This window comes from Cytobacillus sp. Bac17, from assembly GCF_024519925.1.
GTDB classification, from domain to species: domain Bacteria; phylum Bacillota; class Bacilli; order Bacillales; family Cytobacillaceae; genus Cytobacillus; species Cytobacillus pseudoceanisediminis.
Genome location: NZ_JALJRC010000003.1, coordinates 56,867 through 113,948, shown reverse-complemented (window position 1 = coordinate 113,948; position 57,082 = coordinate 56,867). Strand labels below are relative to the sequence as shown.

Annotated in this window: 62 protein-coding genes, 1 pseudogene and 4 other annotated features (2 of these 67 cut by a window edge); of the genes and pseudogenes, 48 read left to right on the top strand and 15 right to left on the bottom strand. The window is 40.1% G+C overall.

Annotation, left to right across the window (positions count from 1 at the left end; translation table 11 throughout):
• The 8 genes from NR125_RS07195 to NR125_RS07160 form a co-directional block, all read left to right on the top strand.
• Nucleotides 1-444, top strand: the end of a protein-coding gene (locus NR125_RS07195; protein WP_019380232.1) for a sensor histidine kinase. It extends 996 nt beyond the left edge of the window; 444 of the gene's 1,440 nt are visible here — the last part of the coding sequence; its start codon lies beyond the left edge, outside the window; the stop codon is at nt 442-444.
• Nucleotides 441-1,982: a response regulator gene (locus tag NR125_RS07190; protein WP_009335398.1), complete on the top strand. Its 1,542-nt coding sequence runs from the start codon at nt 441-443 to the stop codon at nt 1,980-1,982. Before NR125_RS07195 ends, NR125_RS07190 begins: the two co-directional genes overlap by 4 nt.
• Nucleotides 1,979-3,082: a D-xylose ABC transporter substrate-binding protein gene (xylF, locus tag NR125_RS07185; protein WP_019380234.1), complete on the top strand. Its 1,104-nt coding sequence runs from the start codon at nt 1,979-1,981 to the stop codon at nt 3,080-3,082. The genes NR125_RS07190 and xylF overlap by 4 nt, the downstream gene beginning before the upstream one ends.
• 384 nt (nt 3,083-3,466) lie before the next feature.
• Entirely contained in the window at nt 3,467-4,711 is a 1,245-nt protein-coding gene (locus NR125_RS07180; protein ID WP_071157358.1) for an MFS transporter, read from the top strand.
• Between the two features lie 118 nt (nt 4,712-4,829).
• Nucleotides 4,830-5,525: a Type 1 glutamine amidotransferase-like domain-containing protein gene (locus NR125_RS07175; RefSeq protein WP_256814880.1), complete on the top strand. Its 696-nt coding sequence runs from the start codon at nt 4,830-4,832 to the stop codon at nt 5,523-5,525.
• 49 nt (nt 5,526-5,574) lie between these two features.
• Entirely contained in the window at nt 5,575-6,282 is a 708-nt protein-coding gene (locus NR125_RS07170; RefSeq protein ID WP_256814879.1) for a DNA alkylation repair protein, read from the top strand.
• Between the two features lie 156 nt (nt 6,283-6,438).
• Nucleotides 6,439-6,648 (top strand): hypothetical protein, encoded by a 210-nt coding sequence (locus tag NR125_RS07165; protein WP_009335393.1) that lies wholly within the window; start codon nt 6,439-6,441, stop codon nt 6,646-6,648.
• Between the two features lie 166 nt (nt 6,649-6,814).
• On the top strand, nt 6,815-7,744 hold the full coding sequence (locus NR125_RS07160) for a bifunctional helix-turn-helix transcriptional regulator/GNAT family N-acetyltransferase (RefSeq protein ID WP_251156710.1): 930 nt from the start codon (nt 6,815-6,817) through the stop codon (nt 7,742-7,744).
• Nucleotides 7,745-8,041: 297 nt separating this feature from the next.
• Here the strand turns inward: NR125_RS07160 and NR125_RS07155 are convergent, their stop codons facing one another.
• Complete coding sequence (locus NR125_RS07155) at nt 8,042-8,557, bottom strand: hypothetical protein (protein ID WP_009335391.1); 516 nt, start codon at nt 8,555-8,557, stop codon at nt 8,042-8,044.
• A 314-nt stretch (nt 8,558-8,871) separates the two neighbouring features.
• Between NR125_RS07155 and NR125_RS07150 the strand changes: the two genes are divergently transcribed.
• The 4 genes and pseudogenes from NR125_RS07150 (at nt 8,872) to NR125_RS07135 (ending at nt 12,107) form a co-directional block, all read left to right on the top strand.
• Nucleotides 8,872-9,909: an ROK family transcriptional regulator gene (locus NR125_RS07150; RefSeq protein WP_251156702.1), complete on the top strand. Its 1,038-nt coding sequence runs from the start codon at nt 8,872-8,874 to the stop codon at nt 9,907-9,909.
• 13 nt (nt 9,910-9,922) lie between these two features.
• Complete coding sequence (locus NR125_RS07145; RefSeq protein ID WP_251156703.1) at nt 9,923-11,137, top strand: MFS transporter; 1,215 nt, start codon at nt 9,923-9,925, stop codon at nt 11,135-11,137.
• Nucleotides 11,138-11,158: 21 nt separating this feature from the next.
• Nucleotides 11,159-11,720, top strand: a pseudogene (locus NR125_RS07140) (sugar O-acetyltransferase).
• Nucleotides 11,721-11,948: 228 nt separating this feature from the next.
• Nucleotides 11,949-12,107 carry a hypothetical protein gene (locus NR125_RS07135; RefSeq protein WP_009335387.1) on the top strand — a complete coding sequence of 53 codons (159 nt, stop codon included), beginning with the start codon at nt 11,949-11,951 and terminating at the stop codon, nt 12,105-12,107.
• Between the two features lie 274 nt (nt 12,108-12,381).
• Here the strand turns inward: NR125_RS07135 and blaI are convergent, their stop codons facing one another.
• Together blaI and NR125_RS07125 are read right to left on the bottom strand one after the other, a co-directional pair.
• Complete coding sequence (blaI, locus tag NR125_RS07130) at nt 12,382-12,768, bottom strand: penicillinase repressor BlaI (RefSeq protein ID WP_009335386.1); 387 nt, start codon at nt 12,766-12,768, stop codon at nt 12,382-12,384.
• A gap of 34 nt (nt 12,769-12,802) precedes the next feature.
• Nucleotides 12,803-14,584 (bottom strand): BlaR1 family beta-lactam sensor/signal transducer, encoded by a 1,782-nt coding sequence (locus NR125_RS07125; RefSeq protein ID WP_256814878.1) that lies wholly within the window; start codon nt 14,582-14,584, stop codon nt 12,803-12,805.
• Nucleotides 14,585-14,829: 245 nt separating this feature from the next.
• Between NR125_RS07125 and bla the strand changes: the two genes are divergently transcribed.
• Nucleotides 14,830-15,771: a class A beta-lactamase gene (gene bla, locus NR125_RS07120; protein ID WP_256814877.1), complete on the top strand. Its 942-nt coding sequence runs from the start codon at nt 14,830-14,832 to the stop codon at nt 15,769-15,771.
• Nucleotides 15,772-16,300: 529 nt separating this feature from the next.
• Nucleotides 16,301-17,155, top strand: a complete 855-nt coding sequence (locus NR125_RS07115) for a manganese catalase (RefSeq protein ID WP_009335383.1) — start codon at nt 16,301-16,303, stop codon at nt 17,153-17,155.
• Nucleotides 17,156-17,316: 161 nt separating this feature from the next.
• Here the strand turns inward: NR125_RS07115 and asnA are convergent, their stop codons facing one another.
• The gene (gene asnA / locus NR125_RS07110; protein WP_217026191.1) at nt 17,317-18,279 is read right to left on the bottom strand and encodes an aspartate--ammonia ligase; all 963 of its coding nucleotides are present in this window, start codon (nt 18,277-18,279) and stop codon (nt 17,317-17,319) included.
• 610 nt (nt 18,280-18,889) lie between these two features.
• Between asnA and NR125_RS07105 the strand changes: the two genes are divergently transcribed.
• The 5 genes from NR125_RS07105 to NR125_RS07085 all read left to right on the top strand — a co-directional run bounded on the left by NR125_RS07105 (nt 18,890) and on the right by NR125_RS07085 (nt 24,265).
• On the top strand, nt 18,890-19,720 hold the full coding sequence (locus tag NR125_RS07105; protein ID WP_019380248.1) for a glycerophosphodiester phosphodiesterase: 831 nt from the start codon (nt 18,890-18,892) through the stop codon (nt 19,718-19,720).
• Between the two features lie 107 nt (nt 19,721-19,827).
• A complete protein-coding gene (locus tag NR125_RS07100) occupies nt 19,828-20,349 on the top strand; it encodes a GNAT family N-acetyltransferase (protein WP_009335380.1) in 522 nt (173 codons plus the stop codon).
• Nucleotides 20,350-20,596: 247 nt separating this feature from the next.
• Entirely contained in the window at nt 20,597-21,805 is a 1,209-nt protein-coding gene (locus NR125_RS07095) for a hypothetical protein (RefSeq protein WP_009335379.1), read from the top strand.
• A gap of 18 nt (nt 21,806-21,823) precedes the next feature.
• On the top strand, nt 21,824-23,086 hold the full coding sequence (locus tag NR125_RS07090; RefSeq protein WP_009335378.1) for a Zn-dependent hydrolase: 1,263 nt from the start codon (nt 21,824-21,826) through the stop codon (nt 23,084-23,086).
• Between the two features lie 3 nt (nt 23,087-23,089).
• A complete protein-coding gene (locus NR125_RS07085; protein ID WP_256814875.1) occupies nt 23,090-24,265 on the top strand; it encodes an amidohydrolase in 1,176 nt (391 codons plus the stop codon).
• A 185-nt stretch (nt 24,266-24,450) separates the two neighbouring features.
• Here NR125_RS07085 and NR125_RS07080 read toward each other — a convergent pair whose 3' ends face one another.
• The 4 genes from NR125_RS07080 to NR125_RS07060 form a co-directional block, all read right to left on the bottom strand.
• Nucleotides 24,451-24,807, bottom strand: coding sequence for a cyclic-phosphate processing receiver domain-containing protein (locus tag NR125_RS07080; RefSeq protein ID WP_009335376.1), 357 nt, complete (start codon nt 24,805-24,807; stop codon nt 24,451-24,453).
• Nucleotides 24,808-24,972: 165 nt separating this feature from the next.
• Entirely contained in the window at nt 24,973-25,461 is a 489-nt protein-coding gene (locus NR125_RS07075; protein WP_009335375.1) for an SRPBCC family protein, read from the bottom strand.
• Nucleotides 25,462-25,614: 153 nt separating this feature from the next.
• Entirely contained in the window at nt 25,615-26,814 is a 1,200-nt protein-coding gene (gene thrS / locus NR125_RS07070) for a threonine--tRNA ligase (protein ID WP_009335374.1), read from the bottom strand.
• 52 nt (nt 26,815-26,866) lie between these two features.
• Nucleotides 26,867-27,101: a binding site (T-box leader), on the bottom strand.
• Between the two features lie 40 nt (nt 27,102-27,141).
• Nucleotides 27,142-27,375 (bottom strand) — a binding site (T-box leader).
• Nucleotides 27,376-27,415: 40 nt separating this feature from the next.
• Nucleotides 27,416-27,650 (bottom strand) — a binding site (T-box leader).
• Between the two features lie 67 nt (nt 27,651-27,717).
• Nucleotides 27,718-29,877: a YhgE/Pip domain-containing protein gene (locus tag NR125_RS07060; RefSeq protein WP_009335373.1), complete on the bottom strand. Its 2,160-nt coding sequence runs from the start codon at nt 29,875-29,877 to the stop codon at nt 27,718-27,720.
• A 738-nt stretch (nt 29,878-30,615) separates the two neighbouring features.
• Between NR125_RS07060 and NR125_RS07055 the strand changes: the two genes are divergently transcribed.
• Nucleotides 30,616-31,014 (top strand): cytidine deaminase, encoded by a 399-nt coding sequence (locus tag NR125_RS07055; protein ID WP_009335372.1) that lies wholly within the window; start codon nt 30,616-30,618, stop codon nt 31,012-31,014.
• A 176-nt stretch (nt 31,015-31,190) separates the two neighbouring features.
• A complete protein-coding gene (locus tag NR125_RS07050; RefSeq protein ID WP_256814871.1) occupies nt 31,191-31,316 on the top strand; it encodes a hypothetical protein in 126 nt (41 codons plus the stop codon).
• Between the two features lie 75 nt (nt 31,317-31,391).
• Here NR125_RS07050 and NR125_RS07045 read toward each other — a convergent pair whose 3' ends face one another.
• Entirely contained in the window at nt 31,392-32,087 is a 696-nt protein-coding gene (locus NR125_RS07045; RefSeq protein ID WP_192908126.1) for an ArsR/SmtB family transcription factor, read from the bottom strand.
• A 93-nt stretch (nt 32,088-32,180) separates the two neighbouring features.
• Between NR125_RS07045 and NR125_RS07040 the strand changes: the two genes are divergently transcribed.
• From NR125_RS07040 to NR125_RS07010, 7 genes are all read left to right on the top strand, one after another.
• Nucleotides 32,181-32,795, top strand: a complete 615-nt coding sequence (locus NR125_RS07040; RefSeq protein ID WP_009335370.1) for a flavin reductase family protein — start codon at nt 32,181-32,183, stop codon at nt 32,793-32,795.
• 187 nt (nt 32,796-32,982) lie between these two features.
• Complete coding sequence (locus NR125_RS07035) at nt 32,983-34,431, top strand: sensor histidine kinase (RefSeq protein ID WP_071157390.1); 1,449 nt, start codon at nt 32,983-32,985, stop codon at nt 34,429-34,431.
• A complete protein-coding gene (locus tag NR125_RS07030) occupies nt 34,428-35,114 on the top strand; it encodes a response regulator transcription factor (protein ID WP_009335368.1) in 687 nt (228 codons plus the stop codon). The genes NR125_RS07035 and NR125_RS07030 overlap by 4 nt, the downstream gene beginning before the upstream one ends.
• Before the next feature lie 190 nt (nt 35,115-35,304).
• The gene (locus tag NR125_RS07025) at nt 35,305-36,012 is read left to right on the top strand and encodes an ankyrin repeat domain-containing protein (protein ID WP_009335367.1); all 708 of its coding nucleotides are present in this window, start codon (nt 35,305-35,307) and stop codon (nt 36,010-36,012) included.
• A gap of 29 nt (nt 36,013-36,041) precedes the next feature.
• Entirely contained in the window at nt 36,042-37,010 is a 969-nt protein-coding gene (locus NR125_RS07020) for a DUF4822 domain-containing protein (RefSeq protein WP_009335366.1), read from the top strand.
• A 203-nt stretch (nt 37,011-37,213) separates the two neighbouring features.
• A complete protein-coding gene (locus tag NR125_RS07015; protein WP_009335365.1) occupies nt 37,214-37,414 on the top strand; it encodes a hypothetical protein in 201 nt (66 codons plus the stop codon).
• Between the two features lie 131 nt (nt 37,415-37,545).
• Nucleotides 37,546-38,028 carry a 2-thiouracil desulfurase family protein gene (locus tag NR125_RS07010; RefSeq protein ID WP_009335364.1) on the top strand — a complete coding sequence of 161 codons (483 nt, stop codon included), beginning with the start codon at nt 37,546-37,548 and terminating at the stop codon, nt 38,026-38,028.
• A gap of 86 nt (nt 38,029-38,114) precedes the next feature.
• Here NR125_RS07010 and NR125_RS07005 read toward each other — a convergent pair whose 3' ends face one another.
• Complete coding sequence (locus NR125_RS07005; protein WP_009335363.1) at nt 38,115-39,575, bottom strand: DHA2 family efflux MFS transporter permease subunit; 1,461 nt, start codon at nt 39,573-39,575, stop codon at nt 38,115-38,117.
• A gap of 172 nt (nt 39,576-39,747) precedes the next feature.
• Between NR125_RS07005 and NR125_RS07000 the strand changes: the two genes are divergently transcribed.
• Nucleotides 39,748-40,302 carry a TetR/AcrR family transcriptional regulator gene (locus NR125_RS07000; RefSeq protein ID WP_009335362.1) on the top strand — a complete coding sequence of 185 codons (555 nt, stop codon included), beginning with the start codon at nt 39,748-39,750 and terminating at the stop codon, nt 40,300-40,302.
• 42 nt (nt 40,303-40,344) lie between these two features.
• Here NR125_RS07000 and NR125_RS06995 read toward each other — a convergent pair whose 3' ends face one another.
• Entirely contained in the window at nt 40,345-40,812 is a 468-nt protein-coding gene (locus NR125_RS06995; RefSeq protein ID WP_009335361.1) for a DUF3291 domain-containing protein, read from the bottom strand.
• A 145-nt stretch (nt 40,813-40,957) separates the two neighbouring features.
• A complete protein-coding gene (locus tag NR125_RS06990) occupies nt 40,958-41,374 on the bottom strand; it encodes a DUF1284 domain-containing protein (protein ID WP_009335360.1) in 417 nt (138 codons plus the stop codon).
• Nucleotides 41,375-41,579: 205 nt separating this feature from the next.
• Nucleotides 41,580-41,796: a binding site (T-box leader), on the top strand.
• 63 nt (nt 41,797-41,859) lie between these two features.
• Here NR125_RS06990 and proS point away from each other — a divergent pair.
• Nucleotides 41,860-43,299, top strand: a complete 1,440-nt coding sequence (gene proS / locus NR125_RS06985) for a proline--tRNA ligase (protein ID WP_009335359.1) — start codon at nt 41,860-41,862, stop codon at nt 43,297-43,299.
• A 296-nt stretch (nt 43,300-43,595) separates the two neighbouring features.
• Nucleotides 43,596-44,153 carry a cysteine hydrolase family protein gene (locus NR125_RS06980; protein ID WP_009335358.1) on the top strand — a complete coding sequence of 186 codons (558 nt, stop codon included), beginning with the start codon at nt 43,596-43,598 and terminating at the stop codon, nt 44,151-44,153.
• A gap of 130 nt (nt 44,154-44,283) precedes the next feature.
• On the opposite strand, the gene NR125_RS06975 is transcribed toward NR125_RS06980, so the two are convergent.
• Nucleotides 44,284-44,847 carry a restriction endonuclease gene (locus tag NR125_RS06975; RefSeq protein WP_019379573.1) on the bottom strand — a complete coding sequence of 188 codons (564 nt, stop codon included), beginning with the start codon at nt 44,845-44,847 and terminating at the stop codon, nt 44,284-44,286.
• Between the two features lie 174 nt (nt 44,848-45,021).
• Here NR125_RS06975 and NR125_RS06970 point away from each other — a divergent pair, with 174 nt between their 5' ends.
• Nucleotides 45,022-45,582 carry a DUF6434 domain-containing protein gene (locus tag NR125_RS06970; protein ID WP_071157401.1) on the top strand — a complete coding sequence of 187 codons (561 nt, stop codon included), beginning with the start codon at nt 45,022-45,024 and terminating at the stop codon, nt 45,580-45,582.
• Between the two features lie 155 nt (nt 45,583-45,737).
• Nucleotides 45,738-46,268, top strand: a complete 531-nt coding sequence (locus NR125_RS06965) for a GrpB family protein (RefSeq protein ID WP_009335355.1) — start codon at nt 45,738-45,740, stop codon at nt 46,266-46,268.
• 48 nt (nt 46,269-46,316) lie between these two features.
• Here NR125_RS06965 and NR125_RS06960 read toward each other — a convergent pair whose 3' ends face one another.
• Nucleotides 46,317-46,526, bottom strand: a complete 210-nt coding sequence (locus NR125_RS06960; RefSeq protein WP_019379571.1) for a hypothetical protein — start codon at nt 46,524-46,526, stop codon at nt 46,317-46,319.
• A 151-nt stretch (nt 46,527-46,677) separates the two neighbouring features.
• Between NR125_RS06960 and NR125_RS06955 the strand changes: the two genes are divergently transcribed.
• The 10 genes from NR125_RS06955 to NR125_RS06910 all read left to right on the top strand — a co-directional run bounded on the left by NR125_RS06955 (nt 46,678) and on the right by NR125_RS06910 (nt 52,630).
• Nucleotides 46,678-47,127 carry an NUDIX hydrolase gene (locus NR125_RS06955; RefSeq protein WP_009335354.1) on the top strand — a complete coding sequence of 150 codons (450 nt, stop codon included), beginning with the start codon at nt 46,678-46,680 and terminating at the stop codon, nt 47,125-47,127.
• A 226-nt stretch (nt 47,128-47,353) separates the two neighbouring features.
• Nucleotides 47,354-48,007 (top strand): lysozyme inhibitor LprI family protein, encoded by a 654-nt coding sequence (locus tag NR125_RS06950; protein WP_019379570.1) that lies wholly within the window; start codon nt 47,354-47,356, stop codon nt 48,005-48,007.
• A gap of 293 nt (nt 48,008-48,300) precedes the next feature.
• On the top strand, nt 48,301-48,600 hold the full coding sequence (locus NR125_RS06945) for a hypothetical protein (RefSeq protein WP_236887970.1): 300 nt from the start codon (nt 48,301-48,303) through the stop codon (nt 48,598-48,600).
• 326 nt (nt 48,601-48,926) lie between these two features.
• Nucleotides 48,927-49,223, top strand: a complete 297-nt coding sequence (locus NR125_RS06940) for a DUF5316 family protein (RefSeq protein ID WP_009335351.1) — start codon at nt 48,927-48,929, stop codon at nt 49,221-49,223.
• Nucleotides 49,224-49,268: 45 nt separating this feature from the next.
• Complete coding sequence (locus tag NR125_RS06935; protein ID WP_009335350.1) at nt 49,269-49,442, top strand: hypothetical protein; 174 nt, start codon at nt 49,269-49,271, stop codon at nt 49,440-49,442.
• Nucleotides 49,443-49,519: 77 nt separating this feature from the next.
• Nucleotides 49,520-49,753: a hypothetical protein gene (locus NR125_RS06930; RefSeq protein ID WP_009335349.1), complete on the top strand. Its 234-nt coding sequence runs from the start codon at nt 49,520-49,522 to the stop codon at nt 49,751-49,753.
• Between the two features lie 128 nt (nt 49,754-49,881).
• Nucleotides 49,882-50,331, top strand: a complete 450-nt coding sequence (locus NR125_RS06925; protein WP_071157405.1) for a hypothetical protein — start codon at nt 49,882-49,884, stop codon at nt 50,329-50,331.
• A gap of 244 nt (nt 50,332-50,575) precedes the next feature.
• Nucleotides 50,576-51,130 carry a sigma-70 family RNA polymerase sigma factor gene (locus NR125_RS06920; protein WP_009335347.1) on the top strand — a complete coding sequence of 185 codons (555 nt, stop codon included), beginning with the start codon at nt 50,576-50,578 and terminating at the stop codon, nt 51,128-51,130.
• Nucleotides 51,114-52,136 carry a hypothetical protein gene (locus NR125_RS06915; protein WP_009335346.1) on the top strand — a complete coding sequence of 341 codons (1,023 nt, stop codon included), beginning with the start codon at nt 51,114-51,116 and terminating at the stop codon, nt 52,134-52,136. The genes NR125_RS06920 and NR125_RS06915 overlap by 17 nt, the downstream gene beginning before the upstream one ends.
• A 71-nt stretch (nt 52,137-52,207) precedes the next feature.
• Entirely contained in the window at nt 52,208-52,630 is a 423-nt protein-coding gene (locus tag NR125_RS06910) for a VOC family protein (RefSeq protein ID WP_009335345.1), read from the top strand.
• An 88-nt stretch (nt 52,631-52,718) separates the two neighbouring features.
• On the opposite strand, the gene NR125_RS06905 is transcribed toward NR125_RS06910, so the two are convergent.
• Nucleotides 52,719-53,252 (bottom strand): GNAT family N-acetyltransferase, encoded by a 534-nt coding sequence (locus NR125_RS06905; RefSeq protein ID WP_009335344.1) that lies wholly within the window; start codon nt 53,250-53,252, stop codon nt 52,719-52,721.
• Nucleotides 53,253-53,508: 256 nt separating this feature from the next.
• Between NR125_RS06905 and NR125_RS06900 the strand changes: the two genes are divergently transcribed.
• The 5 genes from NR125_RS06900 to NR125_RS06880 all read left to right on the top strand — a co-directional run.
• Nucleotides 53,509-54,234, top strand: coding sequence for a DUF421 domain-containing protein (locus NR125_RS06900; protein ID WP_009335343.1), 726 nt, complete (start codon nt 53,509-53,511; stop codon nt 54,232-54,234).
• Between the two features lie 121 nt (nt 54,235-54,355).
• Nucleotides 54,356-54,955: a hypothetical protein gene (locus NR125_RS06895; RefSeq protein WP_019379566.1), complete on the top strand. Its 600-nt coding sequence runs from the start codon at nt 54,356-54,358 to the stop codon at nt 54,953-54,955.
• 308 nt (nt 54,956-55,263) lie between these two features.
• Complete coding sequence (locus NR125_RS06890) at nt 55,264-55,476, top strand: hypothetical protein (protein WP_019379565.1); 213 nt, start codon at nt 55,264-55,266, stop codon at nt 55,474-55,476.
• 173 nt (nt 55,477-55,649) lie between these two features.
• On the top strand, nt 55,650-56,621 hold the full coding sequence (locus NR125_RS06885) for an NAD(P)H-dependent flavin oxidoreductase (RefSeq protein ID WP_026041542.1): 972 nt from the start codon (nt 55,650-55,652) through the stop codon (nt 56,619-56,621).
• A 141-nt stretch (nt 56,622-56,762) separates the two neighbouring features.
• On the top strand, nt 56,763-57,082 hold the 5' portion of the coding sequence (locus tag NR125_RS06880) for a dienelactone hydrolase family protein (RefSeq protein WP_019379563.1). It continues 310 nt past the right edge of the window; 320 of the gene's 630 nt are visible here — the first part of the coding sequence; the start codon lies at nt 56,763-56,765; its stop codon lies beyond the right edge, outside the window.

Sequence of the window (57,082 nt, the reverse complement as noted above, 5' to 3'; positions counted from 1 at the left end):
GTGATGGTCCTGCAGCAATACATGGATATTCAAAAAGCCAGATTTACAGATCGCCTGCATTTGAAAATGTCAATAGATGAAACGTGTCTGAATGTGGACATTCCGGGTCTCACACTGCAGCCGATCATCGAGAATGCCGTCAACTATGCAGTCGAGCCAAGAGAAGATGGGGGAATTATCTGGTTTCGCATTCAGGACGGAAATGACTGTGTGATTATAGAAGTGGAAGACGATGGTCCAGGTATTGAGGAATTTAAAATTAAACAGATTCTTCAAGGGCAGTTCATTCAAAAAGATGGAAACTCTACGGGCATAGGGTTTACCAATGTTGTCAGGCGTTTGCGCCTTTTTTACGGCAATGAAGATGTCATGAACATTGAGAGCAGTGCTGCCGGCACAAAAGTAGTAATAACAATACCGAAAGATAGGAGGGGGGCAGCATGACAAGACTCCTGATCGCGGATGATGAACAAATTGAACGGGAAGGACTGGAAGTGATTCTGCAAAAGGCCTTTCCTGGCGTTGAAATCAGCCAGGCCAAAAATGGAAAGATGGCCGTTCAATTGGCTAAAGCGTTTAACCCTGATTTAATCCTGATGGACATTCAGATGCCAGGGCTGAATGGCCTGGAAGCTATTAAGCAAATCAGTGAAGCCGATCCGCATATTAAATTTATTATGATTACAGCATTCGATACATTCGATTATGCCCGGCAGGCGATAAAGCTTGGGGTCAAGGATTATTTACTGAAGCCAAGCAAGATAACGGAAATTGAAGCAACAGTCGGGAAGGTGCTTGAACAGATTGAGGAAGAGCGGAGATTCCGTGAAATGACGAAGCTTCAGCAGGATGCGCTGCAAAAGGCTCTTCCGGTCATTGAGACGGATGTAGTGACACAGCTGCTGTTCGATCATGTCCATGAAGTTCATCTGGATATGCTGGTGGAAATGCTCGATATTCGCTCAACAGATGAACAGTTTGTCATGAGCATCCTGCTCCCTGATGGACAAGAACACCTCTATACCTCGGTCAAAGAGAAGGTCAGGCAAGCAGGCAGTGCATGGGTAGGTGCACTATATGGCCGCCAGCTTCCCATCATCGTTTTTAGGAAAAAACAGCAATCATTCCGTTCACAGGCCATATTTATAGCCGGAGAAATTCTGTCTCTTGCGAAAAAAGGCTTATCAGAAGGCTGGTTCGTCGGGATTGGGAACGCTTGTGGATCAATGCAGTCCATCCGTCAGTCCTATCAGGAATCTCTTATTGCCACCCTGGATTCAACCCTCCCTGTTAAATACCGATTTTATTCCGATGTGCCAGTGCTTAGCGCAGGGGAAGATCTGCAGCTGACCAAAGAGCGGGAAAAACAGTTTTTCGATCAAGTCAGGCTTGGTAAATGGCAGCAAATCAGCTTAAGTGTAATGGAAATGATCCAGCGATGTGAAACAGAAAGGGAAGGGGTGATTCAAGCGCAGCAGCGGGTGCTGCAGCTGCTCTGGATTGCTTCACGTGTAATGAGTGAGATAGGGGTTGAAGCTCCTGCGCCATTTTTTGCGTATCAAACCCAGGATTTCCGGCAGCTGCGCGCTGAAACGAATCAATTGGTAAAGCAAATGAAGAAGGCGTATATGGAGCATTACGACAGGCTGGAAGCGGATACTATCCACCAGCTGAAACAATATATTACCGAACATTCCCACGAGGATATTTCTCTTGAAGCATTGGGTAGGAAAGTGGAGCTAAGCCCGATCTATATCAGTAAAATGTTCAAGGAGAAACTCGGGATAAATTATATCGATTTCCTGACTGAATGCCGTATTGAAAAAGCAAAGAAGCTGATGGCGGATCACGGAAAAAGCCTGAAAGAAATCACCTTTGAAGTGGGCTATCATGAACCGAACTATTTCAGCAAGGTTTTCAAAAAAATGTGCGGCCAGTCACCGACGGAATTCCGCAAAACCCTTCTGGGAAAAAAAGAATGATGGAAGAAAAAGGGGCAAAACAGATGGATAGGATTCAATGGAAGCTGACTCTGGCTGCGCTGTTTCTGGTTTGCCTCCTGTCAGCCTGCCAAACGGAAACAGCACTCAAAAAAAATCCCAGGAAAGCAATTCCTTCTGCAGGCGAAGTGCAAGTAGGAGGGGATGGGGAGAAAGCCGTTAAGATCGGCTTTTCAATGGATACTTTATTGGAAGAGCGCTGGCTGAAGGATAGAGATTTGTTCAAAGAGGCCGTAGAAGAACTCGGAGCCGAAGTGGAGATCATGGCTGCGAATGGGGATGATGCGGTCCAAATATCACAGGCAGAAACATTGATTAAACAGGGGGTCGACCTGCTGGTTGTCGTTCCCCATAATGCTGAAGCCACCGCTTCGATCGTCAAAAAAGCTCACGAGGCAGGCATCAAAGTCATCTCATATGACCGGCTAGTGAAAAATGCCGATATCGACTTATATATATCCTTTGATAATGAAAAGGTTGGAGAGCTGCAGGCAAGGGCCATCACCAAACTGGTTCCTAAAGGGAAGTATGTGTACATTGGCGGAGCAATCACTGACCATAACGCCCATTTATTTAAACGAGGAGTCTTTAACGTGCTTCAGCCTTTAATTGAAAAAGGCGATATACAGATTGTATATGATCAGTGGTCCAGAGATTGGACGCCTGCGAATGCATTTGTAAATATGGAAGAGGCTCTTAAAGCCAACCAAAATCAAATAGATGCCGTGATCGCAGCCAACGATGCTACCGCAGGCGGAGCCATCCAGGCACTGGCAGTGCAAGGGCTGGCAGGAAAAATTCCTGTAGCAGGACAGGATGCTGAGCTTGCCGCTGCCCAGCGGATCATCAGAGGTACCCAGACGATGACGGTATACAAACCTATCGGCACGCTCACCAAAGAAGCTGCTGAACTAGCGGTCAGGATGGCGAAGGGAGAAAATATAGAAGCAAGCCGAAAAATTAATAATGGAAAAATCGAGGTGCCCTCGGTCCTTCTTTCGCCAATTGCTGTCGATAAACACAATATGGATCGTACCATTATTGCAGATGGGTTTCATTCCAGAGAAGAAGTTTATAAGTAGGGACGAAAGGACATGTACACATTCCCGGCCCCCGACTGGGACGAGGAACCTGTCCTAAGTCCCTATTGCATGAACAGGTCTGCGCTGGTATGATTGATATAATTAAAATGAAATGGAGGTTTTCCTGTTGACAGCATCAATGAGATTAAGAAACCCGCTTTTCAATCGTTAATTGAATACGTTTGAAGGCTCTGCCTATGTTCAGAGCGACGGGATTGGTCTGTCTATTTAAGGAAACCTAAATTTAACGGTTATTTTTAAAGAGGAGATGAATTTCTCCTCTTTTTTGCTGTCTTTAGAAATAGAATGTATAGAGCGGATTAATCAACTGAATATAGGCAAAGCTTGTTTTTATTAACTAATATAGAAATGAGTGATTAGACAATGAGTACAAAAAATCCTAATCTGCAGGAGAATTGGCTTAAGAATATTATTCTCTTTTTAAGCAGTCAGACGATCTCGCTGTTTGGATCGTCCCTTGTTCAATACGCCATTATGTGGCATATTACCTTAACGACAGAATCTGGTTTGATGATGACGCTCTACATCATATGCGGTTTTATTCCGACCTTCTTTTTATCACCGGTCGCGGGTGTCTGGGCAGACCGGTATAACCGGAAAATGCTGATTATTTTAGCAGATGGTCTTATTGCCTTTTCAACACTGATTCTCGCTATCCTCTTTTTTATGGGTTATGAATCCATTTGGCTTCTATTTGTCATGGCAGCGATCCGTGCCCTTGGAACAGGGATTCAGACTCCTGCTGTCGGGGCGATTCTGCCTCAGATTGTCCCGAAGGATAAGCTCACAAAGGTAAACGGAGCAAACGGAAGCATTCAAGCCGTTATCATGTTTGTCTCGCCAATGGTCAGTGCTGCTCTGCTGGCAATGTCATCACTTGAAATCATCTTTTTCATCGATGTCATCACAGCAGCGATTGCCATTGTTACACTGATGACTTTTGTCAAAATTGCTGTGCACGAAAAGGCCACGGCCAAACAGACTACGAGCTACTTCAGCGACTTTAAAGAAGGTCTGCAATATGTAAACAGCAATCCATTTCTGAAAAAGTTCTTCCTGTTCTTTGCTGTCTTCTTCGTGCTGATGGCGCCTGCCGCCTTTTTGACGCCGCTGCAGGTTACCCGCACCTTTGGCGGAGATGTATGGAAGCTGACAGCCATTGAAATTGCTTTTTCAGTCGGCATGATGATTGGCGGAGGAATCATTGCTTCCTGGGGAGGCTATCCAAATAAAATTAAAACGATGACCCTCGCCAGTCTCATCATGGGAATATGCACTTTGGCGCTTGGCATTGTCCCGGTCTTCTGGATCTATTTAGTGTTCATGGCCTTGTTCGGTGTGGCGATGCCAATATTCAACACGCCAACTACTGTCATGCTGCAGGAAAAAATTGAAGAGAACTATTTAGGCAGGGTGTTTGGAGTCATGGGGATGATCTCCACCTCCATGATGCCGATCGGCATGCTGATATTTGGACCAATTGCAGATATCATTGCCGTCGAATGGCTTCTTGCTGGAACAGGGGCATTCATTATCCTATTAGCATTCATATTAGGGCGGGATCAGGTGCTTCTTGAAGCGGGGAAGCCAGCGCTGAGTGAATCGTAAGATATCTTTTATAATGGAGCTGTCATATGGGCAGCTCCATTTTTTTAGTTAGTTGAACAAGGAACGTCAGTCATGAAGGAGAATATTTATACTAAACATGTTTGGGGGGAGCTGGAATATGAGACAAATAATCGCTCTTGGAGGCGGGGGATTCTCTATGGAACCGGAGAATCCATTATTAGATGAATATATTTTGCGGCAGTCAGGAAAAGAAAATCCTAAAATCTGTTATATTCCTACGGCTACAGGAGATTCCGACATTTGCATCAAGTGGTTTTATGACTTTTTTGAAAATCAGAAGTGCCAGCCGTCCCACTTATCTTTATTTAAGCCGCCAACAAGAGATATAGAGGGGTTTATACTGGATAAAGATATCATCTATGTTGGAGGCGGAAATACGAAGAATTTATTGGCTTTATGGAAAGAATGGGGACTAGATAAGATTTTAAGAAAGGCATGGGGCCAAGGGATTGTATTAGCGGGCATCAGCGCAGGATCCATTTGCTGGTTTGAAGAAGGGGTTTCGGATTCATATGGCGATAAACTGGAGCCCTTAACATGCCTGGGCTTCTTAAAAGGAAGCAATTGCCCTCATTACGATGGGGAAGCGGAAAGAAGGCCTGCCTATCATGAGCTTTTGGCTTCTGATAAAATAAAGCCTGGAATTGCAGCGGATGATGGAGTGGCTATCCACTTTATTGAGGAAGAGGTCAGCCGAATCGTAAGCTCAAGACCCAACGCCAGGGCCTATAAGGTCTATTACGATAAAGAAGTAAAAGAGATTGAACTGAAAACAGAATACTTGGGGTCTTGAGGCGCACAAGTGAAGTTAACATTATTAAAATGGAAGGAAGTGCTTAAAGATGGATTTACAAACGGTTATGCAGGAGCTCGAAGCTCTCAGCAAGGAACGGACCAAGAAAATGTACATATCAAACGGCGCGCACGAGCCGCTTTTTGGAGTGGCAACAGGTGCAATGAAGCCAATCGCCAAAAAAATTAAAAGAAATCAGCCTTTGGCAGAGGAGCTATACGCTACAGGGAACTACGATGCCATGTACTTTGCAGGCATCATTGCAGATCCAGAAGCCATGACCGAAGCGGATTTTGACCGCTGGATGGATGATGCATATTTTTATATGCTGTCCGACTATGTGGTGGCCGTTACATTAGCTGAAGGAGATATTGCACAGCCTGTTGCCGATAAATGGATCGAAAGCGGGGAAGAGCTGCGGATGTCAGGGGGCTGGAGCTGCTACTGCTGGCTTTTGGGGAATCGTCCGGACGCTGAATTTTCCGAAGAGAAACTGGCCAAAATGCTTGATAAAGTGAAAGACACCATCCACGATTCTCCGGAGCGTACAAAATCCGCCATGAATAATTTTGTCTATACAGTGGGTGTTTCCTATTTGCCGCTCCATGAAAAAGCAGTTGAGACAGCAAAAGCCATCGGGCCGGTTGAAATGAAGCGGGACAAGAAAAAAAGCAGTTTCCTGCACGCCTCAGAAAATATCCAGAAGGAAGTAGATAGAGGGAAGCTTGGCTTTAAACGAAAATATGTAAGATGTTAAACAATCAGTGATACTGGAATGGATGGGGCAATGAACCTGTTCCTTTGTCCCCAGACCATGTTATAATGAGGAACTTAGGAATTATGAGTAGTGCTCATGGTGGAACGGATGCCCAGAAAAGCCTCCGCCTAGTGATTAAATATGGAGGTGTGTAGTATGAATAAACGATGGACAATCAGTAAAATTAATGAATTTGTTGAGAAAAATTCAGATAGTAAGCTGTTATCGACGGAATATCATGGTTTTTCTCAAAAACTGCTTTTTAAATGTGCATGCGGCAGTGAGTTTGAAAAAACATTTACGAAATTTAAAAATAATCACCAGCGTAAATGTGATGTGTGCCAGCCGCCTAAAGCATCACGCTAAACGAATATAAGGAAATAAACGAAGTGCCGATTTCAATTTAAAGAAATTGGCGCTTTTTCTTTTAACAAGCTTCCTCTTTGTTCCGGAAAGAAGTTGACTGAAGCAAATAAATTAATTATTATATTTGACAAAGGCAACTATATTCTGAGGAGTGATTTCTTTGTCCATGATCCCGTTTGAGGAAAGAATCAGTGCTGTTCGCCATTTTAACCGTTTTATGACCAGACAAATAGGAGCTTTGCGGGAAGGGTTACTACATAGCCCCTATTCACTGACAGAATCCAGAATCCTGTTTGAAATCGCCACTAACGAGGACCCTGCAGCATCAAATTTAACTCAAGAGCTGGGTTTAGATGCAGGCTATTTAAGTCGAATATTAGCCCGATTTGAAGAGAAAGGCCTTATAAAGAAAGAACGTTCTGCTAAAGATGCCAGGCAGCGCATTTTAAAGCTTACGCCAGAGGGAGAAAAAGCTTTTTCTAAACTAAATGAACGTTCATACAATGAAATAGCGGATCTTCTTGGGAAATTATCGGAAAGTGAACAGCAGCAATTAATTAACGCTATGAAAACCGTTGAAGGACTGATCAGCAAGAATGAAAGCCTAAAATTTTCAGGCCCGTATTTTCTTCGTCAGCATGAACCTGGTGATATGGGGTGGGTTGTACACAAGCATGGTCTTTTGTATTCACAAGAATTTGGATGGGATGAGAGATTTGAAGCTCTTGTATCTCAAATTGCAGCGGACTTTATAATCAACTATAATCCTAAGCGGGAACGCTGCTGGATTGCCGAAATGAACGGAGAAATAGTGGGTTCTATTTTTGTTGTAGAAGGAAGTGAGGATACGGCTAAGCTTCGTCTATTAATAGTAGACCCAAAGGCGAGAGGAATGGGCCTTGGTTCACAAATGGTTGAAGAATGCATAAACTTTTCCAAACAAGCAGGATATAAGAAACTCGTTCTATGGACAAACAGTGTTCTTAAAGAAGCGCGGCATATCTATCGGAAAAAGGGATTTCAGCTTGTTAAGGAGGAAAAACATCATAGCTTTGGGCACGAATTAGTTGGAGAAACGTGGGAACTGCTGCTTTAAGGGACACGGGGACAGGTACACTGTCCCTTTTGCTGATCTTTCAGAGAAATTGTGTCCCCCTCAGGTCATTGGATTAATAAAAAGCCTCCATTCAAATTGAATGGAGGCTCATAGAAGGAACCGGGATTACGGTTGAATGGCCGTCGGCCTCCAGTAGCCATGGTTGGTTATTGGTTACGGATGAAGTTGTAATGGGTCATGGATAATCGGTTTGTCATTGCCATTACAAGGTACCTTTGTACACAATAGGAGGGTGTTCCTTCTATGCCTTGAAGCAGAGTCTCACCACTTCAAGGTCTAGAAATACTTTTCGCTGTCAAACTCTAATTCTATCAAATAATTCTTGTTATTGATTAAGTTGGACAGACGATTCGCCTGGCGTTCGGCTTCCAGGCCCTTTAATCGGTACTGCTCCGGATCAAATAGCGCCATTTTCACCATCGACACGTTTTCCGACACTGTATAAAGGAATTCCTCTCTGGCTGCTGTGCCATATTCCTTGAATTTGCGGGCCTTTGCCCGATATTGGGTGGCAAGCTCAATTGCTTCTACGATTGGCAATGATTCATTGTTAAAGGTGATGTCATTTTCAATATTGGCTTTATATACAAGCTTATCCAGCAGTCTCATGTCTTTACGGACTTCATCCATCTCTTTTTCCACCATACCAAGCGATCTTGGCATTTCAGGAAGCTTGCTGCCTTTTTCAATATCGGCAAATGCTACACGGTCCATTTCTTCTTCTAACTCGTGAATTCGTTTAGCCAGAACACTTTTTAATTTTACTGCTTCAGCCAGGGTAAGTTTTTGCATGCCTGAATCTGCTCCTTTAATAGATTCGTTCTTAGTATTATTATATAGTCGGGAGTAATATATTGGAAGGAATAGCTTTCTCCTTGACTCTCAGGGGCGCCTAGAAAGGTAAAAAAAATTAGTATTCAAGCTCAACGAGGAACCTTGTAAAGACAGTCTGCTGAAAAATTACTTCTCTGATAAAGGGAAGGTTGTTTTCGGTTAATTTTAATGATATATTTCCAATAATAAACTTATTAAAGATCTTTAATAAGTTTATTATTGAATACTTTTTAAATCTGTTTAATAAGTATGATTTGCAGGTGGTGAGAATAATGAAGACTGCTCCAAAAGCTTTAAGCCTGGGCATCCTTTCTGGTATTCGCAGATCGCTTTTAGACCTGGGAAGTGCAACCAAAGTTGAACTAAGTGATAAATTGGGAATCAGTTTTCCGACGATAAGCAAGTTCCTTTCACAGATGGAGAAGGATGGGGAAATTCTGTCGTCGGGACTGGATGAATCCAGCGGAGGGAGAAGAGCGAAAAGATATACATACAATCCTGACTATATGCTGGGCCTGGCAATTTTCTTAGAGAAGACAGAGACGAATTATGCCATTTTTAATTGTGCGGGAGAAGTGAAGGAACAAGGAACCGTTCAAAGTGTATTGACTGACGGCGGGCTGAATTTATTAACGGGCTCGATTGAAAAATTATTGGCAGATAAACAAGCAATCCGGTCGCTTGCCATTGGGGTGCCGGGTTCCGTTAAGAATGGGCGGATCTTTTATATACCCGGCTATGAACTGTTTCAAGACTTCGATATTAAAGGATATTTTGAGAATCTCTTTTCGATGCCAGTTATTGTAGAGAACGACATGAATGCTGCTGTTCTTGGATATCACCATTCTAATGGGATAAAAGATCATCAATCCCTTGTGTATTTATATTCCGGTCAAAATGGTCCTGGTGCGGGATTTATGATCAACGGGGATGTTGTGCGGGGAAACACTTTTTTTGCCGGGGAAGTTTCATTTGTTCCTCAATATGATGACCGAAACTTCCGCGAAGCCTTGGAAAATGGATTCAGTCATAAAGAGATGCTGATATCCAGAGATAATCAGGTTGATGCTATCAGCAGATTAGTAGCCTCAATTACGGCTATCATTAATCCTCATACGTTCATCTTCTGCAAAGATGAAGTGGAAGAGACCTTGGTAGAAAAAATTGCAGCAGCAAGCTCAGAATACATTCCGGCAGAACATCTGCCCATTCTGGCAATAAGTGATTGGAAACAGGACTATTTATACGGATTGCAGAGTCTGGGGCTGGCGCTTATGCTTGAGTCGCCCGAAAAATATATCAGAAAATAGGTGAGGCTGAAGCATGGCAACAATCCTTTTGGTGATCATATATTTGGCTTTTATTAGTCTGGGTCTGCCGGATTCAGTGTTAGGGGCGGCATGGCCTGTCATGCAGGCAGACTTAGGCGCCCCGCTGGAGACTGCCGGATGGCTTTTTATGACAATAGCTGGCGGTACAATCATCTCGAGCTTAGTTAGCGGAAGAATACTCAAACGGTTTGGAACTGGGAAGGTATCTTTTTTCAGTACGTTAATGACTGCTGCCGCGTTACTTGGCTTTTATTTTGCTCCATCGGTTTATTGGCTATTTCTATGTGCCATACCTCTCGGATTGGGGGCAGGTGCAATTGATGCAGGATTAAACGATTATGTTGCTGCGCATTATAAAGCACATCATATGAGCTGGTTGCACAGTTTCTGGGGAGTCGGAGCCACCATTGGCCCGATCATCATGGCCCAGTATATTGCAGGGGGGAACTCCTGGAGCAATGGGTATTTTGCCATTGCAGGAATACAATTTGTGCTGGCAATCATCCTTTTGCTGACTTTGCCTTTATGGAATAAAGGAAAGAAAAATAATGGAGAGGCGGAGGAATCAGGAGAAAGAGTGGATCATGCTGAAATTGTAAAACCGCTCCAAATCAGAGGAGTTAAATTAGCTTTATTATCCTTCTTGTTTTATTGCGGGGCAGAAGCCACGATGGGGCTCTGGGGAAGCAGCTTTCTGGTAAGTATGAAGGGCCTGCCGGCAGCGGAGGCTGCCCAATGGGTTTCCTTTTATTTCGCAGGCATTACAATTGGCAGATTTATTACTGGTTTCATTACGTTTAAAGTGAATAATCGTACTCTCATTCGGATGGGGCAAATTCTTGCACTTGCTGGTGCCATCCTTCTTTTCCTGCCATTTACATCCGTTTTCGCGCTTGCAGGCTTTGTTTTGGTTGGATTAGGATTGGCACCAATCTTTCCGTGTATGCTGCACGAAACGCCAGCGCGTTTTGGGAAGAAGCATTCCCAGACCATCATGGGTTATCAAATGGCTGTTGCATATACAGGCAGTACCTTTCTGCCGCCTGTTCTAGGCTTCATTGCCTCTCATTCAACAATTGGGATTTTCCCGTTATGTATTGTTCTTCTTGCTGCAGCAATGTTCTTAATTTCTGAAAAACTGAACCGCCTGCTGAATAAGAAAGAGATTAATAGCTCTGAGGATGTTACCTTTAGCACAAATAGATAAATTTGAAAGTAGGCCATTAAAATGAAAACAGAAAAAGAGAAAATGCTGGCTGGAGAAATGTATGATCCTGCCGATCCGGTATTACTAAAGGAGCGCGAAGAAGCAAGGCGAAAGGTCAGAATTTATAATCAAACTCTGGAGACTGAAGAAGAAAAAAGGACAAAATTATTAAAGGAACTGCTCGGTTCAACTGGGAAAAACGTTTATATGGAGCTTAAATATCAGATTTGATTACGGTTATAATACGCATGTAGGAGAAAACTTTTTCGCGAACTTCGACTGCACTATTTTAGATGTCAGTGAAGTTCGTTTTGGAGATAATTGCATGCTTGCACCCGGAGTGCAAATTTATACGGCAACACACCCGCTTCATCCTGCTGAACGCAATTCAGGCAGAGAATACGCAAAGCCGATCATGTTTGGAAACAATGTATGGATTGGCGGAAGTGCCGTAATCAATCCAGGTGTAACAATTGGGGACAATGTTGTTATCGCTTCAGGTGCAGTTGTTACGAAAGATGTGCCTGATAATGTAGTAGTTGGCGGAAATCCAGCTAAGATAATTAAACAAATTGAGCTTTAGAATTCTCCTAAAGCATCAATAAAAAGAAAAGCCAATTCCCATTGCGGAATTGGCTTTTCTTATGTTTCAGGTGCAGGGAAAGCTTCCGTTAATTCTTAACTACAGTGGCTTTTTGCATGAATATGGCGTTATTGCTCATTAGAAGTGCTGCTCCCATGAATCTCCTCAACACGAATAATATTGCTCATCTAAGATAAAACTTTTAAATAAAAACATTGGAGGAAAGACATGAGAGAAAAGAAAGAAAAGCAGCTCGGGAATATCCAAAAAAATGCTCAGGATTTATATGAAATAAGCAATACTGAATACGGACTTGAATCAGTTGCTGAAGGCTGTGATTTCGCTGAGGGGGAAAAGGATACACCGCCCAATTGTGGAGAGTTATAGGGTAATGGCCTAGTGTTTGGGATTGATCTGAAACAGGCATTCAAAAGGAAGGCTGCGATTTAGCAATAAACATACAAAGTGAACAGGTAAAGACCGAATGAAATAGTAAGCATGAATTACAAAGTATAAAGAAGAAGGAGAGCAATGGATTTGCACAATGCTCTTCTTCTTTTTTAGTATTATTGTTAAGGTAATCCGGTAACAGGTATTTAGGTTCCAGCAAGGATAGAAGAGGCTAAAAACCCCAGCCATTGTAGAGGGCCACGCATGTAGGTTATTGATCCTTCTCTTGTTTCTTTGCCAAAATCGTCCGCAGTTCGTTAATTTCCTCATCAGACAGGGAGTCTTCCTGGATGAATTGGACTAGCATGGATTTCACCGTTCCTCCATAGATTCGCTTGATAAAGGATTGAGCTTCAGCCCGCTGGCATTCATCCTGTGAATAGAGCGGGAAAAAGGTATAGATTCTCTGGTTTTTATTTACGCCGACTACATTCTTATGGACAAGCCTATCCAGAAGAGTACGGATTGTTTTGGGCTTCCAGTCTGTACTCTCTTGTAAGGATAGAATGACTTCATTAGCGGTTTTGGGTGCGCCGTGCCAAAGAACTGTCATGACTTCCCACTCGGATTCTGAGATGCTGGGAATCCTATCAGTCATATTACCGCCCTCCTTCTTTAATGAGATGAACCAATTAATAAATGCCTTTCTGCTTCAAAATGGATAATGTAATTTCAGCTGCTTTACTTCCATTAGAGTCATCTTCATTCTGTATATTTGTTGCAAAAAAGTATGTGTCCTGCCCTGACTCAACATATCCAATGAACCATCCATTGATGTTTTTTCCATTTACAGTGCCTGTACCTGTTTTTCCTGAAAGGAGGGCTCCCTCTTTTCTCTCTAGTTTAATGGAATCCTTCACTGTTTGGATATTCTTTTCTTTAAATCCAAATTGATTTGCATAAAATTTCTTAAGCAGCTGAACTTGTTCCACTGGAGAAATTTTAAGGGAAGATTCCAGCCAATATTCGTCTATTCCACCAGTTAGATCACGATTCCCGTACTTGATTCGGTCTAAGAAGGTTTGAATCGTACCGGGCTGCACCTGCTGGTCTAACGATTGAAAATACCATGTAACAGAATTTCTTATTGCAGAAGTTAAATCCTGATCCGCATTCCAGGAATCAATAGGATACTTAAGTCCGTTCCATTTGACCGACGAGTTTTCAACCGTTATGGTACCTGATTCCAAACCAAGCAGAGCACTATAAATCTTATAAGTGGAATTTGGTGAAACCCTTAATGTGCTTTTATTCCGATTATGAATAAGATATTGGTCTGCTTCTTTATCATACAACACAAAGCTTCCATCAAACCCTGCAAAATAATTGCCTAAATCCTCATAAATAATGTTATCATCCTTAAATTTATAGCTGCTATTTTCATGAGCCATTACAGAGATAAATGGAGCTTGGCCTGCAATAAATATCCCCGCAAAAAGGAGTACTGCCGCACTTTTCCATCTCAGCAGTTTTGATTCCGGTTTAAAACAGGCAATTTTTTCGATTCTCGTTTTGATCTGTTTCTTTGACCCGTTTAAATGGTTTGCCAAATCGACAGTCACTGCCCTTGAGGCATTATGGGCAAAATGAATAATGCTGTTTCCATACTCCATATAAGCCTTCTCATTCAAAGAATTTAAAACCTTAGCATCACAGGCGATTTCGCGATCCAGCCTCATTCTCCTAAAAGCAAGCCAAACTAAAGGATTAAACCAATATAAAACTTGAAGAATCACCATAAAATAATTGACTGCAAAATCTTTATTTTTATAGTGGCTCAGTTCATGTAAAAAGATATATTCTATATCCTTTTCAGAAAGCCACTCGTCAAAATGGCGGGGAAGCACCACATAAGTCTTTAAAAGGCCAAACGTCATTGGGGTTTTAACGAGAGATGACTCTCCGACAATAATACATCCAGTAATCTTCAGTTTGTGTTTGCAGTCCTCGAATAATGATAAAAGCCCGTTATTTCTCAGGCTGTTTGTGTGTTTCTTTATTTTACTGATCTTAAGCATTGCGAGCAGCGTAAATACAGTTAAAATAGCCACTCCTGAAATCCAAATAAAGAATAAAGCATTATTTAATAATGTTAAATCATAGCGTTCCACCGAGACGGTTATGTCCTCCATCCAATTATTTTGCCTTAATGGAACCTCTGCAGATGGCGCAGTTTGGGATTGAAGGCTGCTATTGCTATTCCAAAAGGATAATGAATCCGCAAATGGCATGAATTGTAATGGAATAAGAGGCAGTGGCAGAGCAAGCAATACTAGAAACCAAAGATTATAGTGAGCTTGGGCTGTTAAATGTTTCTTTAAAAGTCTTTTTAACAGAAGAATGACTCCGATTGTAAAAGAAGACACCAGCAGACATTCCAAAAAAATAGATAAGAACTGTGAGCTTGTTATCATCCTCAGACCTTCCTTCTAAAATTTCACATCTAGTTTTAATTCCCTGGATAAAATGAATACCAATCCTGCTAGCATTCTATTTTTACTTTATCAAATCATGGTGATCTTGTGAAACACCATAATATCATGGGTTTCTAGCGGTTGACAAAAAAGATTACAAATGTAGTATTGTATTACACTCGTAGTCTCTATGCGTTGTTTTAAAAGTAAAAAGCTTAAAATTTTTATGGAGAGAGGTAATAAATATGAGGAAACAATATCATTCTGTTTTTAGTAAGAATAGGTTAAAAGCAGTCCGGCTAGTCAGTTTGGTTCTGCTTCTTGCCCTGACTGGCTGTGCAAATGGCAGTTATCAATCAGATGTCAGTGCGGCAGAAAACTCCAAAGAAACTTCTGTAAATACAAAACAAAAATTCAAAAAGCTGGAGAAGGAATTTGACGCACGGCTTGGTGTGTATGCATATGACACAGGAACGAAAAAGACAATTACTTACAGGTCTAACGAGAGATTTGCCTACGCATCTACATTCAAGCCGCTGGCAGCTGCAATATTGCTGCAGAGAAAATCACTGGAGGAAATGAATGAAATCATTACATACACAAGTGATGACCTGGTGACATATTCTCCTGTTACAGAAAAGCATGTAAAGACTGGCATGACTTTAAGGGAACTCTGTGAAGCGGCAATCCGGTTTAGCGACAATACAGCAGGCAACTTAATTTTAGAGGAATTAGGAGGGCCTGAAGGATTCGAAGCAGCTTTGAAAGAAATGGGGGATACTGTTACAAAGCCTGAGCGGTTCGAGACGGATTTGAACGAGGCAGAGCCAGGGGACATTCGGGATACAAGTACACCTGAAACACTTGCAGCAAGCCTTCAGAAAGTTTTAATTGGCCATTTTCTGTCTGAAGAAAAGCGGAACATTTTAACCGAGTGGATGCGGGGTAACGTTACTGGGGATCCATTAATCCGTGCTGGTGTGCCAAGCGGCTGGGAAGTAGCTGATAAGAGCGGTGCAGCAGGCTTCGGAACACGTAATGACATTGCGATTGTCTGGCCGCCGAACAGGGAGCCGATTATCATGACGATCCTTTCCAGCCGGGATTCAAAGGATGCCGAATATGATAACGCTCTGATTGCAGAGGCTGCGGAGATGGCAATAAAGGCTTTAGATGATGAAGCTTGAATGACTGGGGAAGGACAAAGATTATGTTTTCCTCCTCCTCCCGCCAGATTTTATATTCGAAATCTGAGAAAAATAGACATGAAATTGATAGTTTCGATTTAGAACATATCCGAAATGATAAATATGATGGGGGCACTATTGGAGGAGTTCTACTGTTTCAACAGCGGGACTTAAACTAGGTGAATGGAAAGTCCTTGAGTGGAAAGAGTTATGGGGGAGGAGTATCTTCATGGTGTTAGGATGATGGATATTAAATCCGAATTTTCATCGGTTTATAGCGAAAGGTACTATTTGACTCAATTGAGTCTTAGCAAGCATTTTCATTGTTTTGTATATAAATAGGCAGCCAAGCAATTTATGAGTTCACTTTAGCGCTGCTTTCATAACTAGCTCTAAAGTTAAGCATCACCATGTAGTAACCACTGCGCGTCTCTATATATTCCTTTTTCATTAATCCAAGGTACTGAGCATAAACGAAAGCAGGCATTCATAAAGTTATATGGTATGAGAAAAATTAGGGAGGGCTTATATGTTTTATCACATCAAAGAATTACAATATCATGCCAAACCTGAAAGACCTGATCCTGTTTATGCGAAGAAACTTCAAGAGGTACTTGGTGGCCAATTCGGCGAAATTTCTGTAGCGATGCAATATCTGTTTCAAGGCTGGAATACCCGGGGGGATGGGAAATACCGCGATCTTTTAATGGACACAGGGACAGAAGAATTGGCACATATCGAAATGCTTTCAACGATGATAGCAAGATTGCTTGATGGAGCACCGGTGGGGGCACAGGAGGAGGCAGCCAAAGATCCTGTTTTGGAAGCAATTTTAGGAGGGATGAACCCTCAGCATGTAATCGTTTCTGGATTGGGGGCAATGCCTGCTGATAGTGTCGGCAATAGGTGGACAGCGGATTATATTATTGCGAGCGGAAACCTATTAGCTGATTTCCGGGCGAATCTTACAGCAGAATCCCAAGGGCGTCTTCAGGTAGCCAGACTCTATAATGAAACTACTGATCCAGGTGTAAGAGACATGCTGGCCTGGCTCCTTGCAAGGGACACTATGCACCAAAATCAGTGGATCGCAGCGATTCGGGAATTGGAATCAAAAGAAAATATCGTGGTTCCGAGTACATTCCCTAAACACTTAGAAAAACAGGAAGTCTCATATGTTTTATTCAATTTTTCAGATGGCGATCAAAGTGCCAAGGGGCGCTGGGCAAGCGGGCCAAGCATGGATGGCCAGGGAACATTCCAATATGTTAAAAATCCGCAGCCATTTGCAAAAAAACCTAAGCTTAAGCCAGCTCCTCCATATATATATAATACACCGCCTTCAGTTATGAGGCAGGATCAAATTCCTCCCAGTCTTTCATAAAACTACTCCCTGACTTTTCGTATGAAAAGCAGGGAATTTTCATCTTTTAATATGGGATACTGTGTAGTCAAGCCTACACTAGACATTTGGAGGAAAATAAAGAGCTGATAACTTGGCAGGAAGCTATCAGCAGTATTGTTTATAAATCAAAAAGGGGTAATTCACAGCAGGTTAATATTATTTTCTTGGCAGTATCTTAGTATTTCTACATTCCAAACTGAAGCCTGGACTTCCCCAATATGTGCTTTCTTTAATAAAAACATGCATAATCTGGACTGCCCTATACCTCCTCCAAGTGTATAAGGAAGTTCTCCATTAAGAAGAGATTTATGAAACTCCAGTAAGATTCGTTCCTCATTATTTTCAAGCTTTAATTGTTTTAGCAGCGTATTTTCATCTACCCGGATACCCATAGAAGAGATTTCAATAGACCTTTCCAGCAGTGGGCTCCAAAATAAAATATCTCCGTTAAATGACCAGTCATCATAGTCTGGAGAACGGCTGTCGTGCTTTGTTCCAGACCGCAGAGCTCCACCGATTTGCATTAGAAAAACAGCGCCGTATTCCTTTGAAACGGAATCCTCTCGCTCCTTTGGGGTCAGGTGGGGATAGAGGTCCTCCAGCTCCTGTGCTGTGATAAAATAAATATCCTCTGGCAATACCGGCTTAAGGGCGGGGTGAAACTCATACATGTGTTTTTCCGTCGACTTCATTGCCTGATAGATATTCCTTACCTCGGCTTTGAGTGTTTTCAGATTTCGCTGATCTTTTGAGATTATTTTTTCCCAGTCCCATTGATCCACATACATTGAGTGAAGGTTGTCTAATACCTCATCTCTTCTAACGGCATTCATATTTGTGTAAAGTCCCTCACCAATAGTAAACCCATATCTGCCTAAAGCGACTCTTTTCCACTTTGCTAAAGATTGAACGATTTCAATTTGATGATCTTTAATATCTAAAGCATCAAATGAAACAACTCGTTCGCTTCCGCTTAAGTTATCGTTTATTCCATTGCCTTCACTTACTAATAAAGGTGGTGATACCTTTATCAGGTTTAAGTTCTCTGAAAGCCTGGCTTCAAAATGCTTTTTTAATTCATTAACAGCAATTTCTGTATTCATTACATTAAGTATAGGTTTGTATCCACCTCTTGGAATGACTAATGTCTTAGGTATTTTAATCACCTCCAAATTTTTTGGAAAACAAGACTGAAACCCTAACTGATAATTTTCAGGCTATTTTTATGAATGGATGAGTCTTAACCATTTAATATTAAAAACTAAATTATGTTATGTATTCTTTTTCGAATCGTTACTGTTAATTTTTATGGGGAATAAGCAGCAAAAAGTGAGTGGAGGACATTTCCCCTCCGCCTTGACTATATTGCAGGCTGCCCTGTATATGGATAATGTATGATGCACGTCGTTCCTTTTCTGGAAGAAATGTTTTCCATTTTTGCAGTTTGCTGTGTATTAAACATTGGATGCTGATAATAGCCATGCTGGTTTTCAACCATCCCCAAACATCAAATACTATTTCCTGGATACAGGTAAAATTGACTGATAAAGCATTTTCACTAAATTGTATAAGTGTAATTGTAAAAAAACCTAGGGAGAAAGGCTGGTTTTTTTTCATACTATCTTTATTTATCTATAAAGACATCAACACACTAGATCAACATCTCTTTTTTAGAATATGGTTGAATACATATTTAGATAGGAGATGGAGAGCATGAACAAAAAATTATTAATTGGTACAGGGGTGGCTTTGTCACTGCTGTTCAGCCCAATCAGCCAGGCGTTCGCAGCAGAACCGACAACAGGAGAAAGGAAACAAGTGGATAATATAGCGCATCGCGGTGCCACAGGGTATGCACCGGAGAATACAGTAGCCGGCTTTGATCTGGCTGTAGACATGAAAGCTGATTATATCGAAATTGATGTTCAAAGAAGCAAGGATGGCGAATTAGTGGTAATTCACGATACATCTGTGGATCGTACAACAGATGGAACCGGAAAAGTGGGGGATTTAACGTTTGACTATTTAAGAAGTCTCGATGCCGGCAGCTGGAAAGGGGAACAATTTGCAGGGGAACCAATCCCGACATTTGAAGAGATTCTGGATCGCTACCATGGTAAGGTTGGAATATTAATAGAATTGAAGGCTCCAGAGCTTTACCCTGGCATTGAAGAACAAGTGGCGGATAAAATAAAAGAACGAAATCTTGATAAACCGCAAAATGAAAAAATCATTATCCAATCTTTTAACTTTGAATCCATGAAAACAATGGATCAGCTTCTGCCTAATGTTCCCATTGGTGTACTGACATCTAATCGTGCGGATACTACAGCGGAAGCTTTACAGGAATTTTCAGCCTATGCAGATTGGTTTAATCCAAGCTATGGAATTGTCACAAAAGAATTAGTGAATCAGGTTCACTCTCTTGGCATGCAAATTGGATCATGGACAGTGCGCAGCCAGGATGCCGCCGACTTCCTGTTCGAAATGGATGTTGACGCCATTATTACCGATTATCCGGATTATGTTGATCCTAGAAACTAATATCAGGAAAGGGAGCAGCTGCTGCTCCTTTTTTTTGCTGAATTGGGAAAGGGATTATTTGTGTTTCTATTGAATATAAACCTTATCCTTTTTCAGAGGTGAAGCTCATGAACATAAGAAAAGCTGTTTTAGCTGATTCAAAGGGTATTGCGAAAGTACATGTTGATAGCTGGAGAACAACCTATAAAAATATCATTCCTGATGAATTTTTGAAGAAGCTATCCTATGACAGGCGTACGGAATTATGGAATGAAAATATTATAAAAAAGGGAAATTATGTATTTGTTGCGGAAAATAGCAATGGTAAAATCATCGGATTTGCTGATTGCGGCAAGAGAGAAAGTAATCATGTTCCGGAATCCGGTGACTTAACTGCCATTTACCTCCTAGAGGAATATCAAGGTAAGGGAGTTGGCAAGAGGCTATTAAGGAAGGTTTTCCTGCAATTTGAAGAACTTGGCTTTAATAGAATTTTTGTTGAGGTACTTGAAGATAATAAAACCCGCCATTTCTATGAGTATTATGGTGCAGAATTATATAAAACAGAAAAGATTACTATTGCAGGTGCTGAATTGAATCTTCTTATATATGAATGGAATAACATTGGGGATGTATTAATTAAATTCTAATCCAGAAAACTCGTCATATTGACGAGTTTTTATTTTTCTCCAGCTCTCATGAACTTATAAAATAATATTATTATTTTACCAAACTATATAAAGAATTAAGTTCCATACAAAAACTGGAATGACATCGCTTTCATAAAATTTTCAATAATTTAAATTGACTGAAAAGTATAATTGTATTATTATTCTAACAATATATATTTTTCGCAACACGAATGAATAGGTATTCAACATAGAGGGGGAAGGGTTTATGTCACAGCTGTTAGCGTTAGTAATTCTTTTGCTTATTTTATTTATTGGAGATTTGGTTGCGGTTCGCACGAAGGCATGGGTGCCGTCCATTTTCGTCTGTGCCGTACTGTTCCTTGCCGGCTATTGGACTTTTTTTCCGCAGGACATCGTAGCTTTGGCAGGAGTTCCGCCGGTTGTGGCTACGATGATGATGTACTTATTGATTACCAATATGGGGACTTTGCTATCGATTCAGGAATTGAAAAATCAGTGGAAGACGATTGTGATTGCTTTGTCAGGGATTTTGGGAATTATCGCGATATTACTTGGAATCGGTACCTTTATCTTTGGATTTAAAACGGTGGTTGTCGCCATTCCGCCATTGGTTGGAGGCGTTGTATCTGCCCTGATTATGTCCGAAGGAGCGAAAGAAGCGGGACTGGCTTCTTTATCTGTCTTTGCAATCGTGATTTATGTTATGCAGGGATTTGCTGGATATCCGCTCACCTCCATTGTCCTGAAAAAAGAAGGAAAGCGGCTTTTACAGCAGTACCGAAGCGGAAAGCTTGCTTATAAGACACAGGGCATGGCGAGTGAAGAGACGGCTGCAGCAGCAGAGGCAGCTCCAAAACCTGAGCTTAAGCTTTTTCGAAATATGCCGGAGAAATATAATACAGATTTCTTCAAATTTTTAAGATTGGCGGCAGTATCCTACCTTGCTTATCTGACATCAACACTGCTGGCTCCAGTTGCGAGTGTCAGTCCATTTGTACTTTGTCTATTGTTCGGGGTTATTGCCACAAGTATTGGCTTTCTTGAGAAGCAGGTACTGCAGAAAGCAAATGGTTTTGGCTTTGCGATCATGGCCCTGATGCTCTTTATTTTTGACGGCTTAAAGCAGGCTACACCCGGGATGATGCTTGAGATTATTTATCCGCTGGCAGGAAGCATTATTCTAGGCGTAATAGGAATGTATATCTTCTCATTCATCGCAGGGAAAATTTTAAAGGTGAGCAAGGAAATGGCTTTCGCGGTTTCGCTGACGGCACTATATGGTTTCCCGGCTGACTACATTATTACAAATGAAGTGATTAAATCATTGACAGAAGATGAAAAAGAGAGGGAAATGCTGACCAGCAACATGCTTCCGCCTATGCTTGTCGGGGGATTCATCACGGTGACGATTGTGTCGGTGGTATTAGCCGGAATTTTTGTCGGACTATTATAAGAAAGGGATTGGATCGAAATGAGTGAAGTTCAAACAGGGAAAAATGTGAATCTGGAAAAAGTACAGGGGCGAATCGAAAACCATATTGACACATTAAGCACTTATACAGCGACTCCAGGCAAAGGAACAACCCGGCTGACGTATAGTCAGGAGGATCTGCTTGCGCGGCAGTATATTAAGGGGAAAATGAAGGAAGCGGGCTTGGCTGTCCGTGAAGATGGATTGGGCAATATCTTTGGAAAGCTTGAAGGGTCCCTAAAAGATGCACCAAGTGTTCTGATCGGTTCTCACTTTGATTCCGTCCCGAATGGGGGATCCTATGATGGGCCTGCCGGAGTTGTAGCAGGACTTGAAGTCGCTGCACTTTTCACTGAGAACGGATTAACGCCAAAATATCCTCTGGAGGTTATCGCCCTTATCGAAGAGGAAGGCTCCAGATTTGGCGGCGGCTTAATGGGTTCACGCGGAATGGTCGGTTTGCTGGCTGAGGAAGACTTTAAATCATTGAAGGATAACGATGGCATTACGACCGTTGAAGCCATGAAGAAAATCGGGCTCGATCCGTCTCTTCCGAAAACAAGAGACCAGCAGTCAGTAAAGGCTTATCTGGAATTGCACATTGAACAGGGACCTATCTTAGAAGAAAAGAATATCCCAATAGGGGTAGTCGAAGCGATTGTCGGCTTAACGCAATTGGAAGTAACCGTAAAAGGACAGGCCGGGCATGCCGGGACCACTCCAATGGACAGGCGGTCTGATGCGCTGGTTGCGGCCGCCGGGATGATAGCCCAATTCCCGGAGCTGGCTGCTGCCGAAGGAGAAGGAACGGTAGTAACCACTGGGCAAATGCAGGTCTATCCAAATGGAGCCAATGTAATTCCGGATCAAACGGTCTTTTCTGTAGACATTCGCTCCGGCAAGGAAGAACATGTCCAGAATGTTATTCAAAAAGTAAAAGAATTAGCAGGGATCTATCGTGATAGCGGAGTAGAAATAACGGTTGAACAGCTTTTATATATTCAGCCAAAAGAGATGAATAAAGAGATTGTGAGTCTGTTAAAGAAGAAAAGCAGTGAACTGGGTTTCACTTCATGCCCCATGAATAGCGGCGCCGGGCACGATGCAATGGTTTTCGCTGATTACACAAGTACTGGGATGCTGTTTATTCCAAGTAAAAATGGCCTGAGCCATTGTCCGGAAGAATGGTCGGATTCCAGGCATATTGCCGAAGCTGTTCAAATCCTGTTTGAGGCAGCAATAGAGTTAACGGAGGCGGAGTAAGAGATGATTCATAATGGGCTAAAAGAATTAACTGGAGCATATAGTGATGAATTAACGAAGCTGCGAAGAAAATTGCATCGTGAACCAGAGGTGTCATGGGAGGAATTTAAAACCACCCAATTTATTTGTGAGTACCTAGATGGTCTGGGCATTCCCTTTAAAAGAACGGAACCAACAGGTGTTATTGCTGAAATAGCAGGCGGGAAGCCCGGAAAGACGGTAGCTTTAAGGGGAGACATGGATGCGCTGCAGGTGGAGGAATTGAATAAGGATCTGCCTTATGCCTCCCTGGAAAATGGAAAAATGCATGCATGCGGACATGATGCCCATACCGCGATGCTGCTGATTGCCGCCAAGGCATTAAATGAGATAAAAGAAGAATTGCCGGGGAATGTCCGCCTGCTGTTCCAGCCAGCCGAAGAAGTAGCGGAAGGGGCGAAGATGATGGTGGAACAGGGAGCGATGGAAGGTGTGGACAATGTCTTTGGCATCCACATCTGGTCGCAAATGCCGACGCATAAAGTGTCCTGTACACCTGGGCCATCCTTCGCATCAGCTGATATATTCAAGGTGACATTCAAAGGAAAAGGCAGGCACGGGGCGATGCCGCATGACTGCATTGATGCTGCTATAGTGGCCTCATCCTTTGTCATGAATGTCCAGAGTGTTGTGTCCAGAACCATTGATGCCCAGCAGCCTGCCGTACTCACCATTGGAAAAATGATGGTGGGCACAAGGTTTAACATCATCGCTGAAAATGCAGTCATCGAGGGAACAGTCCGCTGCTTCGATCCTGAAACAAGGGATCATATTGAAAAACAGCTTGAGAATTATGCTGAGAAGACGGCATCGATCTATGGTGCTGGTGCAAAAGTGGAATACATTCGGGGTTCCCAAGCGGTAATTAATGAGGAATACAGTGCAAACCTTGTGCATAAAGTTGCTTCTGAAGCTTTCGGGGAAGATTTTCTATATAATGAAAAACCAACAATGGGGGCGGAGGATTTCAGTTTTTACCTGGACAAAGCACCTGGCAGCTTCGCCCTAGTCGGCAGCGGCAATCCAGAGAAAGACACCGAATGGGCTCATCACCACGGCAAATTCAATATTGACGAAGACGCCTTATCGACAGGCGCAGAGCTATATGCACAATATGCCTGGGCATATTTGAACGTATAGGAGTAAAATCTTAAAGCTAAATCCGCTCCTCTATATGGAGAAGCGGATTTATTTTTGCCTGGTTCCAGTTATTCATATCATTTTTAAAGTCATGAAAAAAGGAAGCAGTTAATAAACTCTGCTTCCCATATACTGGTGACATTTATATATCCTGTGATCAAGGGGAATAGGTATGGTGAATTCTACTATTTTTGCAGATGATTTGGCGGAATGAAGTTTAGGGGCAGTGGCCTTAAGATTACTTTAATATCAGTGGGCATTTCAAAATCCTGCTGTGCTTGTTTTAAATAATGATACATAGCTTTCCCGCCTGCGGAATTGGCAGAGTGAACAGTTATGCGATCCGCAAATAACTGTTTTTGAACCATTAAATGAACAAGCATAAGACCATTTCTCGATTTACTTACTAAATCATGGTCTAAAGACAAGTGGTCAATTTCAAAGGTCTGAAGCAAATGGATACACTCATCAATGGTCTCAACTAATACATGACCATCAGGCGCTTTCCGATAATCATCCAGGAATACGCTTATTTTCTCCAATTTTATCCCCCTTTCGAAGGGGTGACTAAGAAAAGTCAAGTTGACCCTAAGGGTTTGATTCACCTTTCATTGTAACATACATATGTAAGTAAAGATACCGAAGAGGGATTAATTGGAAGGAAATTGACTGCGGTTTTAAAAAAGAGTGTCCGCAGGTATTTGCTTTCAAGGCTGGCAGCAGAGGTTTCCTTCGCCCTTTTCAAGAGCTGATTTTAAACTGTCCAGTACACCTGACCAGGCCATTTGATGCCAGTTTATTGCTTCAATCCAATCTTCATGATTCTTAAATCCTCTATGTTCAACAATCACTTTTGATGAATTTTCATGGATTGCCTGGAAACTTACATGAACAGTTGTTAATTCATCCTCATTATTCATTAAATCCTCAAATTGGTCTGGGCCTTTCCATGTGAACTCAAGCTCATTTTCAGTAATAAGCTTAGTAATTTTACATCCCTTCGTATTCATGCCCGTACTATTTCCGGGAATAAAATAAAGCTCATAAGCTCCGCCTTCCTTAGCTTCTACTTTCGCTTCAGGTGCAAACCATTCAGATACCCTATCAGAGATTGTCCAAGCGAGCCATACCAGATTGAGTGGTGAATTGATTGTTGTCTCATTAATAATGGCTTTCTCAATTGCAGTGGTTTTCAAAATAATCCTCCCCCAAGTGTAAAATTATTACATTTAAATAATAACATTATTTTGAAAATTAAGATATTGTTAACTGGAGAAAATTCGGAGAGATAGATTATTTGTAAAAGAGGAAAGCCCAAAAGGAATAAGTTCCTTCTGAGCTTGAAAGATTTATCTGCCGCCGTTTGTTTCATTAATAAACCGCTCAATTACATCCTTAATGCTCATCACACCGATATTTCCCTCTTTACGTTTTCTCAGTGACAGGGATTGCTGCTCCATTTCTTTATCACCAATCACCAGCATGTAGGGAACTTTCTGTTTTGCGGCTTCCCTGATCTTGAGTCCCATTTTCTCTGTTCTAAAGTCGGCTTCAGCACGGATGCCTGCTTCTTCCAATTGTGATTTCACATAGTCTGCATATTCAGCATGCGAGTCAGAGATTGGAATGATCTTTGCTTGAACGGGTGACAGCCACAGTGGGAAATCGCCTGCAAAATGTTCAATTAGAATAGCCATGAAACGTTCAACTGAACCAAAAATTGCCCTGTGAATCATAATGGGAAGGTGAAGTTTGTTATCTTCACCAACATATGCACAATTAAACTTTTGCGGCATTTGAAAATCCAGCTGGATAGTACCGCATTGCCAGCTTCTGCCGAGCGAATCCAATATATGAAAGTCAATTTTCGGCCCGTAAAACGCCCCATCACCAGGATTAATCTGATAGTTTACTCCTTTGTTTTTCAAAACAGATTCCAAAGCTCCTTCAGCACGTTCCCACATTTCTTGTGATCCCATGTATTCCTCCGGGCGTGTTGAAAGTTCAACTTTATAGTCAAAACCGAAATGGGAGTAGAACTCATCAATTAGGACAAGTATTTTATCTATCTCGGCTTCAATCTGATCAGCCATCACAAATAAATGGGCGTCATCTTGAGTGAACGACCGAACTCTTAACAGTCCATTCAAAGAACCCGAGAGTTCGTGTCTGTGGACTAATCCCAGCTCCGCATAGCGGAGAGGCAATTCCCGGTAGCTTCTCCGTTTGCTATTGAAAACCAATATCGCACCCGGGCAGTTCATGGGCTTTATCGCATAATTTTGCTCATCCACATTTGAGAAATACATATTTTCATGATAATGATTCCAATGGCCGGATTGTTCCCAAAGTTCCTGTTTCATCATAATCGGTGTCTTAATTTCCTGATAGCCTGCCCGCTGGTGTTTTCGTCTCCAATAACTTTCAAGTTCATTTCGCATCACCATTCCATTTGGCAGGAAAAAAGGCATTCCTGGGGCTTCCTCCATGGATGTGAAAAGCTCCAGCTCTTGACCTAACTTTCTATGATTTATTTTTTCTGCTTCCATTTCAATTCCTCCTGATTTTTAGTTATAAAAAAAAGACCACACTCCTCCCAAACATAGGGACGAGTGTGGTCGTGGTGCCACCCTAATTCCATAAAGCAATCGAAAAAGACTGTTTTATGCTCAAAAAGATAACGGATTCCCCGATTATGGATACTCTGATATAGATCATTTCCCCATAATAGCTCCAAGGCGGTAAATCATTCCCTTTTCTTCAGGGCTTGCAGCCGGTGACCCTGATCTCTGGAAAGAAAATAAAGAATGATTCATGTCCTTATCAACGCTAATTATATAGTTTTAATTAAAATAAAAAGCCGCACTCATCCCAGCAAAAGGGACGAGTGCGGCCGTGGTTCCACCCTAATTCCATAAAGCATGCCGAAAGACTGCTTTATGCTCAAAAAGATAACGGATTCCCCGATTATGGATACTCTGATATAGATCATTTCCCCATAATAGCTCCAAGGCGGTAAATCATTCCCTTTTCTTCAGGGCTTGCAGCCGGTGACCCTGATCTCTGGAAAGAAAATAAAGAATGATTCATGTCCTTATCAACGCTAATTATATAGTTTTAATTAAAATAAAAAGCCGCACTCATCCCAGCAAAAGGGACGAGTGCGGCCGTGGTTCCACCCTAATTCCATAAAACATGCCGAAAGACTGCTTTATGCTCAAAAAGATAACGGATTCCCCGATTATGGATACTCTGGTATAGATCATTTCCCCATAATAGCTCCAAGGCGGTAAATCATTCCCTTTTCTTCAGGGCTTGCAGCCAAATGGCCCTGATCTCTGGAAAGAAAACAAAGAAAGATTCGTATCCTTATCATAGCTCATATTTATATTTTTACTGATTTTATTACACATTTTGGAAAAGGTCAAGAGGGTTAATAAAACTTTTAAATCCTAATGAAACAACCCCGATTCCTTTGATTTTTTCATTAGCGCTTTTGTTTTTCTGCTTAATGGCTCTTTCAGGAAGGTTCCAATTAATAGTGCAATGAAACCGAATAGCGTCAGGACCAGAAGGTCTCTGTAAACTCTTTCCCAAACAATGCCTCCAACAGCTTCTCTCATTAAATCAATGGCATAAGAGAAGGGCAGGAAGGGGTGGATGGTTTGGAAAAATTCAGGAAGCAAGGCGGTCGGATAGGTTCCGCCAGCACCTGCAATCTGAAGCACCAGCAAGACAATCGCCATGGCTTTTCCTACATCGCCAAATACAGATACTAATGTATAAACAATTAATATAAACACTAAACTGCTTATCAGTCCAAACAGGATAAACCATACTGGTTCAGCTGCATCCACTCCGAGAATTAAGATATTCCCTATTGTCACTACGAGGGTCTGTGCAAATCCAATGCTTAGGAAGGTCAGCAGTTTGCCGAAATAGATTTGTTTTCCCGTAAATTCTTCATGATGATGAACATCTGTAGCCAAAAGGGAAATTAATAGAAGGGCACCTACCCATATCGCAAGTACGGTATAAAAGGGAGTCATTCCTGTTCCGTAATTTTGGATTGGGAATAGGCTGTTTTTATTAAGCTGAACAGGTTCCTCGAAGAAACCCTTCTCTGCTTCGGGATCATTTTGCAGCAGCTCAATGATCTCGTTGATGTCTGTCTCGCCCTTGATGTCCCGAATCCGATCGGCTAATTGATTAATCTTTTCGCTTATATATGGAAACTCTCCGATAATGTGCTTAAGCGTTTTTTCTCCTTCACCTAAGTTCCCCTCTGTATTCGCAAGGATTTTTTCGATCTCAGGCATGGCGGATTGTATTTCAGTCAGGATATTCCGGGCATTACTCAATGTTTCCTTGGCGCTGGCCACTTCCTGTTTGATGGCTGGCCGGATGTTTTCATTATATTCTTTAACGAATGCGTCGATCCTGCCTGCGGTTACAGCTGAATTTTCCTGAAGCCGGGTGATTAAATCATCTGCTTCCTTCTGCTTGTCTGAAAGAAAGGCATTGATCTTTTGTCCGTTTTCCTGGATAGTCTGCAGTTCCTGTTTTAATAAGGCTATTTGTTCCAGAGCCTGATTGATTTGTTCCTGATTTTGGCTTGTGCCTTGTTCCTTATTGGATTCCTGCAGCTGCTTTAGCGCTGTTTCGATAGTCTCGATATTCTGAAGCGAACCTGCTATCTGCTCATTGATTTGATTGCCTATTTCCTTTCCCTGGTCCAGGTTCAAATCAGAGGATTGAACCGAGGAGATAAAATCGTTCACCTTTACCGCCATATTCTGGACCTTCTCCAGATTCTCCTGAATCTGGGGCTCCATTGCATTCAGGCGATTCTCAGCCTCATTTATAAATTTCATCGTTTCATTAATGGTCTGCAGACCGTTTCCTGTTGCGCGTTTGGCATCAGGAACGAGTGCTTGTGCCTTATCAATCATTTTTTTTGCATTTTCTGCATCTGACAGGGAGCTGCTTAATAAGGAATGGATTTCAGGAAGCTTTTCCTCCATTTGAAAAACATACTCTTCGAACCGCTTTATATCCGGAAGGTCTTTTTCAATCTCCAGACCCAATTCATTAAACTTCTCAAAAATAGTGCCGTTAACGGTTGAGATGAAATTGCTTGTAACCGTATCGACTATCCCGCCTGCACCCTTTTCTGTGATTTTAGGTGCAATGGCATTGATTTTTTCATTCACATAATACTCGATTTTCGCTTTTTCGGGCTGGTCTTCAATGACGGTTCCTAGCTTCTGGGAGAAATTATCCGGAATCACAATGACAGCAAAATAGTCGCCGTATTCCACCTTATCCATCGCGTCTTTACGGTTATCAAAGTGCCAGTCCATATCATCGTTCTTCTTTAATTCCTTGACGATGTCATCTCCAATATGTATTTCCTTATCACGAACCACTGCTCCGGCATCTTCATTCACGATTCCTACTGGAAGCTGATCCGTTTGACTATAGGGATCCCAAGAAGCCTCGATGTTAAACCAGGCATATAAAGAAGGCAGTAACGTCAAGCCTCCGATTAATACTGCCGCAACCCAATTAGTAAAAATACTTCTAATATCCATGTTGTAAATTTTCCACATGCTGTTCAGTCCAATCTGCTTGTCTTCCTATAGATTTTGTGAATAATCGGTTAAATATATTCAGAATCTCAGTGCACAACAATTCTACCCCTATAAAAAAATGTGTAAAACCAAAAAGGCGTGAGTAATTACTTTTGGGTCTAAAGGAGGAGAAGACATTATGGATTGATTTGGTAAACTGTTCTGGATGAGAAGAATAAAAAGCTGGGAGAGGGTAAAATGGATTGGAATATCAGAAAAGCTGCACTTAAGGATGTTGATGCAATTACTGGATTGCGGACAATTCCAAATCTCGTGCTACTTCGGACAAAGGAAGAGAAAATGTGAGCAGTGGTGTCTGAACTTGGTGCCACTTCGGACAGAGGAAGAGGAAATGCGATCAGTAGTGTCTGAACTTGGTGCTACTTCGGACAGGGAAAGAATGAATACAGCATAGGAGTCCGAACCAGTTGCAGCATCCAGACATAAGAGGATGAATCTTTTATGAGTATTAGCGCAGCCAGCTGGGTAGTGCATAATCGCCAATTTAGTATTAGTGGCATTAATGGTTAATGAATGAGGGCAGAGCGAGCGTTTTTCTTTTGTTCATATTGAGCCCCTTCTTCTATTCATGGATGAAAATATCAAGTCTTTATTGACAAACATTTCAAAAAAATATATATTAAAAATCCTGCCAATTTTACATTGGCCTAAGGGGACTGTGAAAAGTTCATTCTTCTTTGAAAAGGATGGGTAACTATGAATAAAGAGCAATTGATGGAAAGTGCACGCAGTATGAGGGAAAGAGCTTATGCTCCGTATTCCAAATTTCCGGTTGGAGCCGCTTTATTACTGAAAGACGGCACTGTCATTAATGGAGTGAATGTGGAGAATGTATCGTTTGGTGCGACGAACTGTGCCGAGAGAACAGCCATTTTCACTGCAATTGCTAACGGTTACAAAAAAGGTGATTTTCAAGCTATAGCTGTAGCTGGTGATACGGCAGATTTTCTTCCGCCATGCAGCATTTGCAGGCAGGTATTAGCAGAGTTTTGTTTGCCTGATATGCCAGTCTACTTAACAAATGAGAAGAAAGAAATATTAGAACTGACATTAAAGGACTTATTGCCTTATGCATTTACAGATTTAGAGATGTAGTATAAACAGGGGACAAGCTTTAGAGCTTGTCCTCTTGTTTAGATGGAAGGAATTTCCGATTCAGCATAGAATAATGTTATTATATAATCATACATTTTTTTTTACAGGTGCAAGAAATTTAAAGCAGCAATTTTTGTTATGAAAGCTACTGTCCATTCTATAGGGAGGTACTGATCTTGGGTGAAAAAAATAAAAATCAAGTGAATAGAAAAGCTGTATGGGCATTGTTTGGGTTAGGATTTGGAGCAGGTGTGGGGGCACTCTTAGGAATTTTAGCTTACAATTTTCATTGGCTTGGATAGAAATGATAGTTCAGCAGATTCGACGGTAATAGGAATGCTAGTGGTACCCGCACCCAGGAAGTGAGGGTACCATTTTTATTCTCTATCCATATCAATCGCAAATGTATCCTTAAGTCCCTTCAATCCAGAAGGGGTTATTTTGATAGCCCGGGTTTTGGGGATACGCTGGATCCAATTTCGTTCCAGGAGTATCTCCAGGATGGCATTCCCCAGTGCTCCTGCAAGATGATGGCGTCTTTCGCTCCAGTCCAGACATTTATGGGAAAAAGAGCGGCGTTTCTTTTTTAATGAGGCTAGGTCTATTTGCATGGTGTGGAAAAATTCTTTTCCCTCTTCCGTAACACTGAATGTGTCATTTTCTTCAGCAATAAATCCTTTTCTTTTTAGTGATTCAGTTATTTGCACTCCTAAATTTCCAGCGAGATGATCATAGCACGTCCTGGCAAAGCGGATCGCTTTATCTTCAGAGGCATGTTTAAAAGATTTAATTTCTGCAGCAGGCGCAATAGATAGAAAGGATTCCATCACTTGGGCAACTTCTTGATTCATGATGCCATAATACCGGTGCCTTCCTTGTTTTTCTGCTGAAACCACTTGAGCATCCAGCATTTTTTTGAGATGAAAGCTGGCCGTTTGCGGTTTAATCCGTGCCATATGGGCCAGTTCATTTACAGTGTGATACCGGCCATCCAATAAGGCGGTCAGTATGGCTGCCCGACTTGGTTCACTGACCAGAGAAGCGACTTTTGCTACATTTGAATTCATATTCATATCTTATTCCTCCATGTAATCCATATTTCGATGATAATTGAAATATCTACCCCTTACAATGATATTTGTAAAAAAGTTCAGGAGGAAACTGCAATGAAAAAGGAAGAAAACCAAATAATCACCAAGTCGATTCAGCCTAAAATCTTATACTATGGAACTCCGGTGATATTGTTAACAACACTTAATGAGGATGGGACATCCAACATCAGCCCCTTATCCTCGTCATGGGCATTAGGGGAATGCATTGTCCTTGGAATCGGGGAGGGGGGAAAGGCTTTGGAAAATCTTCGCAATCATCCCGAATGTGTCGTAAACGTTCCTGGCCCTGGCCTTTGGGAGAAAGTAGAGGCATTAGCGCCACTGACAGGCAAGTACCCAGTACCGGAATACAAACGGGTTAATTCATTCCGCTTTGAAAAAGATAAATTCTCTGCAGCCTCCCTTACGAAGAAGGAAGCAGAAATTGTAAAGCCCTTTAGAATCCTGGAATGTCCACTTCAGATCGAGAGCAGGGTGGAGCACATTCGAGTTCCGGAACATGACTCTCACTTTGCCATTGTGGAAGTAACGGCATTAAAGGTCCATGCGCATACATCCATCCTTAAGGATGATCATCATGTGAACCCTCATGAATGGAGTCCCCTCATTTATAATTTCAGGCACTACTATGGACTAGGCGAACATCTGGGGAAAACATTTCGGGCATAGTTCTATGGAAATCACTTTTGCTCAGCTGTTTAGAAATATTTCATACATATTTTAGAAAGTTTTAAGATTTATGTGATATAGTTCTTTTAATTTCTTAATCTGGATAATAGGGTTTATAAAATTATCTTGAATGCTAAGAATAAGGTATGATCTAATGAAAATTTTTATAACAGAGTGAGTGAAACAGATGTCCATTAAAATGAGGTTTCTGCTGTCTTATATTGGAGTGATTCTTTTTTCGATCACTTTATTATTGGCAGCAGGTTTTTTAATTATTTTTGCCATAACAGGTGATGTAAGATCTATAGAGCATCTTTACAAAAAAACATATATACAAAAACCTTTGACAACAGTTGAAGAAAGTGTGTTTCTCGATTTAAAGCTTTTTGCTAAAAATAATCCGAAACAGCTCCTAAATGAAAAGGAGCTTAAAAAGATTGAGAAAGAGGATATCGACATTGTTGTTAGAAAAGGCACAAAAGTTGAGTACGCTTCCCATGCTCTTGACAAACAGGCATTGGTTAAATCCCTTCCAGGTTTTGAAGAAACAAACATCAATACTCGAGATACGATTAAACTCAACGACTATTTTTTTACCTATGTAAAGTTTGATTTTTATTTCCCGGATAAAAGTGAAGGAAGTGTTTTCGTATTAAGGAAGGCCAGTTCCTATGCTGAGGTCATTAGAGAATTGTTTCCTATTTTATCAGGACTTTTACTGTTTCTGTTTATTATGATTATTGGTATATTAAATTATTTAGTCTCACGAAGCATTATTAAACCTATCTCAGTTCTTAAAGAAGGTGCTGAAAGAATAAAATCAGGAGATTTAAATTTTGAAATCGGAGCTGTTTCAAATGATGAAATCGGACAATTAAATAGAGCATTTGAGGAAATGAGAATTAAACTAAAAGAATCGATAGACCTCCAGCTTCGGTATGAAGAAAATCGAAAAGAGCTTCTGGCCAATATTTCGCATGATTTGAAGACACCTATCACATCGATTATTGGATATGTTGAGGGGATAAAAGATGGTGTAGCCAATACCCCTCAGAAGATGGAAAAGTATTTGTCGACTGTTCACTTTAAAGCAAAAGACATGGATTCATTAATTGATGAGCTTTTCTTATTTTCCAAGCTGGATTTGAAAAAAGAACCATTCCATTTCGAAACTGTCGAACTGGATAAATATATGAAAGACTATGCAGAAGAACTTTATTTGGATTTACTTCAGCAAGGAATCCATTTGGAGCTTCATCTTTTGAATAAACCAATCTTCGTGAAAGTGGATAGAGAGAAATTGAAACGAGTATTGGCCAACTTAATAAGTAATTGTGTTAAATATATGAATAAAGACAGGAAGAAGATTTCTATTTCTCTTCATGATCGATTAGGCGATGTAATTGTTAAAGTCGAAGACAATGGGCAAGGGATAGAACCTTCTGCCTTGCCAAATATTTTTGAACGTTTTTACCGTGCAGAACAATCAAGAAGTTCCGAGACAGGCGGAAGCGGCTTAGGACTTGCGATCGCGAAACAAATAATTTTGGAGCATAGAGGGGAAATCTGGGCTTCAAGCGAGATGGGTAAAGGTACAAGTGTATTCTTTTCCCTAAAGAAAGGTGAAAAAATATGAAAAAAATATTGCTTATTGAAGATGACATTAGTATTGCAGAATTGCAAAGAGATTATTTAGAAATAAATAAGTTTCGTGTCGATATTCAACATTCTGGTGAGGAAGGACTCCAAAAGGCTCTTCAAGAACACTATGATTTAATTATTTTGGACATCATGCTTCCAGGAGTAAATGGGTTTGAAATATGTAAACAAATACGCGCAGTTAAAAACATTCCTATCTTGTTTGTGTCAGCCAAAAAGGAAGATATCGATAAAATTCGGGGTCTCGGCTTAGGGGCAGACGATTATATTACCAAGCCTTTTAGTCCGAGTGAACTGGTAGCCAGAGTGAAAGCACATTTAGAGCGATATGAACGTTTAGCAGGAAAACAGACTCAAACAAATACAATTTTCGTACATGGGATAACAATTGATAAGTCAGCACGTAAAGTTTATATTGACGGAGAAGAAACTCCGTTTACAACAAAGGAATTTGATTTATTAGTATTTCTTCTAATGCATCCAAATCAAGTATTGAGCAAAGAACAGCTTTATGAAAAGATTTGGGGGCTGGAGTCAGCTGCAGATGTTTCAACAGTCACCGTTCATATTAGAAAAATACGAGGGAAAATTGAAGGAGACCCTGCACAGCCGAAATTCCTGGAAACCGTTTGGGGAGCCGGTTATCGATTCAATGTTTAAATTAATCTGTGTTTAATTTGATCCGTCACAAAGGTGACGGCTATTTTTTTTATATATGAAGAAATTTTAAGATTAAGTTTATCTTTCTTTAAGAATTTTTTTAGAGGGAGTTCACATTTTGATACTAACATAATAGAAGCAGTAACTAGTCTGAGTCATTTTATTTAAAGAAGATAGGCAGGTGAAGTAGATGAGGAGGTGGCTAACAATAGTGATTGGAGGCGTTATTCTCCTTCAAGGCTGTGTCTCAGATAATAATGCAGATACAAAAACACAGGAAAAAGAGGTACGGGAAGATATGGATATGAGTGAACCATTGCTTCAAGCTGCAGAGCGCAGGGAAACAGAAACAATAAAGAGATTGATTGAGGAAGGTGCTGATCTAAATAAAAAGGACTCAGACGGACGAACTGCTACTATGATTGCAACTTACAATAATGATGTCGAAACCGCCAAAATCCTGATTAAAGCGGGGGCTGACGTCAATATTCAGGATAATATGAAAAACAACCCTTTCTTATATGCAGGCGCAGAAGGATACGTTGAAATTCTTAAGCTTACGATCGAAGCAGGTGCGGATCCGGTGATAATTAACCGGTATGGTGGAACTGCATTGATCCCTGCTGCAGAACATGGCCATATAGATGCCATCAAGGAACTTCTCAACAAGACTGATATTGATGTAAATCATGTAAATGATCTCGGCTGGACAGCTTTATTAGAAGCAATTATTTTGAATAATGGAAATGTAAAACAGCAGCAAACTGTGCAATTACTAATCGATCACGGGGCGGATGTGAATACTCCGGATAGAAAGAATGTTACTCCTCTGCAGCATGCACGTGAGAAAGGGTTTAAAGAGATTGAACAGATTTTGTTAAGAGCAGGAGCAAAATAGGCAAAAATGAGAATGAGGAGACGATATAAATGAACAAAAAAGCAAAAGCAATAACATCCATACTTCTTGGATTTACATTAGTAGCAACGGGGTGCAGCGCTGGTGCAAATGCCCAGGAAAATCATAGTAAGCAGAAGCAAGAACAAGTGGTTAAAGAGACTAAAAAGGATCATAAATTAACCAAAGGACAGGAAATGGCTAACATTCTCAGCGGCACAAATTGGCAAGGTACAAGAGTGTATGACAAAAATAAGAACGACTTAACAAAAGAGAATGCAAACTTCATAGGTCTTGCGAAATATGATGTGAAATCAGGAAGATATGAATTTTTCGATGCGGAGACAGGCGAAAGCCGTGGCGACAAGGGAACCTTCTTTATTACCAATGATGGGAAGAAAAGAATATTAATTTCAGAATCAATGAATTATCAAGCTGTTGTCGAAATGACAAAACTAAATAAAGATATTTTTACTTATAAAAGAATAGGGAAAGATGCTAAAGGCAACGACGTAGAGGTATTTGTTGAACATATTCCCTATAAAGAAAATGAGCTTTCTTTTACTGATCCCAACAAGCAGCTGGACGCTGTTACGGGGGATATCGTTAAAGATATAGATGGAGATAAAATTTTAGGCAGTACCCTCTGGAACGGAACAAAGGTATTAGATGAAGACGGCAATGATGTAACAAAGTATAATACGATGTTTATAAGTCTGGCAAAGTTTGATGACAAAACGAATCAATACGAATTTTTCAATCTTGAAACAGGGAAAAGCCGCGGTGATTTTGGCTACTTCGATATTGTGAACGAAAATAAAATAAGAGCCCATGTTTCAATTGGGGCTAATAAGTATGGTGCAGCGCTTGAACTTACCGAACTTAATAAGAATAAATTTACTTATAAAAGAACGGGTAAAGACAAAGATGGCAAAGATATAACTGTGTTTGTTGAACATGAACCTTATAAGGGTGATTTTAAACCGAAATTCACTAAATAAAAACATTAAATAAGAGCAGCATCTTTTCATGAAGGAATGGATTTTTTCCGTTCCTTTTTTGTTTTCTTTAACTTAAACTTTTCTTATTGGAAATGAATAGTATGTTTAAGAACAAATAAAAAGCATAACAAGGCAATGAAAGAAGGAAATACTAAAGAAGAAACGAATGAAATTAAAGAAAGAATGGATTTATGGGGGAGTCTATGTCAAAGTATATTAGTATTTTTTTCTTATTTGCAATCGTAAGTGTCTTACTCTTTTTTATGTTTGGATCCGTATTTATGGGTGGAGGCAATCCGGCAGAAGAAGCGGTTTATATATTTGGAACCATAATTGTATTACTGCTATCATTTATAATTTCACAGCTTTACTATTTAATAGATTTGTTTAGGAAGAACCGGTAATTCCCTGCCCTTATGGCGATTCGATGTGTATAGTTACTAACAATAATTGCAGTAAAGTCCGGTTAGACAATTAAGGACTCTTTTTTATTTTCGCTTAGTGGAAGAATAACTATTAGATTGAGGTGTCACTAATGATATTAGTCAGTTCTTGTTTAGCAGGGTTGGAAGTAAGATATAACGGCACTCATTGCTTAAATCAAAAAATCCGTCAAATGCTGGAGCAGAAGAAGGCAATTACTGTTTGTCCTGAGTTGCTTGGAGGTTTTTCAACACCAAGAGAACCTGCTGAGATAATAGACGGTGACGGAGCAGATGTTCTTGATGGCAAAGCTAAAGTAATTGAAAAATCAGGCAGAGATGTTACCGATTTTTACATAGAAGGAGCCTATATCACGTTAAGAAAGGCCCAAGAGCTGCAAGTTACTGCAGTCGTGCTAAAAGAATATAGTCCCTCCTGTGGAAGTTCAATGATTTATAACGGCGAGTTTAAGGGCAACAAAATTCCTGGAGATGGAGTCACGTCGGCCTTGCTTAAAAGGAATGGCATTAATGTAGTATCAGAAGAGGGGCTGGCAGATTTACTTTTGGAAGAAGGATCCAATTATACAGACTAAAAATCAAGAGACTGCGCTTAAGCACCCATTTTTAAAATCGAGAAATAGCAAAGCATACCCAAGAAATCTTAGGTATGCTCGTGTTATTAACTTTGGCTTTGTTGAGCCAATCCTTTATCATGGGTGTTTTTTGGCGATTTTTTAGGCACAAAGAAAACTAAAATCAGTGTTGCAAGGGATAGGACTAACATAAAGACATAGGCAGAACTTGAACCAAAGATCGAAGCTAAGCTCTCCAGTTTGCCTCCTGTCATGTTTTCTTTGGACAACTCCGAAGCATATGAAGTTGCCTGGATCGTATATAAAGTGATGACAACTGCAGTTCCAATCGCACCTGACAATTGGCGAATGGTGTTGTTAACGGCTGAGCCGTGAGATCCCAGCTCTCTTGGCAGAGCATTCAATCCTGCTGTATTTAAAGGCATAGTAATAAAGCTTAATCCTATTCTCAAAATAATGGTGCGGACCATTAAATACATATAAGTAGTCGATTCGTTCAAATCGATTACTCCCCACATGGAAATACTGACAAATACTAATCCTGTAATAAAGAGTGGTTTTGCACCGTATTTATCATACATTTTTCCAGTAACTGGAGATAAGAAAGCGTTGATGATAGCCCCGGGCAATAAAAGCAATCCTGCTTCGAAAGCCGTGAATCCGCGCCCGTCCTGCAGGTAAATGGGCAAAAGGATTAAATCCGCATACATAATCATCGTTATTAGGACATTGATAAGCGATGTGAGAGTGAAGATTTTATACTTAAATACAGATAAATTCAGTAAAGGCTCCTTTGATTTCATCTGCCGCAAGCAGAATAGAGCTGTAAAGAATATTCCTGCAATGATCGTTGTAAGGACTATAGGATTTTGCCATCCTTTGCTTCCCGCGGTACTAAATCCGAATAAAATGCATCCAAAGCCAATCGTGGACAAAATAACACTTGGGAGATCCAATCTCGCTTTTGATGTTTCCGATACATTCATCAAATATTTGAAAGCCAGAACGATGACGATGATTAAAAAGGGAATTAACCCAATAAACAGCCATCTCCATGAAACAAATTCAATAATAAAACCGGATAGGGTAGGAGCAATGGCCGGTGCAAAGATTACTGCAAAGCCAATTTTCCCCATTACACTTCCGCGATGCTCGGCGGGGTATAAATATAAAATGACGGTCATCATCAGGGGCATGATAATTCCGGCGCCGATTGCCTGAATCATTCTCCCTGCCAGCAGCATGCCAAAGTTCAGTGCACAGGCGCTAATGACAGATCCGATGAGTAAAAAGAACATTGAACTAATGAACAGCTGCCTTGTTGTAAACCGCTGCATCAGAAATGCTGTGATGGGGACTAATACCCCATTTACAAGCATAAATCCGGTTGATAACCATTGGACCGTTGCTGCTTTTACGTTGAATTCCTCCATGAAACTGCTCAATGCCACATTTAATAAAGTCTGATTCAAGGTGGATAAGAAACAGCCGGCAATCAGAACGATTAATAATATTTTTTTATTGCTTTCTGTTATTTCATTGCTCATTCATAAACTCCTTCGTTCTGAACTTGTATTCTCAACATGTTGTCGATAAAATTCATAGTAACAAAACCATCTATTCTTGACCATGAACAGTTTTCTTGTGTGTGTTCACTAATCGACAGCATGAATAGGGGCTGTTGAGAAAGTCCATGAAAATCTATAAAGGAGGGTTAGAATGTCTGCGCCGAAAAAGGAAGATCCCCGTACAATCCGTTCAAAGGAAATGTTCAAAACAGCAGCTTTTTCCCTGCTATCAGAGGAATCCGATATTTCAAAACTGACCGTTCAGAAAGTTGCGGCCGAAGCAGGATTAAACCGGACAACATTTTACTTGCACTATCAGGATATTCAAGATTTTCTAACGCAAATTACCGGAGAAATTTTAAGCGGGCTATCTGATAAAATTGCAGCATTGATACAATCGGAAGATCTATCAGAAAAGCAGCAGCTGACCCAATTGCTTGATTATTTATATATCCACAGAAAGTATTTGCTGATCTTATTCAAGATGAATCAATTCGAGGAAAAACTATTCGTATTATTAAAACAGTTAGTAGAAATAAGAAGAAAGAATACACAGAAGGAATTGCCCGGCGAATATGTTTCTATAGATATTAAAACAGCCTCATTGGTAGGCATCATCATGTGGTGGCTAAAGAAGGGACTTCATTTTAGTTCCGATTATATGGCTAATGAAATTCATTTAATGTATAAGGTGAGGCCGCAGTAAAGTGCTGATAGGAAAAACGCTGTGCAGGAGAATTAACCCCAGCTATTTAAGCAGGATCGGTTTCCCAAATTGATCAAATGCATGTCTAAAGTCAAATGCAAAAGAATCAGGTCCATGCTGGATATAAAAATCATATCTATTAAAAGCTTCCTTCCAGGATACATCCGATAACATATCCGTCCACCACACCACATAATTTGGCTGTCTCTCTGGAAGAGGCCCAAACCACTTATTCCTGTCCTGCAATGCCTGCCTATGCAGGCCAGAATAGGTAAACTGATATAAAGATTGAAGGTTTGTCCATACTGTTAAGGTGAGAATGGGGGTACCCTCTCCTTTAATCGTTTCTTCAGGGAACTTAGCTCTAGTTGGTGAGAATTCTTTTATGAGGTGCCCTGTTTTAGCAGCCTCTCGCATGACTTCAATTCCCGCTTCAAAAAACTCCCGGGAGGCAGGATGTTCTTCTGAGTGCTTCAGCCGTCCAACCGTCAAAATAGCCACAAATGCCATGTTAATCCCTCCATTACCTTTTTTTTACATATATTCTGAAAGGACTCGACTAATTCCTGTATAAACAGGATAATAATTTAATGGTTGTTGCAGATCTAAAACAGTTCTCAAGCAAGTTTAAGAATGGGTATTTAACAAGGGAGGGTCACTTTACTTCCCTTAAGCCCTTCCCTTCAAGAATATCTTGAATACCTTCTTCACAAACGCCGTATGAACGCCAGGAACACGTTTCGCAAACAGTTTGAATATCTGAGGGAAGGGCATATTTTTGAATGTTCGACTCAATGTCCTTCCAATACAGGATTTGCCCGATCTTAAGTCCAAGTTTTTCTAAAATAACGGCATCTCTTTCATAAATATCGTTGTGTTCACAGTGGTATTCACCTGAGTTGGGATACTTTTCACACAGTTGATCTGGCCCTTTTACAAGCTGTATCCATGTCCTGGGGTTGTCTCTCAAGGCTTGGTGCAAACGTGTCATATTTTCCACGTATTCCTGAGAGTAGCCCATTCCCCGATATCCCAGAAGGCAAAAAAGATGATGGCCTCGCAGCTTATACATAAAATCCCCCCAATTGAAATGGTTCGTTTACGTTTAAATGTTAACTAAAAAAATGTATAGTTAACATACTTGTTTATCATAACATTTAAAATTGATCAGCTGAGGGTCTTTTTTAAAGTCTTTTGGGGCAGGCTGTTTAAAATGGAAAATAAACTCCTGTAAATATTGAATTGCCTGTGACAAGTTGATATATTAACTTATATATATGGAATCAATGATGTGATCAAGTAAATAAGGATTGTGAAACAGAAAATATAGCCTGGGCTGAAAGCTATATCACCCCTCCTTATTGAACCCTGCCACGGAGATTGTTAGTAAAGCTAACCGGGTCGTTTCGTTACAAACGTTTAGAGGACTTTAGATTTTAAATTAAAGTCGAACTAAGGTGGTACCACGTCTATTAGCGTAAAGACGTCCTTTTGAAGGACTCTTTATGCTTTTTTATTTTTTAAACAAATTTCATTTTCCAAGGAGGAAAAAAGAAGATGTCTCAACAAAAGCCAAACAACTTTTCAAAATGGTATCTTGATACGATTCAAAAAGCCGATTTATTTGATTACACCCCAGTTCGCGGCTGTATTGCCTTTAAGCCGGATGGCTATGAAATATGGGAACATATTCAGGAAGAGATGGATAGGCGTTTTAAAGAAACCGGTCATCGCAATGCATATTTCCCCATGTTAATTCCAGAATCCTTCTTTCAGAAGGAAAAGGATCATATTGAAGGATTCTCGCCAGAGCTTCCATGGATAACAGAAGCGGCAGGTGAGAAACTGGAGGAACGTCTGGCACTGCGCCCAACTTCTGAAACAATGATTGGACATTTGTATTCAGATTGGATTAAGAGTTATCGGGATCTGCCTGTATTAATAAATCAATGGGCAAATGTATTCCGGTGGGAGAAGAAGACTCTTCCATTTATCCGCACTTCTGAATTTTTATGGCAGGAAGGCCATACGGCTCATGTGGATGAAGAAGATGCGCGTAAGGAAACAATGCAAATGCTTTCCATTTATAAAGAGGTTGTAGAAGGATTACTTGCGATTCCGGTTTATGATGGCCAAAAAACACCATCAGAACGCTTTGCCGGTGCGGTTGATACTTTTTCCATTGAAGCGATGATGAAAGATGGAAAAGCTGTGCAGGCAGGTACCTCCCATTACTTAGGTACAAAATTTGCCGAAGCTTTCGATATCAAATATTTGAATAAAGAAAATAAACACACCTTTGTCCATACAACATCCTGGGGTACGTCTACACGGTTAATTGGCTCCGTTATCATGGTTCATGGAGATGAGCAAGGCCTTGTGCTGCCTCCAAAAATAGCACCGACTCAAGTTGTGCTGATTCCAGTCGGGCCATGGAAAAAGAACCCGGCCATTATGGAGAAGTTAGATGAAATCTTTGCAGCATTAAAGGCAGAAGGAATCCGCGTCCGCCTAGATGATTCTGATCAATCACCAGGATATAAATTTAATGAGTGGGAACTGAAAGGTGTACCTGTCCGCATAGAACTCGGTCCACGTGATTTAGACCAAAATCAATGCTTAATGAAGGCCCGTGATCTTGGAGACAAAGTTGCGGTACCGCTTGAAGCCATTATTGACAGCATTAAAAAAGAGCTTGAAACCATGCAGAATCGTCTATTCGAAAATGCAAAAGCGTTCCGCTCGGAGAATTCACACACACATATTGATACAATGGACCAGTTAGAACAGCACATAGCAGAATCCGAATTAAATGAAACCATTCCTGGCTGGATATTGGCTGGCTGGTGCGGTGAAGACGCCTGTGAAGAAAGTGTCAAAGAAAAAACAAAATTCACAACAAGGAACATTCCGTTCAATCCGCCGGCAACTAAGGACACATGCATCCATTGTGGTAAAGAAGCGAAGCATACGGTTTGGTTTGCGCGAGCTTATTAAGCTGTGAGTGTGAAATATTACGTGATCTTTCAGGGTCAATTATTTAGGTCCGCCTCACTCAGGCGGACTTTTTTCTTAAAGATGATTGAATGAACGTCCAGGTTTCACAGTAAAGCATTCGAATAAGGAACTTAAACATATTTTATTGAACTGATTAATATGTTAAAATCAAAAATGTCTAAAAATTTAGATAAAATTTTCGGACAATGTTATTATGACAATCAATATATTGGCATGAAAATACTATGGGGAACAGATCTCAAATAACTTTATAGGTATTGAAAGGGGAAAATCATTTGAATCAAACATTATTAATTATTGATGCCCAACAGGAGTTAATTGATGGGAATATAAAAGAAAGTAAAGTTTTTAATAAAGAGCGGCTTATTGGGAATATCAATTTAGTGATCGAAAAGGCAAAGCAATCCAGTATTCCAGTTGTCTTTGTTAGGGATTTAGATGTTGCTGAAGGGAAAGGCAAAGGATTTCAGGTTCACGAAGAAATTAATGTGCCTGCGGAAACGAAGTTCTTTGATAAAGCTGCGACGAATTCCTTCCATGGAACAGGACTGCTGGATCACCTTAAATCTCAAAAGGTCAAGCATGTTGTTATAATGGGGTGTAAAACCCAGCACTGTATAGACAGTGCAGTTAGAACCGCAACTATTAGTGGATTGGATGTCACATTAGTAGGTGATGGACATTCAACAACGGACAGCGATGCTTTAAGTGCAGAACAAATTATCAAGCATCATAATGATACTCTTCACGGCCATTACAATGTGGAACATTTTTCAGTTGTCAGAAATGCAGCGGAAGACTTGTTTCATCCGATACATGATTCATATAGGTGAATTGAAATTATAGTATAGAGATATTCCTTATTAACAATAGATTCCCAATTTCTTACTGTGAAATTGGGATATTTAATTTGTGAAAGATAGGCATTCATGAAAGTAGAGGTATACAGGAATTTCCTGAACATCAAGAATGCTGCCCCCGTATTTTTTCCCCTTTTTTCGCTTTTAGAATCCATTTTATAAACTGTTGCCTGTCATATAAACGCATATTGTTTGCTTCGGCAAATTCAATTGCTTGACGGGTGAAACGCTCATTTGTGATGACCCAGCATTCAGCAGCATCAAAAATATCCATTTGCCTTAAAGTTTTTTGGACTAGGCGTATTCCGACTTCTCTTTTATGGCTTTTGACTTTAACAATCACTTGATACCCCGATGGAGAGGCGAGTAAAAAACTTATATCCGGATTCTCATCAATCGGTTTTGTAACTATATAACCAAGTTTGGATAATAGAGAGATGGAGAAATCCTCTAATTGCTCATCTGAAAGTTTGCTGATCAGCCAGATTTCGGAATCCGCCTGACTTTTCTGATCACGGCGAAACCAAAACAATCCGTAAACGAGATAGAAAATCACCTCTCCCAAAAAAGTCAGAAATGCATTTTCCCAATTGTTCGTATTCATAAAGACAATAATCGGCACCAGGATGATCATAAACCAAAGTATTAGATGATGACGTTCATTCAACCTGTAACACATCCTTCATTCTAAAAGTCTTCTAATCTTGTTATATCACAAATCATTTGGGCGGCAAGAATAGGAATATCTAAAAAGATTGGAATCGCCAAAATATATTGGTAAAATTTACATTTACGAACATGTGTTTTATAATATTATTATCTTAAAATGGAGGTAGAATACTTGAGGCCGGAACTAAGAAAGGATTTGGAAGTAAAAGATTTCCTCAGCTATTATTGGTTAAAAGAAGAACTGCAAGTTTTTTGCAGAGAGAATGGAATGAGTGCTGCTGGCTCTAAAATGGAGATTACGGATAGAATAGCAGCATTTCTTCAGACAGGAGAAATAAACAAGCCAGCAAAGAAAAAAAAGTCCCCTTCTAAAGATGTTTTGTCAGAATTAAATTTAGATACTGTCATCACAGAAAATCACCGCTGCAGCCAGACCGTAAGAGCCTTCTTCAAATCAATTATCCCTAAATTTCATTTTTCGACTTATATTCAAAATTATTTTAAAGAAAATGCAGGCAAAACATATCGTGATGTGGTTCATGCTTGGTATGAAGAGGAAGAAAGAAAAAAGAATCCGTCTTATAAAAAACAAATAGGGTCTCAATTCGAATATAATCAGTTCACCAGAGATTATTTTGCAGACCCAAAAAACAAAGGCAGTAATCGAGAAGAGGCCATTAAAGCCTGGAATGTATTAAAAAAACTGCCAGGAAGCAACAAATACAGAGGCTGATTTACATATGAAAGCAGGTTTGAAGTTAATCAATTAATTAGAGTAGATGCAGAATGGAATTTAATGGGCAGGAATGGGTGTGGTTGAAAGGGTTTGGAGCAACAACTAATTGTGGATGAATTACCCAATGTAAGTTTTATAATGGAGGTCTCCAAATGAAGATTCGGCTTACGGAATTTAGCGATAATTGGGCTTTAATGTATGAAGTAGAGGCACAGTTTCTCAAAACCATCTTTAAAGATGACATCATAAAATGTGAACATTTTGGCAGTACTGCGGTCCAGGGGATGAAGGCAAAGCCTGTAATCGATATGATATTTATTGTGAAGGACATCGAAAAGATAGACAGTTTTAATGAAGAAATGAAAAACCTAGGATATGAGGCTGCTGGTGAATGGGGAATTACAGGAAGACGATTATTTCGAAAAGGCGGGGAAAACCGATCTCATCATTTGCATTTCTATCAATTTGATAACCCCCAAATAGAACGGCACCTAATATTTAGAGATTATCTGCGGTCCCATCCTGCTGAAGCAGCAAGGTACACTAAATTCAAGGAAGAATTAGCAAAAAGGTTTGATGACACAAGTGAGTATAGCCAAGCAAAAAAGGCATTTGTGAAGGAAATGGAGAAAAAAGCACTTGTTTGGTCTGGGGAAGCAAGGAAATTAAATGCAGAGGAATAGCAATATGCTCTCATTCCTTCACAATTATGGCATTAGGTTAAAAGGATTTTAATTACAGCCAATGTGCTTAACAAACTTTTGGTATGCTTTTGCAGTAATCATTGAAATTAAATAAATGCTTATGAATGAAGCAACAGATACGAAGAGTAAATAAATTACTGTATAAGGTTTAGGAATATCCACATTGAAAAAGGCAAATATAGTTATTAACAATGAAATTCCTATTGCTTTTGTGGTGTGTTTATTTTGAGTGTTCATAAAATCCTCCTTTCGATTAATCTTAATAACTGTCTGTTAGTTAAATAACATATATCTACATATTAACATAAAATCCCATTAATATCTTTCAAAAGGATTTATCTTCCAAATATCGAATTATATAGGGAAATCTTATATTTAGGAGATTACTATGGGGTATGTAATGGAGTTAAGAAAAATAGTTGGAAGCCGTCCTCTTGTTATTACTGGAGCGAGTGTAATCGTTTTAGATAAGAATAATAGGCTGTTATTACAATTAAGGAAGGATAATAACTGCTGGGGATTGGCGGGAGGTTCTCTGGAGCCCGGAGAGACATTGGAAGAGGTGGCTAAGAGAGAGCTGCTTGAAGAAACTGGGTTAACAGCAAATGATCTGCGGTTGTTTAATATCTATTCAGGAGATGAATTTTACTATAAATATCCTCACGGTGATGAAGTATATAATGTCATTGCCTCCTATATCTGCACCGACTATGATGGAGAACTTACAATCGATAACGAAGAGGTTAATGATTTACGCTTTTATCATGTTCATGATATTCCCTCAAATATAAGCCCTCCAGATCGTAAAGTGATTGAGGATTATATTAATTCTATTTAAAAAGGAGTTCCCAACCGGAGCTCTTTTTTCTTCGCTGAAAAACAGAAAATAATGGAATTGGGATAATTTTCTATGAAGAAAATGATAAGATTAATTTAGAAGGAGGGAGGGCAGAAATAATCATTTTCGAAGACATAGATCATCTAATTATGCTCGATACTGAAGGATTTGTTCAAAAATTTAATAGTATAAATTTCGTTACTAAATATAAAAAGGAAGTTGGAATATGGAAAAAAACAAGAAGTTTTTGACGGTACTGATAACAGTAGCATTATCAGGTGTACTGGCTGCTTGTGGAGACTCATCTGAAGAATCGAGCAGCCAGCCAGCTAATAACAGCTCGGCTCAAAATGAAGATGGCGGCTCAACTGATAGGGATTCTGCAGATTCAGAGGAAAATGAGGAAGAAAACTCTTCTGGCAGCAGTGACAACACACAGCTCAATGAACAAGAAAATACAGACAATTCATCTGCAGCCTCAAATGATGGAGAGTCAGTGGAGTCCAGTAATCAAAATGAAAATCATGAAAGTAATAAGGATGAATATCTCAAGAAACTAAACAAAATGGAAGAAGCGGACAGATACGCAGAAGCCAAAACAACCACGGCAGAATTGGTGGAGCAAGAGGCGGAAAGATATAGAAATTGGGATGAGGAATTAAACAAAATTTATGGTCTGCTAGAAGATCAGCTTGATAAAGGGCAGATGGACCAGTTAAGAGAAGAACAGCGGATCTGGATCCAACAAAGAGATGAAGCTGCGAAAAAGTCTTCTCTGAAATACAAAGGCGGTTCGATGGAGCCATTGGAATATGTGGCTACACAAGCAAGTCTTACAAGAGAAAGGTGTTATTTGTTGGTTGCAAAGTATATGAAGTAATTTTTGGCACTAACGAGCAGGTTGCCTCCATCTCCTTTGTACTTATTTTAAACGAGTGAAAGAGTTGCAGATCCAGTAGGGATAGCAGCTCCTTTTTCTTCTTCGGCCAGACGGGGCAGATTTGTATTTGGTCATTAAATAATAAATATGTTTAATAGATAATTACACAAGCAAAGATAATAAATTTGAATAAAGATATAGTAATCTATCAAGAAAGGAGTGGATTATGTTGAGTTCATCTTGGCATTCTGAAGGAAGAACAATTTATCATAGTGGTTATAGCTATAATCAGAATGACTACTATCATCATGATGGATATATGCAGGACCAGTATGATCATCATGGTTACTATTATGATCGATGTAGACAGGATAAGTGCAAACCCCATGATTGCCATTATGATTGCAGAAATAAACAGAACAGATGCAATCATCATGCTTGCCATCATGATTGTGGATGCAGATATGACAAGTGTAAACATCATACTTGCCATCATGATTGCTGCTGCAAAAAGAAAGAATGTTTCGAGAAGCACTGCAAAACCATTTGCCAGCATAAGCATAATGAAAAATGCAAAAATGGCTACCGAATAGTTTGGCGTAAAGAAGAAAAATGCTGTAACGATGGACGCAAAATTGTTTGGCATAAGGAGAAAATACCATGCAAAGATGACTGTCGCGTAGTATGCTGGAATAAGCCAATAAAATGTTGAACAAACATCGTCTAGGTGTGTGTTGACATAAACTTGATCAAATGTGGTCAAGTTTTTTTTCAGAGGGAGCCGAAGCGGGCATGTTACATATGTTTTATCATTTCGCAACTGTCTATATTGTCCTTGGCAAAAAAAAGACTGAATAAAATTAAAATTGAAACAATTAAAGACTTCAACCGTATATAGTTAGGAAAAAGGAGGTTTGGTTTGAAGTATCTAATTATCGGAATGGTTTTGTCAATAACTGGTGTTTTACTATCATTTGGTTTTGGGGAATTAAGTAAGGCTTACTTAGTGACAGGAGCAATTGGCTTATTTTTTATGGCCATGTCTGTTCTTATGTCAGGTTCAATACCTGGCCCCCACCGAATAAGGGCAGGCCTAGAAGCACCTGATTCTCCAGACGAAAGACAGAAACGAAAAAGAACAAGCATCGGCTCCGTTTTAATTGGTCTGCCAAATATTATGACTGCGCTGCTTCTTTATCTTTTCTTAGCTAAATAAGTGTATATCAATAAAGGCGGCCTTTCTAAAAGGGGGATTGATTCCATGTGGTGGTTAGTGATTTTTATTGTTGGAATTATACTATTTGCTTTATTTATTGATTGGAAACGCAAGAAAAACAATAATAATCCTCATATCCCAATCAATCCTAATGCAAAACCAGGAGAGAGCTCAAATTATTTGATGGGAGAAAATAAAGACTCAGGAGGATTTCAATAATTTTATGAACTCGTGATTCCTTGCTTCCAGGTAACTGTAATTGAAAAAGTAAGTCATGGAAAATTAGGAGGGATTTTATGGAGAAAATAATAGTGAAAACAGGGATATATTCATTTATTGTCTCCTTTTTCTTATTAGTGGCCTTTATGAAGCGGATAGAAAGCACAACTGATGTTGATGGTATGACTTCAAGTGTTATAACACCTTTTCCTGAGTTCTTTTTTACTATTTTCCGATATTCTGTAATCACTTCAATCATTGCAGTTCTCATTGCAATTGCTTATTTGGCTTCAATGAAGAAAAATGAGTAGCAAACGAAAGCTGCCAATCCAGGTGGCTTTTTCTTTTTGAATAAACAGGGCAGTGAGCTAAAGAAGGAATTGAAAATAATATGACGAACCTTTCTTATATTTATGAACTTGTCTTAAAGGAGGCAAATATGGAGTGGGTTGAAATAAAAGGAAATGATGATATCAAAGGACTTCTAGAGTTATTTGGTTATTTCCACGATAGCTGTTTGAAAGAGCTGATGATGTGGACTGACAGTTATGTAGATCATAACCGGTCAATGAGTGTTGGACTAGGGCTTGATACCAAAATGCAAATGCTTTTTCATAGACAATTTAATAATCCGTCGGCAATAGAAATATTGTTTGAACAAGTAACACATTTTCAACTTAAACCAAGTCCGGAAAATTATGATTCAATCATCTATGATGCCACCCTAATACTGAAAGACGGTACCTTATATTGGGCAGACACTTCTGATTGGACACCTAATGACTATAATGGAGAAGTTACTTGGATTTCAGCTAAAAAGGTTAAATGGCGGGATGCAAGTGATTGGATGGGTAAGGTGAGAAGATACAAATCAGTCATTAAAGAATAGTCCTCCATGTTATTCGGCCTTGTTAATCAAAAAGGTTTTATCATATGGAAATTTGGAGGAAGAATGAAAGGAAGTTATTAGATGAGGACGGGAAAAATACGGGCAATTGTTATTATAGACAGGAACGAAACCGGCACTTATCCGCAAAAGGGTAAGGGCCCTTTTTCTAAAAGATATGGAAAAAATGAAACCTATATCTAACTCATTCGTCTTAGCATTAAAGTGAAAATGGGGTGGGAAGTGTGTGAGAAAGGTCAGGGATGAAGGCCCATTAGAAAATCGTGATGCTTGGCTGGAGTTTATTATGGATGAGTATGGTGAACGGCTCACAAAGCTGGCTTATAACTATGTGAAGGACTGGAAGCTGGCGGAAGATATTGTTCAGGATGTATTCATCGCGTGCTACAGAAATTATGACAAAATCGATGAAGTGATCTCCTTTAAATCATGGATTTATCGATTGGCTATTAATAAATCAAAGGATGTCTTGAAGAGTTATGCGTTTCGAAAAGTGTTGATGAATTCAAGCATGTTTGCTCTTTTTTCATCTAAGGAAATGTCGCCGGAAAAAGATCTGCTGAAGCGCAGCGAGGAAGAATTTCTTTCCTTGTGTGTATTGTCTTTGCCTGTGAAGTACCGGGAAGTCGTTACGCTTTATTACTATGAAGAATGCTCAATTGAAGAGATCCAAGGAATATTAGGCGTGAACCACAATACGATCAAAACGAGATTGAGCAGAGGCAGGATGAAGCTGAAAAAAATGATGGAGAGGTGGGGATATAATGGAGAGCAAGCTTAAGCAGCTGCGGAGGGCGATGGACTCGACGACTCACAAAGGTGGCCACTTTACGGAATTTCAAAAAATGAATATTAGAAAAGCAGTCCATACAGATAGAATAGTGAAGCCAGCCAAACCCAATAAATTCGTTATATTCACTATTTCCACTTTTGCCATCTGTCTCTTGGCCTTCTTCGTTTCAACCGAGTTTTTTGTCAGGAACGATCCCGAAAAGATAAATGGAGGCATGAATAATGAATGGGAAATACGGCATGAATATAAGGTGAATCAAAATATAAAATTTAGCATATTACCCGATCCTAATCTGAAAGCAGGAACGCCTTATGGCTATATTTTTAGTTTCGCAGAGCCTTTTGATACTTATAAAGGAAAAGAACTTTCCATTTCTGCCCTTCATAAAGAAACTGGTGAAAGAATACAAGTTTTGCCTCATCAAGAAATAACAGAACCATCATCCGGCTACCCAAGTTTGCAGCGTTTTACAACCACATTTACAGTTCCTTACGAAGGCTTGTGGAAGTATGAAGTGTACCTGGATGGCAAAGCCTATGGGGATGTAGTTGTCAGTGTGGCTGAAAAAGCAAAAGACGCCCCTATTACTTTCCCAGAGGACATACCAGATTTTGTTCAAGAGAGCGATTTTGACACTATTGATTGGGAGAGAAAAGCTGTGGAGTTCGGTGACAGGGGCATTATCGGAAATGAAAACAAGTCCGGTGTGATAGGCGCTGGCATGCCAAGTCTAAACGGCCAAAAGTGGATGTGGCATCTTTGGGGAGTTGAAGATGCAGATCTGACGATTGTTGGATTTCATAAAGAATCGCAAACTGTCCATCAAATTTTAACGAATGGAATGGGATGGACCATCCATGCTTACGGTCCAAACAACGGGGCAGATGCGCATACACCATCATCTGTTAAAATTCCTAAAAAGGGAGAATGGGCCATTTTGCTTTATGTGGATGGGGAGTTATTCGATCAATTGATTTACGATATAAAGGAATGATTATGCTTTATGATCTTTTCTTTGCAAAGATTTGAAAGTTTTATTTTATACGAGTTTATTGGAGGTCTTATATGAAACCGCGGATTTCAGTTATTACATTAGGTGTAGATGATCTAGAAAGGTCCTTACATTTCTATGAAAAGGGTCTTGGACTTCCAACACAGGGGATAGTAGGGAGAGAATTCGAGCATGGTGCTGTGGCGTTTTTTGATTTGCAATCAGGGTTAAAACTGGCACTTTGGAAACGTAAAGATATTGCTCATGATACAAGCATGAACCAGACAGCGATTAGCCCAACTGAATTTACGATTGGGCATAATGTTGGGAGTAAAGAAGAGGTAGATACGGTAATGAAACAGGCTGAGAGTGCAGGGGCTGTTATTGCGGTTCAAGCTCACGACACCTTTTGGGGTGGATATTCTGGATACTTCCAAGACCCAGATGGACATTTGTGGGAAGTAGTTTGGAATCCTGCTTGGGAACTTACAGAATAAGTCCATTGCAATGTCTTTATCAACAAATAGGTACAAGAGCTGAAGATCCAGTATGTGGATCGGCTGCTCTTTTTTTCATCCAGGCCTCTTATTCTGAAAAAGCTTTTGAATAATGGACAACACCGGCAGCTTTTTCAAGAGCATTCTCCGTCAATTCCAGAGCCATGAACACTTCGTCAGGAACTTCAAACGGGGCCTGGATATTCCAAAGGCTGGCTGGCTTAAAGCCGAACTTTGGATAGTAATCTTTATGACCTAGAACGATTACGGATTGAAATCCGCCCTCTTTTGCCTTGTTAAGTGCAGAACGAATCAATTGACTGCCGATGCCTTTTCCTTGATAACCGGGAGCAACAGAAACGGGGGCAAGTGCCAGAGAATCTGCAGCCTTCTCGCCATCAGCTATGGTGATTTTTGATAAAAGTATGTGACCCACAACCTCCTTAGCCTGAGTTAAAGCTACTAAAGAAAGCTCCGGAATAAAAGCATCTGAATTTCTAATCCTTTTAACAAGGAAATGTTCTGTCTTGTCGCTGTATTCTTCATTTAAAAAAGCTTCTCTGATCATTTCTTCCGTCGAATGATAGTCTGCAGGGAATTCCTGCCGAATTAAAATATCCATTTATAATCTCCCGTTCTTATTTATATAGTTCGATATAAATGGCACTTTCTCATGCATGCAGCCATGAAGAACGTGTTACTCCTCCAGCTCTAAACATAAGTTCAACAAACAAAAAACCTCCAATTTGGGATGATTTCATTTTATAAAGTTATGCTGCAGTGGTCAACTTCCTTTCGAATGCGCCTATCTGCCGTATAATCTCCACCTGAGACCGAAAAGATAAGAACAACCAACCAACCAACGGGAGGAGTAAAATATGGGAGAATTTTTTTATCATTGTCTTCTTATTTTAGGAAGAATTATTACCATTCTGCCTCTATTTCTTTTTATTACTCTTTATATGGGGAGACGTTCGATTGGGGAGCTTCCAATCTTCGACTACCTGGTGATTCTTACACTGGGTGCAGTGGCTGGGGCGGATATAGCAGATCCGTCTATCAGGCATCTGGAAACAGGCTTTGCCATTATTGCCATAGGCGTCTTTCAGCGAATCATTGGGAAAGTAAAAATATCGAACAGAAAAATTGGAAAAATGATTACTTTCGAACCGGTGATTGTAATTAATAAGGGTAAATTGCTTCGTGCCAATTTAAAGCGGACTAATTATTCAATCGACAACATTCTTCAAATGCTGAGGGAGAAAAATATTTTCGATGTCCAAAATGTAGAATTGGGAGTACTGGAAGGGAGCGGTATGCTAAGTGTTCAATTGAAACCTTCAATGATGCCTGTTACCCTGGGAGATTTAAAAATTACTGAACACTCCGATCAAATTGCCTTTCCAGTAGTCGTTGAAGGAGAAGTTTACACCACGGTCCTTAATCAGTTGGGCTTGGATAGAGCCTGGCTTGAACGGGAATTGGCCAGAATGGGCGTCTCTATGTTCGGGGATATATTTTTTGCCTCCATCAACTCTAAGAAAGAGCTTCATATTTCCATGAAAAATGAACAAGCAGAATCCATACCACCTTTGAATCATTAACTATCCATCTTGGAAAACCTGTTTCAGCACACCGTGAAAAGTCAGGGAACCTCCTATAAAGGAAATATTTTCTTTTGTATTGAATATGTAAGGGAGTGAGCTTAATAAAGAGGTGACTTCGGTGCTTTTTCATTATCATTTTTGGACTCCGCATGTAGAAGAGACAGAGAGGTTTTACACAAATAATGGATTTCGGATATATCAGCGTATCGGAAAATACCAGGGGGATTTCCAGAACTTTGATCCTCCATTGGTATGGGATGACTTTCGGGAAAAAGATATCCTTTTTCGGATAATTGAAGCAAGAAAAGGGTGCATAAATGTCACTTTTGGATATGGAAAGAAGAGTATATTTGACCATATAGGCTTTTGGGTAAATGAAAAAGAACAAGAGTTTATATGTCAAAATGCAGTTAATTTGAATTGGAATGTTGATAGGGGGGAACGAAGAACGTTTATTACAACCCCTTATTCTTTTAGGATCGAACTTCAGACAAACAAAGATTTAGTAGATTCGGTGACTGATAACATAAAAATAGGGGAATTAAGATTAGAAATAATGAAAAAAGGGTTAGAAGGTGACCTTTCCATTTTGTTTGGGAAGCCTGTCAATTCTATTAAGTCAATAATTGGTGAGACAGTTACAATCAGGGAAGCTGTTATAAAGGATTTCTCATCAAACCCATTAGTGGATCCTAATGGTGTAAGGATTTTGAATTAGTTTTTGGATTAACTGTGTAAGAGGGAGAATTTATGAGATTCCATTGGTTTCTAGTGTTATTTTGCACCTGGGTTATAGTATCTTTTCTATTTCCCGAACCAAGCTGGTGGTCTATCTTCTCATCGGATCGTTCAACGCACGCCCTTTTAATAGAGCAATTTTCTATAGTTAAAGTATTTTTCATTATTACTTTCTTAGGATTAGCTTACCTATTGCATTTTATATTTCAAAAACGCAGGTAAAAGCTTTTCATGCGAGTAAGTGCTGATAAAAAGAATACTTGATGATTTAATATAGGGGGAAACACGATGGGCAGAACAGTTACTTTCTCATTTAGCAGTGCCCGGTATGAGGGGGCTAAGGCGACAGAGACATTCACTTTTGAGAAATTAGGCCTTGAAGCGAGTCTGGATGATATGGCCTTGGAAAAAGAATTAGACGAAATCTTTCATGCTTGGGTTTGGGATAAACTCAATATTTCTTATAGTATAGTAACTGCAAAAGAAAAAGATAGGTTGTGATGATTTCTGGTATATCAGTTATACGATAAAAAGAATTAAGCCCCCATCTTTGTTCTTTCTTGAACTTTGTGTGACGATCGCTAAATTACCACCTGATTTTAGTATCAGGTATTATATTTATCACTATTCAATTAACCCCATTCACACAATAATGGAGAAGAAATAATTCGACGATGAAATGGGGTATTCTTTTGAGATTTCCGCAATTAAGAATTGGTCATATGAAGCCTGAATTTCCAATCATGCAAGGTGGTATGGGCGTAGGTATTTCTTTAAGTGGTCTGTCGTCAGCTGTTGCGAATGCCGGGGGGATTGGAACTATTTCTGGAACAGGAATTAGCATCGAAGATTTAAGATTGCATATAAGAAAGGCTAAGGCATCTATCAAGGGTGAGGGCTATATTGGGGTGAATGTTCTTTTTGCCATGAATGATTTTGCTGAAAAAATGAAAACAGCTATTGAGGAAAAGGTTGATTTCATTATTTCAGGTGCTGGAATATCAAGAGATATGTACAGCTGGGGCAGAGAATCTGGTATACCGGTCATCTCGATTGTGTCATCTGCAAGGCTCGCCAAAATGTCAGAACGGCTTGGTGCTTCTGCCGTTGTTGTAGAGGGCAATGAAGCGGGAGGACATTTAGGGACCAAAAGACCACTATTCAATATTTTACAGGAAGTCGTGGAAGCAGTTAAGATTCCTGTCATTGCTGCTGGAGGAATCATGACAGGAAGAGATATCGCTCATGCCATTCGTATCGGTGCCTCGGGTGTTCAGATGGGAACAAGATTTGTTGCAAGCCGCGAATGTGATGCACCATTATCTTTTAAAGAAAAGTACGTCCGGGCCAAACAGGAAGATATCGTCATGGTGAAAACCACCGTAGGGCTGGAAGGCCGTGCCATTAAGAACCACTTTACAGAGCAGATAGCTGACAATAAAAAGGTGAAAATAAAGAACTGTATCGATTGCCTGAAAAACTGCTCTTATCGCTTTTGTACAATGGATTCCTTGATAACTTCCATGGATGGGGACTGCGAGAATGGCCTTGTATTTGCGGGGGCAAGAGTCCATGAAATTAAAGAAATACTGCCTGTTCAGACGATCATCAATAACCTTAAAGCTGAATATGAAGCTTTTGTTTAATTTCATAATGGTGCATTTTTAAAGTCTAGCTGCCGTATAGGCGGCTTTTCTGATTAATAGGGGTGTTAGATGTGAAGGAATAAAACATTTAAATATAGAATAATTTTTCTTATGGAATAAGGTGTAAAAATGGATCGGTGAATGGGAGAAGAAATATGGAGAAAAAGGGTCATAATCATGATAAGACAGAGTAATTCTAATTCTTTAATCCTCGTAATCCACGAAATCTATGGAATTAATCAACATATAAAGAGTTTTTGCGAATTATTATCAAAGCAGGGTTTTGATGTGACATGCCCCCATTTATTAGAGCGAGAGATACCTTTTGAATATTCTCATGAGGAAGCCGCTTATCGCCATTTTATGGAACATGCAGGTTTCGACAGAGCTGCCCAAAAAATAAAAGATCTATTATTGGATGTTAAAGATGAATACGAAAAAATATATATCATTGGATTTAG

Bases quoted from the DNA above. Each gene is read 5' to 3' on its own strand.
- NR125_RS07040 (WP_009335370.1), top strand. From the start codon at position 32,181: ATGAAAAAGGAAGAAAACCAAATAATCACCAAGTCGATTCAGCCTAAA.
- NR125_RS07175 (WP_256814880.1), top strand. From the start codon at position 4,830: ATGAGACAAATAATCGCTCTTGGAGGCGGGGGATTCTCTATGGAACCG.
- NR125_RS07105 (WP_019380248.1), top strand. From the start codon at position 18,890: ATGAACAAAAAATTATTAATTGGTACAGGGGTGGCTTTGTCACTGCTG.
- NR125_RS07125 (WP_256814878.1), bottom strand. From the start codon at position 14,584: ATGATAACAAGCTCACAGTTCTTATCTATTTTTTTGGAATGTCTGCTG.
- NR125_RS07000 (WP_009335362.1), top strand. From the start codon at position 39,748: ATGTCTGCGCCGAAAAAGGAAGATCCCCGTACAATCCGTTCAAAGGAA.
- NR125_RS06890 (WP_019379565.1), top strand. From the start codon at position 55,264: ATGGGCAGAACAGTTACTTTCTCATTTAGCAGTGCCCGGTATGAGGGG.
- NR125_RS07135 (WP_009335387.1), top strand. From the start codon at position 11,949: ATGAGAGAAAAGAAAGAAAAGCAGCTCGGGAATATCCAAAAAAATGCT.
- NR125_RS07020 (WP_009335366.1), top strand. From the start codon at position 36,042: ATGAACAAAAAAGCAAAAGCAATAACATCCATACTTCTTGGATTTACA.
- proS (WP_009335359.1), top strand. From the start codon at position 41,860: ATGTCTCAACAAAAGCCAAACAACTTTTCAAAATGGTATCTTGATACG.
- blaI (WP_009335386.1), bottom strand. From the start codon at position 12,768: ATGACTGATAGGATTCCCAGCATCTCAGAATCCGAGTGGGAAGTCATG.
- NR125_RS07190 (WP_009335398.1), top strand. From the start codon at position 441: ATGACAAGACTCCTGATCGCGGATGATGAACAAATTGAACGGGAAGGA.
- NR125_RS07155 (WP_009335391.1), bottom strand. From the start codon at position 8,557: ATGCAAAAACTTACCCTGGCTGAAGCAGTAAAATTAAAAAGTGTTCTG.
- NR125_RS06925 (WP_071157405.1), top strand. From the start codon at position 49,882: ATGGAGTGGGTTGAAATAAAAGGAAATGATGATATCAAAGGACTTCTA.
- NR125_RS06950 (WP_019379570.1), top strand. From the start codon at position 47,354: ATGGAAAAAAACAAGAAGTTTTTGACGGTACTGATAACAGTAGCATTA.
- NR125_RS07160 (WP_251156710.1), top strand. From the start codon at position 6,815: ATGATCCCGTTTGAGGAAAGAATCAGTGCTGTTCGCCATTTTAACCGT.
- thrS (WP_009335374.1), bottom strand. From the start codon at position 26,814: ATGGAAGCAGAAAAAATAAATCATAGAAAGTTAGGTCAAGAGCTGGAG.
- NR125_RS06910 (WP_009335345.1), top strand. From the start codon at position 52,208: ATGAAACCGCGGATTTCAGTTATTACATTAGGTGTAGATGATCTAGAA.
- NR125_RS06930 (WP_009335349.1), top strand. From the start codon at position 49,520: ATGGAGAAAATAATAGTGAAAACAGGGATATATTCATTTATTGTCTCC.
- asnA (WP_217026191.1), bottom strand. From the start codon at position 18,279: ATGAATACAGAAATTGCTGTTAATGAATTAAAAAAGCATTTTGAAGCC.
- NR125_RS07170 (WP_256814879.1), top strand. From the start codon at position 5,575: ATGGATTTACAAACGGTTATGCAGGAGCTCGAAGCTCTCAGCAAGGAA.
- NR125_RS06965 (WP_009335355.1), top strand. From the start codon at position 45,738: ATGAAGATTCGGCTTACGGAATTTAGCGATAATTGGGCTTTAATGTAT.
- NR125_RS07100 (WP_009335380.1), top strand. From the start codon at position 19,828: ATGAACATAAGAAAAGCTGTTTTAGCTGATTCAAAGGGTATTGCGAAA.
- NR125_RS07150 (WP_251156702.1), top strand. From the start codon at position 8,872: ATGAAGACTGCTCCAAAAGCTTTAAGCCTGGGCATCCTTTCTGGTATT.
- NR125_RS07010 (WP_009335364.1), top strand. From the start codon at position 37,546: ATGATATTAGTCAGTTCTTGTTTAGCAGGGTTGGAAGTAAGATATAAC.
- xylF (WP_019380234.1), top strand. From the start codon at position 1,979: ATGATGGAAGAAAAAGGGGCAAAACAGATGGATAGGATTCAATGGAAG.
- NR125_RS07030 (WP_009335368.1), top strand. From the start codon at position 34,428: ATGAAAAAAATATTGCTTATTGAAGATGACATTAGTATTGCAGAATTG.
- NR125_RS07005 (WP_009335363.1), bottom strand. From the start codon at position 39,575: ATGAGCAATGAAATAACAGAAAGCAATAAAAAAATATTATTAATCGTT.
- NR125_RS07115 (WP_009335383.1), top strand. From the start codon at position 16,301: ATGTTTTATCACATCAAAGAATTACAATATCATGCCAAACCTGAAAGA.
- NR125_RS07060 (WP_009335373.1), bottom strand. From the start codon at position 29,877: ATGTGGAAAATTTACAACATGGATATTAGAAGTATTTTTACTAATTGG.
- NR125_RS06935 (WP_009335350.1), top strand. From the start codon at position 49,269: ATGTGGTGGTTAGTGATTTTTATTGTTGGAATTATACTATTTGCTTTA.
- NR125_RS06945 (WP_236887970.1), top strand. From the start codon at position 48,301: ATGACTACTATCATCATGATGGATATATGCAGGACCAGTATGATCATC.
- bla (WP_256814877.1), top strand. From the start codon at position 14,830: ATGAGGAAACAATATCATTCTGTTTTTAGTAAGAATAGGTTAAAAGCA.
- NR125_RS06955 (WP_009335354.1), top strand. From the start codon at position 46,678: ATGGGGTATGTAATGGAGTTAAGAAAAATAGTTGGAAGCCGTCCTCTT.
- NR125_RS07035 (WP_071157390.1), top strand. From the start codon at position 32,983: ATGTCCATTAAAATGAGGTTTCTGCTGTCTTATATTGGAGTGATTCTT.
- NR125_RS07025 (WP_009335367.1), top strand. From the start codon at position 35,305: ATGAGGAGGTGGCTAACAATAGTGATTGGAGGCGTTATTCTCCTTCAA.
- NR125_RS07090 (WP_009335378.1), top strand. From the start codon at position 21,824: ATGAGTGAAGTTCAAACAGGGAAAAATGTGAATCTGGAAAAAGTACAG.
- NR125_RS07095 (WP_009335379.1), top strand. From the start codon at position 20,597: ATGTCACAGCTGTTAGCGTTAGTAATTCTTTTGCTTATTTTATTTATT.
- NR125_RS06885 (WP_026041542.1), top strand. From the start codon at position 55,650: ATGAAATGGGGTATTCTTTTGAGATTTCCGCAATTAAGAATTGGTCAT.
- NR125_RS07165 (WP_009335393.1), top strand. From the start codon at position 6,439: ATGAATAAACGATGGACAATCAGTAAAATTAATGAATTTGTTGAGAAA.
- NR125_RS07180 (WP_071157358.1), top strand. From the start codon at position 3,467: ATGAGTACAAAAAATCCTAATCTGCAGGAGAATTGGCTTAAGAATATT.
- NR125_RS07055 (WP_009335372.1), top strand. From the start codon at position 30,616: ATGAATAAAGAGCAATTGATGGAAAGTGCACGCAGTATGAGGGAAAGA.
- NR125_RS06915 (WP_009335346.1), top strand. From the start codon at position 51,114: ATGGAGAGCAAGCTTAAGCAGCTGCGGAGGGCGATGGACTCGACGACT.
- NR125_RS06905 (WP_009335344.1), bottom strand. From the start codon at position 53,252: ATGGATATTTTAATTCGGCAGGAATTCCCTGCAGACTATCATTCGACG.
- NR125_RS06990 (WP_009335360.1), bottom strand. From the start codon at position 41,374: ATGTATAAGCTGCGAGGCCATCATCTTTTTTGCCTTCTGGGATATCGG.
- NR125_RS07085 (WP_256814875.1), top strand. From the start codon at position 23,090: ATGATTCATAATGGGCTAAAAGAATTAACTGGAGCATATAGTGATGAA.
- NR125_RS06960 (WP_019379571.1), bottom strand. From the start codon at position 46,526: ATGAACACTCAAAATAAACACACCACAAAAGCAATAGGAATTTCATTG.
- NR125_RS07015 (WP_009335365.1), top strand. From the start codon at position 37,214: ATGTCAAAGTATATTAGTATTTTTTTCTTATTTGCAATCGTAAGTGTC.
- NR125_RS06900 (WP_009335343.1), top strand. From the start codon at position 53,509: ATGGGAGAATTTTTTTATCATTGTCTTCTTATTTTAGGAAGAATTATT.
- NR125_RS07045 (WP_192908126.1), bottom strand. From the start codon at position 32,087: ATGAATATGAATTCAAATGTAGCAAAAGTCGCTTCTCTGGTCAGTGAA.
- NR125_RS07145 (WP_251156703.1), top strand. From the start codon at position 9,923: ATGGCAACAATCCTTTTGGTGATCATATATTTGGCTTTTATTAGTCTG.
- NR125_RS06995 (WP_009335361.1), bottom strand. From the start codon at position 40,812: ATGGCATTTGTGGCTATTTTGACGGTTGGACGGCTGAAGCACTCAGAA.